The 56,944-nt window shown below is 70.0% G+C and carries 50 protein-coding genes and 3 tRNA genes (2 of these 53 only partly in view); 12 read left to right on the top strand and 41 right to left on the bottom strand.

Annotated features, from left to right (window positions below; genetic code table 11):
• Positions 1 to 1,787, bottom strand: partial view of a MucBP domain-containing protein gene (locus EGM46_RS00735; RefSeq protein WP_164512766.1) — the 5' portion only. Its footprint begins 892 nt before the window's first position; only the first 1,787 of its 2,679 coding nucleotides appear in the window; it begins with the start codon at positions 1,785 to 1,787; the stop codon falls past the left edge of the window.
• 229 nt (positions 1,788 to 2,016) lie between these two features.
• Between EGM46_RS00735 and EGM46_RS00730 the strand changes: the two genes are divergently transcribed.
• Complete coding sequence (locus tag EGM46_RS00730; RefSeq protein WP_125098248.1) at positions 2,017 to 2,295, top strand: hypothetical protein; 279 nt, start codon at positions 2,017 to 2,019, stop codon at positions 2,293 to 2,295.
• Between the two features lie 528 nt (positions 2,296 to 2,823).
• Here the strand turns inward: EGM46_RS00730 and EGM46_RS00725 are convergent.
• The 3 genes from EGM46_RS00725 to EGM46_RS00715 all read right to left on the bottom strand — a co-directional run bounded on the left by EGM46_RS00725 (position 2,824) and on the right by EGM46_RS00715 (position 5,793).
• Positions 2,824 to 5,244, bottom strand: a complete 2,421-nt coding sequence (locus EGM46_RS00725; protein ID WP_164512765.1) for a helix-turn-helix transcriptional regulator — start codon at positions 5,242 to 5,244, stop codon at positions 2,824 to 2,826.
• Positions 5,245 to 5,612: 368 nt separating this feature from the next.
• Positions 5,613 to 5,686, bottom strand: a tRNA-Met gene (locus EGM46_RS00720).
• A gap of 35 nt (positions 5,687 to 5,721) precedes the next feature.
• Positions 5,722 to 5,793, bottom strand: a tRNA-Thr gene (locus EGM46_RS00715).
• A 123-nt stretch (positions 5,794 to 5,916) separates the two neighbouring features.
• On the opposite strand from EGM46_RS00715, the gene EGM46_RS00710 reads away from it, so the two are divergent.
• Complete coding sequence (locus EGM46_RS00710; protein WP_241156102.1) at positions 5,917 to 6,390, top strand: hypothetical protein; 474 nt, start codon at positions 5,917 to 5,919, stop codon at positions 6,388 to 6,390.
• A 176-nt stretch (positions 6,391 to 6,566) separates the two neighbouring features.
• Here the strand turns inward: EGM46_RS00710 and EGM46_RS00705 are convergent.
• The 3 genes from EGM46_RS00705 to serS all read right to left on the bottom strand — a co-directional run bounded on the left by EGM46_RS00705 (position 6,567) and on the right by serS (position 8,857).
• Positions 6,567 to 6,657, bottom strand: a tRNA-Ser gene (locus EGM46_RS00705).
• A gap of 46 nt (positions 6,658 to 6,703) precedes the next feature.
• Positions 6,704 to 7,582: an HAD family hydrolase gene (locus tag EGM46_RS00700; RefSeq protein WP_125098246.1), complete on the bottom strand. Its 879-nt coding sequence runs from the start codon at positions 7,580 to 7,582 to the stop codon at positions 6,704 to 6,706.
• Between the two features lie 3 nt (positions 7,583 to 7,585).
• Complete coding sequence (serS, locus tag EGM46_RS00695) at positions 7,586 to 8,857, bottom strand: serine--tRNA ligase (protein ID WP_125098245.1); 1,272 nt, start codon at positions 8,855 to 8,857, stop codon at positions 7,586 to 7,588.
• A 58-nt stretch (positions 8,858 to 8,915) separates the two neighbouring features.
• Between serS and EGM46_RS00690 the strand changes: the two genes are divergently transcribed.
• Complete coding sequence (locus EGM46_RS00690) at positions 8,916 to 9,914, top strand: diacylglycerol/lipid kinase family protein (RefSeq protein WP_125098244.1); 999 nt, start codon at positions 8,916 to 8,918, stop codon at positions 9,912 to 9,914.
• Between the two features lie 29 nt (positions 9,915 to 9,943).
• On the opposite strand, the gene EGM46_RS00685 is transcribed toward EGM46_RS00690, so the two are convergent.
• From EGM46_RS00685 to pgm, 4 genes are all read right to left on the bottom strand, one after another.
• Positions 9,944 to 11,080, bottom strand: coding sequence for a hypothetical protein (locus EGM46_RS00685; protein ID WP_125098243.1), 1,137 nt, complete (start codon positions 11,078 to 11,080; stop codon positions 9,944 to 9,946).
• Positions 11,077 to 11,454, bottom strand: a complete 378-nt coding sequence (locus tag EGM46_RS00680; protein WP_125098242.1) for a PadR family transcriptional regulator — start codon at positions 11,452 to 11,454, stop codon at positions 11,077 to 11,079. Before EGM46_RS00680 ends, EGM46_RS00685 begins: the two co-directional genes overlap by 4 nt.
• A 191-nt stretch (positions 11,455 to 11,645) precedes the next feature.
• A complete protein-coding gene (gene pheA, locus EGM46_RS00675; protein ID WP_125098241.1) occupies positions 11,646 to 12,605 on the bottom strand; it encodes a prephenate dehydratase in 960 nt (319 codons plus the stop codon).
• Between the two features lie 9 nt (positions 12,606 to 12,614).
• Entirely contained in the window at positions 12,615 to 14,255 is a 1,641-nt protein-coding gene (gene pgm, locus EGM46_RS00670; protein WP_125098240.1) for a phosphoglucomutase (alpha-D-glucose-1,6-bisphosphate-dependent), read from the bottom strand.
• A gap of 215 nt (positions 14,256 to 14,470) precedes the next feature.
• On the opposite strand from pgm, the gene EGM46_RS00665 reads away from it, so the two are divergent.
• On the top strand, positions 14,471 to 15,277 hold the full coding sequence (locus tag EGM46_RS00665) for an HAD-IIA family hydrolase (protein ID WP_125098239.1): 807 nt from the start codon (positions 14,471 to 14,473) through the stop codon (positions 15,275 to 15,277).
• Here the strand turns inward: EGM46_RS00665 and EGM46_RS00660 are convergent.
• Genes EGM46_RS00660 through EGM46_RS00640 form a run of 5 tightly spaced genes read right to left on the bottom strand, consistent with a single transcriptional unit; the run spans position 15,274 to position 20,835 of the window.
• Entirely contained in the window at positions 15,274 to 16,809 is a 1,536-nt protein-coding gene (locus EGM46_RS00660; protein WP_125098238.1) for a carboxyl transferase domain-containing protein, read from the bottom strand. The two genes, EGM46_RS00665 and EGM46_RS00660, sit on opposite strands and share 4 nt — an antisense overlap.
• Positions 16,806 to 18,026: a CaiB/BaiF CoA transferase family protein gene (locus tag EGM46_RS00655; RefSeq protein WP_125098237.1), complete on the bottom strand. Its 1,221-nt coding sequence runs from the start codon at positions 18,024 to 18,026 to the stop codon at positions 16,806 to 16,808. The genes EGM46_RS00660 and EGM46_RS00655 overlap by 4 nt, the downstream gene beginning before the upstream one ends.
• Positions 18,027 to 18,060: 34 nt before the next feature.
• The gene (locus EGM46_RS00650; protein WP_125098236.1) at positions 18,061 to 19,275 is read right to left on the bottom strand and encodes an amidohydrolase; all 1,215 of its coding nucleotides are present in this window, start codon (positions 19,273 to 19,275) and stop codon (positions 18,061 to 18,063) included.
• A gap of 36 nt (positions 19,276 to 19,311) precedes the next feature.
• Entirely contained in the window at positions 19,312 to 20,061 is a 750-nt protein-coding gene (locus EGM46_RS00645; RefSeq protein ID WP_125098235.1) for a hypothetical protein, read from the bottom strand.
• An 18-nt stretch (positions 20,062 to 20,079) separates the two neighbouring features.
• The gene (locus tag EGM46_RS00640; RefSeq protein WP_125098234.1) at positions 20,080 to 20,835 is read right to left on the bottom strand and encodes a DUF5058 family protein; all 756 of its coding nucleotides are present in this window, start codon (positions 20,833 to 20,835) and stop codon (positions 20,080 to 20,082) included.
• Between the two features lie 210 nt (positions 20,836 to 21,045).
• Here EGM46_RS00640 and EGM46_RS00635 point away from each other — a divergent pair, with 210 nt between their 5' ends.
• Positions 21,046 to 22,467 (top strand): amidase, encoded by a 1,422-nt coding sequence (locus tag EGM46_RS00635; protein WP_431194061.1) that lies wholly within the window; start codon positions 21,046 to 21,048, stop codon positions 22,465 to 22,467.
• Positions 22,468 to 22,515: 48 nt separating this feature from the next.
• Positions 22,516 to 23,472, top strand: a complete 957-nt coding sequence (locus EGM46_RS00630) for an Lrp/AsnC family transcriptional regulator (protein WP_125098232.1) — start codon at positions 22,516 to 22,518, stop codon at positions 23,470 to 23,472.
• 10 nt (positions 23,473 to 23,482) lie between these two features.
• On the opposite strand, the gene EGM46_RS00625 is transcribed toward EGM46_RS00630, so the two are convergent.
• The 13 genes from EGM46_RS00625 to lysA all read right to left on the bottom strand — a co-directional run bounded on the left by EGM46_RS00625 (position 23,483) and on the right by lysA (position 36,872).
• Positions 23,483 to 24,253 (bottom strand): sulfite exporter TauE/SafE family protein, encoded by a 771-nt coding sequence (locus EGM46_RS00625; protein WP_125098231.1) that lies wholly within the window; start codon positions 24,251 to 24,253, stop codon positions 23,483 to 23,485.
• Positions 24,254 to 24,321: 68 nt separating this feature from the next.
• Positions 24,322 to 25,863, bottom strand: a complete 1,542-nt coding sequence (locus EGM46_RS00620; protein WP_125098230.1) for a gamma-glutamyltransferase family protein — start codon at positions 25,861 to 25,863, stop codon at positions 24,322 to 24,324.
• Complete coding sequence (locus EGM46_RS00615) at positions 25,860 to 26,570, bottom strand: FadR/GntR family transcriptional regulator (protein WP_241156101.1); 711 nt, start codon at positions 26,568 to 26,570, stop codon at positions 25,860 to 25,862. The genes EGM46_RS00620 and EGM46_RS00615 overlap by 4 nt, the downstream gene beginning before the upstream one ends.
• 74 nt (positions 26,571 to 26,644) lie before the next feature.
• Positions 26,645 to 27,337: an ABC transporter ATP-binding protein gene (locus tag EGM46_RS00610; protein WP_241156098.1), complete on the bottom strand. Its 693-nt coding sequence runs from the start codon at positions 27,335 to 27,337 to the stop codon at positions 26,645 to 26,647.
• A 26-nt stretch (positions 27,338 to 27,363) separates the two neighbouring features.
• Positions 27,364 to 29,223 (bottom strand): branched-chain amino acid ABC transporter ATP-binding protein/permease, encoded by a 1,860-nt coding sequence (locus EGM46_RS00605; RefSeq protein WP_125098228.1) that lies wholly within the window; start codon positions 29,221 to 29,223, stop codon positions 27,364 to 27,366.
• Positions 29,224 to 29,225: 2 nt separating this feature from the next.
• Positions 29,226 to 30,131 (bottom strand): branched-chain amino acid ABC transporter permease, encoded by a 906-nt coding sequence (locus tag EGM46_RS00600; protein WP_125098227.1) that lies wholly within the window; start codon positions 30,129 to 30,131, stop codon positions 29,226 to 29,228.
• 70 nt (positions 30,132 to 30,201) lie between these two features.
• The gene (locus EGM46_RS00595) at positions 30,202 to 31,356 is read right to left on the bottom strand and encodes an ABC transporter substrate-binding protein (RefSeq protein WP_125098226.1); all 1,155 of its coding nucleotides are present in this window, start codon (positions 31,354 to 31,356) and stop codon (positions 30,202 to 30,204) included.
• Between the two features lie 26 nt (positions 31,357 to 31,382).
• Entirely contained in the window at positions 31,383 to 31,880 is a 498-nt protein-coding gene (locus EGM46_RS00590; protein ID WP_206427456.1) for a RidA family protein, read from the bottom strand.
• 298 nt (positions 31,881 to 32,178) lie between these two features.
• Positions 32,179 to 32,733 (bottom strand): orotate phosphoribosyltransferase, encoded by a 555-nt coding sequence (pyrE, locus tag EGM46_RS00585; RefSeq protein ID WP_125098225.1) that lies wholly within the window; start codon positions 32,731 to 32,733, stop codon positions 32,179 to 32,181.
• 69 nt (positions 32,734 to 32,802) lie between these two features.
• A complete protein-coding gene (locus tag EGM46_RS00580) occupies positions 32,803 to 33,603 on the bottom strand; it encodes an amino acid ABC transporter ATP-binding protein (RefSeq protein WP_125098224.1) in 801 nt (266 codons plus the stop codon).
• Entirely contained in the window at positions 33,600 to 34,583 is a 984-nt protein-coding gene (locus EGM46_RS00575) for an amino acid ABC transporter permease (protein ID WP_125098223.1), read from the bottom strand. The genes EGM46_RS00580 and EGM46_RS00575 overlap by 4 nt, the downstream gene beginning before the upstream one ends.
• Positions 34,584 to 34,587: 4 nt before the next feature.
• The gene (locus EGM46_RS00570) at positions 34,588 to 35,511 is read right to left on the bottom strand and encodes an ABC transporter substrate-binding protein (protein WP_125098222.1); all 924 of its coding nucleotides are present in this window, start codon (positions 35,509 to 35,511) and stop codon (positions 34,588 to 34,590) included.
• Between the two features lie 50 nt (positions 35,512 to 35,561).
• Positions 35,562 to 36,872, bottom strand: coding sequence for a diaminopimelate decarboxylase (gene lysA, locus EGM46_RS00565; protein ID WP_241156097.1), 1,311 nt, complete (start codon positions 36,870 to 36,872; stop codon positions 35,562 to 35,564).
• A 121-nt stretch (positions 36,873 to 36,993) separates the two neighbouring features.
• On the opposite strand from lysA, the gene EGM46_RS00560 reads away from it, so the two are divergent.
• Entirely contained in the window at positions 36,994 to 38,592 is a 1,599-nt protein-coding gene (locus EGM46_RS00560; protein WP_241156096.1) for a PucR family transcriptional regulator, read from the top strand.
• Between the two features lie 22 nt (positions 38,593 to 38,614).
• A complete protein-coding gene (locus EGM46_RS00555) occupies positions 38,615 to 39,427 on the top strand; it encodes a Sir2 family NAD-dependent protein deacetylase (protein WP_125098220.1) in 813 nt (270 codons plus the stop codon).
• A 163-nt stretch (positions 39,428 to 39,590) separates the two neighbouring features.
• Here the strand turns inward: EGM46_RS00555 and EGM46_RS00550 are convergent, their stop codons facing one another.
• The gene (locus tag EGM46_RS00550; protein ID WP_125098219.1) at positions 39,591 to 40,628 is read right to left on the bottom strand and encodes a YeiH family protein; all 1,038 of its coding nucleotides are present in this window, start codon (positions 40,626 to 40,628) and stop codon (positions 39,591 to 39,593) included.
• 82 nt (positions 40,629 to 40,710) lie between these two features.
• Between EGM46_RS00550 and EGM46_RS00545 the strand changes: the two genes are divergently transcribed.
• Positions 40,711 to 41,634, top strand: a complete 924-nt coding sequence (locus EGM46_RS00545) for a LysR family transcriptional regulator (RefSeq protein ID WP_164512764.1) — start codon at positions 40,711 to 40,713, stop codon at positions 41,632 to 41,634.
• 175 nt (positions 41,635 to 41,809) lie between these two features.
• Here the strand turns inward: EGM46_RS00545 and EGM46_RS00540 are convergent, their stop codons facing one another.
• From EGM46_RS00540 to EGM46_RS00530, 3 genes are all read right to left on the bottom strand, one after another.
• Positions 41,810 to 43,183, bottom strand: a complete 1,374-nt coding sequence (locus EGM46_RS00540; RefSeq protein WP_125098217.1) for an FAD-dependent oxidoreductase — start codon at positions 43,181 to 43,183, stop codon at positions 41,810 to 41,812.
• A gap of 88 nt (positions 43,184 to 43,271) precedes the next feature.
• Complete coding sequence (locus tag EGM46_RS00535; RefSeq protein ID WP_125098334.1) at positions 43,272 to 44,285, bottom strand: polyprenyl synthetase family protein; 1,014 nt, start codon at positions 44,283 to 44,285, stop codon at positions 43,272 to 43,274.
• 41 nt (positions 44,286 to 44,326) lie between these two features.
• On the bottom strand, positions 44,327 to 45,367 hold the full coding sequence (locus EGM46_RS00530) for a class I SAM-dependent methyltransferase (RefSeq protein WP_241156095.1): 1,041 nt from the start codon (positions 45,365 to 45,367) through the stop codon (positions 44,327 to 44,329).
• Between the two features lie 91 nt (positions 45,368 to 45,458).
• Between EGM46_RS00530 and EGM46_RS00525 the strand changes: the two genes are divergently transcribed.
• Complete coding sequence (locus EGM46_RS00525) at positions 45,459 to 46,799, top strand: isochorismate synthase (RefSeq protein ID WP_125098216.1); 1,341 nt, start codon at positions 45,459 to 45,461, stop codon at positions 46,797 to 46,799.
• 42 nt (positions 46,800 to 46,841) lie between these two features.
• Here the strand turns inward: EGM46_RS00525 and EGM46_RS00520 are convergent, their stop codons facing one another.
• The 3 genes from EGM46_RS00520 to EGM46_RS14910 form a co-directional block, all read right to left on the bottom strand.
• Complete coding sequence (locus EGM46_RS00520) at positions 46,842 to 47,711, bottom strand: PPK2 family polyphosphate kinase (protein ID WP_125098215.1); 870 nt, start codon at positions 47,709 to 47,711, stop codon at positions 46,842 to 46,844.
• 61 nt (positions 47,712 to 47,772) lie between these two features.
• Entirely contained in the window at positions 47,773 to 49,671 is a 1,899-nt protein-coding gene (menD, locus tag EGM46_RS00515) for a 2-succinyl-5-enolpyruvyl-6-hydroxy-3-cyclohexene-1-carboxylic-acid synthase (protein ID WP_125098214.1), read from the bottom strand.
• Positions 49,668 to 50,222, bottom strand: coding sequence for a PLDc N-terminal domain-containing protein (locus EGM46_RS14910; protein WP_241156094.1), 555 nt, complete (start codon positions 50,220 to 50,222; stop codon positions 49,668 to 49,670). Before EGM46_RS14910 ends, menD begins: the two co-directional genes overlap by 4 nt.
• A 96-nt stretch (positions 50,223 to 50,318) precedes the next feature.
• On the opposite strand from EGM46_RS14910, the gene EGM46_RS00505 reads away from it, so the two are divergent.
• Positions 50,319 to 50,726, top strand: coding sequence for a DUF4229 domain-containing protein (locus tag EGM46_RS00505; RefSeq protein WP_164512763.1), 408 nt, complete (start codon positions 50,319 to 50,321; stop codon positions 50,724 to 50,726).
• A gap of 207 nt (positions 50,727 to 50,933) precedes the next feature.
• On the opposite strand, the gene EGM46_RS00500 is transcribed toward EGM46_RS00505, so the two are convergent.
• From EGM46_RS00500 to EGM46_RS00490, 3 genes are all read right to left on the bottom strand, one after another.
• A complete protein-coding gene (locus tag EGM46_RS00500) occupies positions 50,934 to 51,710 on the bottom strand; it encodes an ABC transporter ATP-binding protein (protein ID WP_206427455.1) in 777 nt (258 codons plus the stop codon).
• Positions 51,707 to 52,456, bottom strand: coding sequence for an ABC transporter permease (locus EGM46_RS00495; RefSeq protein ID WP_241156093.1), 750 nt, complete (start codon positions 52,454 to 52,456; stop codon positions 51,707 to 51,709). Before EGM46_RS00495 ends, EGM46_RS00500 begins: the two co-directional genes overlap by 4 nt.
• A gap of 107 nt (positions 52,457 to 52,563) precedes the next feature.
• Entirely contained in the window at positions 52,564 to 53,613 is a 1,050-nt protein-coding gene (locus tag EGM46_RS00490; protein ID WP_241156092.1) for an ABC transporter substrate-binding protein, read from the bottom strand.
• A gap of 195 nt (positions 53,614 to 53,808) precedes the next feature.
• Between EGM46_RS00490 and EGM46_RS00485 the strand changes: the two genes are divergently transcribed.
• The gene (locus tag EGM46_RS00485) at positions 53,809 to 54,453 is read left to right on the top strand and encodes a YkoF family thiamine/hydroxymethylpyrimidine-binding protein (protein WP_125098212.1); all 645 of its coding nucleotides are present in this window, start codon (positions 53,809 to 53,811) and stop codon (positions 54,451 to 54,453) included.
• Positions 54,454 to 54,713: 260 nt separating this feature from the next.
• Here the strand turns inward: EGM46_RS00485 and EGM46_RS00480 are convergent, their stop codons facing one another.
• The gene (locus EGM46_RS00480; RefSeq protein ID WP_125098211.1) at positions 54,714 to 56,531 is read right to left on the bottom strand and encodes an ABC transporter ATP-binding protein; all 1,818 of its coding nucleotides are present in this window, start codon (positions 56,529 to 56,531) and stop codon (positions 54,714 to 54,716) included.
• Positions 56,528 to 56,944: the 3' end of an ABC transporter ATP-binding protein gene (locus tag EGM46_RS00475; RefSeq protein WP_125098210.1), read on the bottom strand. 1,434 nt of this gene lie beyond the right edge of the window; only the last 417 of its 1,851 coding nucleotides appear in the window; its start codon lies beyond the right edge, outside the window; it ends in the stop codon at positions 56,528 to 56,530. The genes EGM46_RS00480 and EGM46_RS00475 overlap by 4 nt, the downstream gene beginning before the upstream one ends.

Here is a 56,944-nt window from a genome sequence, read left to right as displayed (position 1 = left end):
TCGGCCGCATCAGCCCAGTCGCCGCCGTTCGGATCGAAGCGCACGTATGCCTGCTGCACCGCACCCGCGTCCTGGTCGACGGCGAATCCACGCTGATCTGCGGAGATCCCCGGAGCCGCCGCACCGACGTTGTCCGCGATCCCGATCAGGTATCCCTCGTCCGACGGCCGGATGAGGAAGGTGCCTGGCGTCTGCGCGAAGCCGCCGGCCGGGTCGCCGGCGACGATGGTGCTGCCGTTCGCGGCGAGAGCCGGCGTGTCCGTGCCGAGGATCGCCTCGCGGTTGATCACGCTGAGGTCGATCGCGGTACCATTGTCGACCCCGATGTTCGTGGCGCCAACGGCGTCAACCGCGAGTCGGTCGTCGCCGTCGTCCGCAGGGTTCTGCGCCCGGTCTGGGAAGTCGAGTTCGCGGTCCTCCTGCGTGAGCACGGGCAGCCCGAGCTGTGCGTCCTCCTCGGGCCCCGGCCCCTCCGTGCCGGCCGGAGCTTCGATGCCGGCTCGCGCCGACACTTGCCGGTACGCACTACTCGAGGCTGAGTTTCCGCTCGAGTCGAGGGTGTCGTTCCCAACGAACAGGTTATTCGCCAACGTGAGCGGCTGCGTCGGCAAGTATGCAGTGTCACCCGTCGCCGAGACCGCCCCGCCACGCTGAAACCCGAACGTATTGCCCTTCTCGGCGTAGTTGTTCACGAAGGTGTTGTGGAGGAGCGTCACCGGAGTGCCGAATGCCTCGATCGCGCCGCCGCCACTCGTGTCGTCGAAGTTGGTTTGGAGCCCCTGCGCCCGGTTTCCAAAGAAGGTGCTGTTCTCCACGCGAGCCGCAGACCCGTTGCCGGATTGCAGGAGCAGCGCACCACCCTCGTCCCCGGCTATGTTGTTCGTGAAAGTACTGCCAGAGATGAGTGTCTGCCCGGTCTGTGCACCCGTAATGGGTCGCTCGTTCACCGCAATGGCGCCGCCGTCGTTCAGTGTGTTGTTGTTTGCGGCGATGGGGACGCGGTTCCCCTCGAATACGCTGTCGCGAATGGTCAACGTACCGTCCATCTGGTGGAATGCGATCGCACCGCCTCGTGTGGTCGACAGGTTCTCCGAGAACACCGATCGGTCGACGGTGAGCTGGGTCTTCCCTGTCAGGCGAAGCGCACCCCCCGCGTACCCCGAGGCGGTGCCCCAGTTCTTGTGGAACGTGGACGACGTGATCGTGGCGACCACGCCGCCCGGCATTCCGATCGCGGCACCCGATCCGGCACGGTTGCCGAGGAAGCTGCTGGTCTCGACGGTGAGCTCGCCCACCCCGCCGAGCGCGAGTGCGTTCGACCCATCGACCCCGGCGAATGTCGTGTTCGTGACGCGCACCTCGCCGACGTTCGAGATGCCGAGCCCGCCACCGCGCACGCCGCCAGGATCGCCCGCAGGTTCGGCCTCGTTCGGGCCCTGGAAGGTCAGGCCATCCACCGTCACGGTGGTGCCGCTCGCGCCGGTGAGGTTGAAATGCCGCCCGGTAGCACCGTCGGCCATCGTGACCGTCGTCCCTGCACCCGTGAGAGTCAGCTGCACGTTGGCGGGAATTGCCGCGGTGAGCGTGGTCGCCACCGGGGCGAAGTCGGGCGCAAGGGTGACCGTCGACGGCCCAGCGCCGAGCGCCTCGACGACGGTCTGCAGTTCGAGCGCTGAGTGGACCGTCGCATCTGCGGCGAGCGCCGCTGGTGCGACGACGAACGAACCGGCCACGACGATCGCGCCAATCCCCCCGGCGAGCCCTGATCTCCATGTCGCGTGCGCCATCGCCACCCCATTCCGTGTCACGGACCCCCCGTTGACACTGGCCCGAGACCCCGTCTCGCGCCGATACCGCCCCGCAGGAGCGGGCGATAATTGTGCATTCATAGCCAACTCTCGCCTGTCCCATATGTGCCCGTCAAGTGTTTTCTCCGATCACCCTTGACAGAGCACGGCGCTCGAACTTAACTGTGTGGAACCCAGTGATGAACAGCTGACCGTGGTGGGAGGGTGCGTGGTTGACGAGGACTCGGCGTCGCGCACCAGGGCGTTGCTGCAGCACACCGCGGATCTCCTGATCTCGGCGTACCGCGACCGCTGCCGCACCGTCGAGGACCGGGGCCGTTGCGGCGTGAGCGGAGCGGCCTGCGCCGCGTGCAGCGCGATTGCCGAGGTGCAGGACATGATGCGCTTCGTCGCGAGTTCAGCCCTTGAGGCGACCGCGCTCTGCGCACACTTCGAGCGCGAGCTCCGGGAGCTTCGGGCCGAGTGCCCGCCACGCACGGCGGCCTGAGATTTTGGGCGTGCGGGGCCTCCCGGTTTCGCGACGGAACCCGAGGAGACCCAGCCTGGCACCGAGGATTATGCAGAACGCGCCGGGGGAAACTTGGGGATCACGGCGCGGCTTCGATGTCAGGCCTTGCACTGGGAAGCTAACGCTGAATTGGTGCGAGTGTCAACCCGCTTGCGGCGCGCCACGCAGGACGGGAGGAATGACGCCGCTGTGGCCGACCGAGGGGATGGGGGATGGGGGTATCGGTCGACCACAGCGATGCGCTAGCTTCATCAACTCCGTCGTTGCGAAGAATCCACCAGCTTTGAGAAGCACACAGAGACATGACCGCGGCCTTGCCCCTCCCTTTTCCGCACGAGACCCGGGAGCCGGTTCTGTGTTGTGCGTTGTCTACCTCTCAGGAACAACAGTATGTGGACGACACCGCAATTTTCGGGGCCTGAGTAGCGGTTTTTGCCGAGTGGAGTGCGCCGGCGAGTGTGGTGAGTGCTGCACGAGCCGCCAAGGACCCTGGTGGACCCGCCCACCCTAGCGCAACTCATCCCCCTCGTGCGTCGCCCAGCTGTGCACCGCTTCCACCACCTCCTGTCGCGTCGACGCACGCAGCTTCCGCATCAACCGGTGCACATGGTTCTCCACCGTCCGGATGCTCAGCACCAGTTCTTCCTGGATCTGCCGATTCGTCATCCCACCGGCAATCAGCCGCGCGACCTCTTCCTCGCGCGGGGTGAGCTTCGCTTCAGCGACCACCACTTGCAGGAGGTCAAGGCCACCGTTCTCGAGCGACGCGCTGAAGACGTCGCGCTCCTGCGCGACGCGCGCAGCCAAGCGCGAGTCTCCCTGGACATCGGGCGACTGCGTGAGCTCCCGGTACGCCTGCATCACAAACCCGGTTTGCCCGGTCGACTTGAGCGCCGGGAGCACGGCGAGCACTCCCAGAACGTCGCCACGAGCACGGGCGCGCAGATACGTCAGCTGCGCGTCGAAGAGCGGGCTCCCCATGCCCTCACACCATCGCTCCACCAAGATCGCGCGCGGCTCGTCGTAACGATAGGTCAGCGAGAGAAGCGCGCTCTGCACCGCGGCGAGATACCCTCCGCGACGGTACATGTCTACGGCGTCCTCCCAGCTCGTCCGAGCGGCGCGACCCGGTTCGCCGGCCACCGCGGCGAGTTTCGCGTCTGCCCACGCCAGTGACACCCCCACGGCGCCGGTCCCACTCAAGTGCGTCTCCTTCAGGTCGGCGACGAGCGCACGCACCTCGTCCACGCTCCCATTGACGCTCATTACTCCGAGCACCCGAGCCCGCAAATACCCAAGCTGCGGGAACAGGGGCGGCTCGCCGAGTACGGTCACCACCTCGTTCAAACGCGCAACGCTCACGCTCTGCCCGCGGATCACGATCTGCATGCTGAGGACAGACAGATATGAGAGCATGCTTCGCGCATCGAGATCGTCCTTGGCATGCTCGAAACCAGCGAGCGCGATCCGCATGGCACGCTCGTGCTTCCCACGCAAAAGCGCGGTGAGTGCTTCGAGGAGCCCAACGGGCGCCGAGGCCTGTTCAGAACTCCGACCAGACAAGGCAGCCAGGGCACGCTCCGCCTGCGCCAGCTTGCCGCGCGCTAAGTGCACGCAGGCGAGCGACCGCTGCACTTCGATCTGCACAGCAAGCGGCGCGTCCCCGAAGCCAAGGAGCTGTTCCTCGACATCGACCGGGATCGCGTCGAGTTCGACACACATGCGCACCCGCGCGGCAACCAGAATACCTGCGTAGGCACCGGTGTCTGTGTGGTCCGCGAGCACGGCGAGACCACGCGCGAGGTCTCTGCGTCCGTAGGCGTACATGCGCGCTTCCCAGACGCGTAGCCACGCGCGCTGCTCGGGAGTCGCCGCAAGCGCGGCAACCGACTCGATCAGCGTGAGGATTCGGCCCGGCTCCTCCCCCTGGTCCACGAGCACTTCGACCAGCTGCAACCCGGTCTCGGCGTCGTGCGTCTCCTCCCACTCGATGGTGTGTGTTCGCAGCACGGCGGCCCGGTGCTCGGCGACGCGGCGCAGCAGCAGTGGTCCGACGCGGCCGAGGCGAATTTCGCGCTGCGGTGTCTCAGCGCTTTCGAGCGGTCGAGAGGTCACCTCCTCGATCTGTGAGCCGATGCGCGTTTGCCGAATCGGCCGCTTCCGATGGCGCAGCATCTCCCCCAGGATCGGTGGCGTCACGGTCACCCAGTGATTCGTGCCGGAGGGCTCAGCCGCAATCAGGCCGTCCTCCTCGAGCCGTTCGAGCGCCGGCTCACCTACGAGGTCAACGGCTTCGGTCGCTGCGACGAGTCCTGCGAGCGCGAGCGTTTCAAGAGCCTCCGCATCGGCGACGTCGGTGCGCGGCGCATAACCGCGCACCATGGGGGCAAGCCGCGGGCTCCAGAGCTCGCGCACCGCGGACCACTCGCCGTCCACGAGTTTCATCGCGCCCTCGATGGTCGCGATCTCCGTGATCGCGATCGCAAGCTTCACGAGACCACCGGACTTCGCGTATACGCGGCTGAGCGTAGTTGCGTCGAGTGGCGATCCGTTTACTCCGTGCAGCACCGCTCCGATCTCCTCAAGCGAGAGGAGCGGCAGTTGCACGCTCGCCGCGCGCGGCGAACGCTCGAGCATCATGGTCTCACTGCTCGTCAGCATCACGATTTGCAGCGGTGCCGAAACGCGGTAGTGCGTAATCGCCGCCTGGAGCAGCGGGGGGAGCGCCTGCGGGCCGTCAACCACGAGGGTCAGCAGGCGTCCGCCGAACGCACGGTCCATGTGCGCGGCGAGCTCGATCGGCCCGGACACTCCGGACGCCGGGATCGCCCGCCCTTGTTCAACGAGCGCAGCGAGCAGCGCGCTCGGCAGCGGTCGTTCGTCTCCGACATCGGGCAGGAGCAGCGACGCTTGCCCGGACTCTCTCACTTCGGTGTGGAGCTCTCGGAGAAACCGAGTGCCCCCGTTGCCGCGCGGCGACAACAGTTCAACATCGTAACCGGCGTGCAAATAGCGACGCAGCAATTGCACCATGTGCGGGCGCGGTTGATAGGACACCTTGCGCAACACGACCTCCAGGTCCGGATCCCCCCGAGCCCCGTGGATTCGGCCGCAGGACGTACCTGCTCTGCCACTTCAAGTCTACGCGCGACGATTCCACTACTCAGTTGGGACACACGCACCGGGGCAGAGCCACGTTCTGCGCGCAGGGGAGCCTCGCTCGCACCCAGTTCGCGCCCGCGCCAGATGAAACAACAAAACCCCCGGGGAAACCGGGGGCTTTGCGTGACTCTCTGTAGCTGAGGCGGGGCTCGATCCCGCGACCTCACGATTATGAGTCGTGCGCTCTAACCAGCTGAGCTACTCAGCCAAACTGGCCCGCACGAAGGCGAGCCAGAGAGTCAGAGCCCCGACCCAGGATTGAACTGGGGACCCCTTCCTTACCATGGAAGTGCTCTACCACTGAGCTATCGGGGCGTGTCCACCTCGCGGCGACAACCGTTTGAGAATAACACCTTTCGCATCCGGATGTGAAATCTGCTTGGCTAGTACGTGCGCGCCGGGCATGTCGGCGCACCAACACAACAGAAAGAGGAGCGCGTGAACAGCCGCGTCGTTGCCATCGTCGGAATCATCCTGGCACTGTGGATGTCGCTCGGGCGGTGGATGTTTGGCATTGGCGGCACACTGTCGTGGTGGTACGTGCCCGCGATCGGACTCACCTTCGCCGCCCTGCAGCTGTGGCTCGCGCGCCGCATCAGCATCACCCGCGAGCGCGGCAAGCAGACGAGCCGCAGCACGATCGTCTCGCTTATCCTCGCGTGGCTGTGCGCGCTCGGCTTCGGCCTCACCGTGCCCGACCTCGCGGACGGCACGCTCGAGTCGATCCTCAGCCTCGCCTCGGGCTCCGCGTTCTCGGCGGAAATGTCGATCGCGCTCTGCAATCCGCTCGGGATCATTGCGTTCGCGCTCGCGATCGCCGCCCTCGGCTTCGCCTACGCTGACGCGCGGGATCCGAAGCCCGAGGAGGACGAACTCGACGAGGGCGGCATGGTGCCGCACCCACTCGGCTAGCCACCCCACCCCCAGCGATTCGGCGTATCCAAGCCCGTTTCCCTGCTTCGGGCTTGGATACGCCGAATCGCTGGGCGTGGCGGTCGGGCGGGCCGGCAGGTGGGCAGATGGGCGTGCGGGCAAGCGGGCGGACACCGCGCACCAAAAAGCCCCTCACCTGGGTGAGGGGCTTTTCCTGGCGGAGGGTAGGGGATTTGAACCCCTGAGACGGGGTTACCGCCTGCTTGTTTTCAAGACAAGTTCCTTCGGCCGCTCGGACAACCCTCCACCGATGAGCCTAGCAAACAGTGCGCACCCGCAGCGACGGCTGGCCTCAGCCGAGGCTGGGGAAACGCTCGCGCAGCGCGGTCAGCAGGCCGTTCTCCTCGATCGTGCCGGTGACGCGCGAGGCCACCTTCTGCACCTCGGGAACCGCCTGCCCCATCGCCACCCCGTCACCGCGGCGCGCGGCCCACGCGAGCATGTCGATGTCGTTGCGGCCGTCGCCCGCGGCGAAGACGCGCGACGCGTCGATCCCGAGCCGCTCGCGCACCACCTCGAGCGCGCTCGCCTTCGTCACCCCATCGGGCGCGATGTCGAGCCACGACGTGGTGCCGACCGCGTACGAGACGTGCGTGAGCCCCAGCGTGCGCACCGCGCCGACGAACTCCTCCAGCCGGTGATCCGGGGACACGACGACCACGCGCGAGGCCTGCACGCCGAGGAGCTCCTCGAACGCCACCTGGCGCTGCTCCGAGGGCAGCGTGCCCGTGGGGATCTGCTCCGTGTACAGGAAGCCGCCGTCGGCGAGCTCCACGGCGAAGCGCGCGGTGACGAGCTGCGTGCGGATCTTCTGCAGCGCCTCGCTCGGGTCGAACGCCTCGACCATTTCCCGGCGGTAGGCGCGCGGCGCGAGCGCGTCGCGCTTCAGCGTGACCGCGCCGTTCGCCGCGACCACCCACTGGGGGCGGATACCGAGGCGCTCAACGATGGGCAGCGTCGCGTCAACCGAGCGGCCGGTCGCGATGACCACCTCGTGCCCCGCGGCGTTCAGCGCGCGAATGGCAGCGGCGAGATCCGGATCGATGCGCCCGCCGGCCGGGTCGTCGCCAGCGCCCTCGCCGAAGCCGTGGCTCAGCACGGTCCCGTCCAGGTCGAGCGCGATGAGGTGCCGCTCAGTGTCGGTCACGGCCTGCAGCGAGAGCGCGGTCATCGACTATCCCTCGCCGATCGGCGTCAGCACCTCGAGGCCGCCCAGGTAGGGGCGCAGCGCCTCGGGCACCGTCACGCTGCCGTCGGCGCGCTGGTGCGTTTCGAGGATCGCGACGAGCCAGCGCGTGGTGGCCAGCGTGCCGTTCAGCGTGGCGACCGGGCTGGTCTTGCCGCTCTCGGTGCGGAAACGCGTGGCGAGGCGGCGCGACTGGTACGTCGTGCAGTTCGAGGTCGAGGTGAGCTCGCGGTACGCATCCTGCGTAGGCACCCACGCCTCGATGTCGAACTTGCGCGCGGCGCTCGAGCCGAGATCCCCCGCGGCGACGTCGATCACGCGGTAGTGGAGGCCGAGCGACTGGAGCATCTCCTCCTGCCAGCCGACCAGGCGGTCGTGCTCGGCCTCGGCGTCTGCCGGGTCCGCGTACACGAACATCTCGAGTTTGTTGAACTGATGCACGCGCAGGATGCCGCGGGTGTCCTTGCCGTGCGAGCCGGCCTCGCGGCGGTAGCAGGTGGACCAGCCGGCGTAGCGCATGGCGCCGGCGCCGAGGTCGATGATCTCGTCGGCGTGGTACCCGGCGAGTGCCACCTCGCTCGTCCCCGTGAGGAAGAGGTCGTCGGCTGGCAGGTGGTACACCTCGTCGGCGTGCTCGCCGAGGAAACCGGTGCCGCGCATCACCTCTGGCTTCACGAGCGTCGGCGTGATGAGCGGGGTGAAGCCGTGGGCCAGCGCGCGATCCAGCGCGAGGTTCATGAGCGCGAGCTCGAGCCGCGCGCCCACCCCGCGCAGGAAGTAGAACCGTGCGCCAGAGACCTTCGCGCCGCGCTCCATGTCGATGGCGCCGAGCAGCTCGCCGAGCTCCAGGTGGTCGCGCGCGGGGAAGTCGAACTCGGGCTTCTCGCCCACCGTCCGCAGCGTGACGAAGTTCTCCTCGCCGCCGGCCGGCACACCATCGATCACGAGGTTCTCGATGCGCATCGAGACCGCGGCGAACTCCGCCTCAGCGGCCTTCGCCCGAGCGTCAGCGGCCTTCACCGCTGCCGCAAGCTCCTGCGCGCGCGCGATGAGCGCCGGCTTGTCCTCCTTGGAGGCGGCCTTCACCTGCTTGCCGAACTCGTTCTGCTCGGCGCGGAGCGACTCGAACTCGGTGAGCGCTGCGCGGCGAGACGCGTCAGCTGCGAGCGCTTCGTCGACCACCGCCTCGCTGTTTCCACGCGCGCGCTGCGAACGCTTGACGGCCTCAGGATCGGTGCGGAGGAGTACTGGATCGATCACATCGCCCAGCTTACCCGTGCGGAGCTGGGCGCTGGCGGCCTGGCACTACGCTTGAGCCATGATCGCACCCCCGGAGCGGCATCAGCCGAGCGCGGCAGTCGTGTACCACCCGCTGAAGACGGACCTCGCGGCGCTGCGCTCAGCGGTGATGATGCAGGAGCGGCGGCACGGCTGGGCGCCGACGCAGTGGCACGAGACCGAGGCGCACGACGCTGGCGTTGGCGCTGCGCGCCGAGCGCTCGAGCGCGGCGCGAGCGTGGTGCTCGCGAGCGGGGGTGACGGCACGATCCGCGCGGTGTCGGAGGTGCTGCGCGGCTCGGGGATCCCGCTCGTGATCATCCCGCAGGGCACCGGCAACCTGCTGGCGCGCAACCTGGGGGTGCCACTCACGCGCATCGACGAGGCCGTGCGCGCCGCGTTCACGGGCCGCAACCGCGCGGTGGACGTCGGGATCCTGACGATCACGCGCGAGGACGAGAGCGCGGACGAGCACCTGTTCCTCGTGCTCGCCGGCATGGGCCTCGACGCGCGTGCCATCTCGGCGACGCGCGCCACACTGAAGAAGCGGCTCGGCTGGCTGGCGTACGTCGACGCCGGGGTGCGCACCATGCTGCGCGATGGACCCCTCCAGATCCACTACTCGATCGACAACTCCCCGCTCAAGCCGCTGTCGGTGTACACCGTGATGATCGGCAACTGCGGACTCATGCCGGGCGGGGTACTTCTCATCCCCGAGGCGAAGCTCGACGATGGGCTGCTCGACATCGTCGCGCTGCGGCCGCTCGGGGCGTTCTCCTGGTTGCGCATCTGGAACAAGATCGGGTGGGAGAACGGGGTGCTCAGGAAGTCGAAGGCCGGGCGCAAGATCATCGATCTCACGAACGACACGAAGTCGGTGAACTACTCGCAGGTGCGCAGCTATGCGCTGTCCGTGTCGCAGCCCGAGCCGGTGCAGCTCGACGGCGACGACTTCGGGTACGCACTCGCGGTGAGCGGCGTGGTCGATCCCGGTGCGCTCCTGGTGCGCGTGCTCCCGGAGTGGAAGGCGCAGGCGTAGCGCCAGCCACCCCGGGAAACTGCGCGGGATCAGTCCGCGGTCTCGGGCTTCGCGGTGTTCGAGGTCTCGGGCTTCGCGGTGTCCGAGGTCTCGGGCGTCGCGGCCTCCGCATCGCAGTTGCCGAGCCCGGTGACGCGCTCGTATGGCAGCGTCGGCGCGTCGCCCGGTGCGCTCGCGTCCAGTGGCATCGCGGCGACCTCGCGCGCCTCGCGGAGCGGGAACACGTTCCACTCGTCTGGCATCGCGGTGACCGCGTTGCGGCGGTACTCGAGGTACTCGCCGGTCTCGGGGTCGTAGCCCGAGGTGGGCATCCAGCCGCTCTCCGCTGGGCTCCCCGAGCCGGTGTGGAGCGGCGTGCCGTCCTGCGTGAAGAGCTGGACGCCGTCGAGCGGCTGCCCGGCGCAGTCGTAGGCGAAGATGTTGAAGATCTCAGCGCCGTCGGTGGTGAGCCCGAAGCTCTGCTGATACTCGGGCGCTTCGGCGGCCCCGCCGCTGGCCCCGCGCAGCACATCGATCGCCGTCGGCGTGAGGACCACGATCGCGAACACCGCGACCGCGCTCGCGAGGCGGCGCAGCCACACGCCCCAGCCGGCGGGCGCCCACCGCCCGCGCCCCCACTGGACGCTGACGATCACGGCGGCGACGGCGAGCCCCGCCCACAGCAGCGAGCGGATCGGGATGCCGGCGAAGAGGCACACGACGGCGGCGAGCGCCGCGCCGCGCGCGAGCCACCACAGGGGGCGGAGTGCACCCGCGAAGTCGCGCACGGCGACACGGGCCGGGGTGGCCTCCCACCAGGCCTGCCAGCCGGCGCTCCACGCCGCCGAGCGCTCGGCGAGGCTGGGCCGCTGCCCGGCCTGGCCGCTGCGCTGCGGGAGCCCGGCGGCCTGCCGGAGCTCAGCGGCGTACTTCACGGGGTCGCCGAGCGCGGGATCCTCGCCGAGCCGGTCGGTGAGGTCTGCGGCGAGGCCGTCGGTGAGCTCATCGACCTCGTCCTGGCCGAGATCGGCGAGCTGCGAGCGCACCGCTGCGACGAAGGTGCGCGCGCGGGCCTCGCGGCTGCCTGCGGTGCCCGGCTCGGCGGCTGGCACGGTGCCGGGCAGCGGAGTCGTGGCGTTCCAGTCCTCGGGCGCGTGGCCCTCTGGGGTGCGCGATGCGGTGGTCATGCGCTGGCTCCTTCCTGCGCGGCGGGCGTCGCCCCTGCAGCCGCTGTGGCGTGTGAATCCGGTGAGATGAGGCGGGTCAGCGTCCCGGCGAAGCGGTCCCACCCGGCGCGCTGCTCGGCGAGCAGCTCGTGCCCTGCCGGGGTGATGCTGTAGTACTTGCGGTGCGGGCCCCCCTCGGAGGGGACCACATAGGTGGACAGCGCGCCGGCCGCGTAGAGCCTGCGCAGCGTGCCGTACACGGAGGCGTCGCCGACCTCGGCGAGGCCAGCCTCACGCAGGCGGCGCACCACGTCGTAGCCGTAGCCGTCCTCGCGCTGCACGACGGCGAGCACCGCGGCGTCGAGCACGCCCTTCAGGAGCTGAGTCGCATCCATCCGTTTCCTTTCCTGGACCGCGCACGGGAGCAGCGTGCGGCACGGCCGCGATCCCGATCGAGAAACCGTGCGGGATCGCGGCCGCGTCGCATCTCCCGCGTCCGCACTAGTGTGCATTACACAATAGTGCGCTGTCAAGAAGAGAGGACTGCGCCCGGGTCTGGCGCGCAGCAGTGGGCGGCGAGCGGCGGCTACGCCTCGCCGTCCGCGGTGCCCTCGATCACGCCGCGCAGCCAGTCGCGGGCGTCGCGGAACGCGTCGTCGTCGTGCGCCGCGCGAGTGGTGGCGGCGATGCGATCGGCGCGCGGGTACGAGCCGAGGAACACGACCTTCGGGCTGAACCGCTTCACCCCGAGCAGGGCGTCGGCGACGCGAGCGTCCTTCACGTGGCCCTCGGCGTCGAGCACGAAGCGGTAGCGCCCCATCCGATCGCCGATCGGCCGCGACGCGAGCAGCGTCAGGTTCACCCCGCGTGTGGCGAACTGCTCGAGCAGATCGAGCAGCGCGCCGGAGCGATCCTCGGGGAGCTCGATGATCAGCGAGGTCTTGTCCGCCCCCGTCGGCTCGCCCACGGGCACCGTGCGACTCACCATCACGAAGCGCGTCACCGCGTCCGGATTCTCCGCGATCCCCTCCGCGAGCACCTCAACGTCGTAGTGCTCCTCGATGCCGGGGGGCGCGATCGCCGCGTCGATCCCCTTGGTCGGGTCGAACAGATCGGCGGCGGCCTGCACGTTCGAGGTGGCGACGAGATGGCGGTGCTGGGACGTGTGCGCGTCCAACCAGTTGCGGCACTGCCCGTACGCCACCGGGTGCCCGGACACCACGCGCACGTCCTCGAGGCGCGTGCCCGGCTTCGCCACCAGCACGAAGCGCACGGGCACGAGGTACTCCCCCACAATGCGGAGGCCGGGGATCGTGGCGAGGAGGTCCTGCGCCACGGTCACGCCGCCGTCGATCGAGTTCTCGATCGCGATCATCGCCGCGTCGCTCCGCCCCGACACGACGTCGCCGAGGGCCTCGCCCAGGTTGTCGACCGGGTGCCACTCCTGGCCCGCGGCCTCGGGCGCCTGCTTCAGGGCCGCCTCCGTAAACGTCCCGGCAGGCCCCAGGTAGGAGTAGCGGCGGGAGGCGGCAGTGGTCTCAGACATGGCCCTAGGTTATCGGAGCACGCGGGCGACGAGCGCCTGCGCGGCCTGCTGCACGAGCGCGAGATGCTCGGGCCCGCGGAACGACTCGGCGTAGATCTTCATGACGTCCTCGGTGCCCGAGGGGCGTGCCGCGAACCAGGCGTGCTCGGTCTGCACCTTGAGCCCGCCGATCGCCGCGTCGTTGCCCGGCGCGCGGGTGAGGATCGCGATGATGGGATCCCCCGCGAGCTCCGTGTCCGTGACATCGCTCGGCGCGAGCGCCCCGAGCCGCGCCTTCTGCTCCGGCGTCGCCGCCGCGTCGATGCGCGCGTACGCCGGCGCACCGTGCCGCGCGACGAGCTCGTCGTAGCGCGCCGACGGCGACTGGCCAGTGACCGCCTGGATCTCGGCGGCGAGCAGGGCAAGCAGGATGCCGTCCTTGTCCGTGCTCCACGCGGTGCCGTCGAGGCGCTGGAAGGACGCCCCAGCGCTCTCCTCCCCGCCGAACACCACGGTGCCGTCGAACAGGCCGGGCACGAACCACTTGAAGCCGACGGGCACCTCGAGCAGCGCGCGGCCGTGCGAGTCCACCACGCGGTCGATCATCGCGGAGGACACGAGCGTCTTGCCGATGCCCGCCGCTGCCGGCCAGGCTGGCCGGTGCGTGAGCAGGTAGTCGATCGCCACCGCGAGGAAGTGGTTCGGGTTCATCAGCCCATCGGCGGTCACGATGCCGTGGCGATCAGCGTCCGCGTCGTTGCCCGTGATCAGGGAGAACTCCGCGCGGAACGCGTCGACCGTTGACATCACGTTCGCCGAGGACGGATCCATCCGGATCTTGCCGTCCCAGTCGAGGTGCATGAACCCCCACTGCGGGTCGACCCCGGGGCCGAGCACCGTGACGTTCAGCTCGTGCCGATCCCGGATCGCCGCCCAGTACGCGACGCTCGCCCCGCCGAGCGGGTGCGCGGCGAACGCGGTGCCGGCGTCGCGGATCGCCGCGAGGTCGATCACCTCGGTGAGGTCGTCGACGTAGCCGCCGAGGAAGTCGAAGCGCTCGGCGGAGGCGACGGCGTGGGCGTCCGCGCGCGGGATCGCGGCGATGCCCGCCTCGAGCAGTGCGTTTGCGCGCGCCGCGATCCAGTTCGTCGCGTCGCTGTCCGCCGGACCGCCGTGCGGGGGGTTGTACTTGAAGCCGCCGTCGGCCGGCGGATTGTGGCTCGGGGTGACGACGATGCCATCGGCGCGCGCCGGATCGTCGGCCGCCAGCCCGCGGTTGTGGGCGAGGATCGCGTGGCTGAGCGCCGGGGTGGGGACGAACCAGGCGTCGCCCTCCCCGGCGGAGGGGCGCACGTCGACCCCAGCGGCGAGCAGCACCTCGACGGCGGTGCGCTCGGCTGGCGCCGACAGCGGGTGCGTGTCTGCACCGATGAAGAGCGGGCCGGCGATGCCCTGTGCCGCGCGGTACTCCGCGATGGCGGCGCTGATGGCGGCGATGTGCGCGTCGGTGAACGCGCCGGAGAACGCCGAGCCGCGGTGCCCTGAGGTGCCGAACACGACGCGCTGCGCCGGGTTCGCGAGGTCCGGCGTCGTCTCGGCGTACGCCAGGAGCAGGGCGTCGACGTCGACGAGGTCTTCGGGTCGGGCTTTCGTGCCTGCGCGTTCGTGCATGCCAGCTATCCTCCCACGCCGCCTGGCGGCCCGCCCCCGCTCGCCCCCGCCTTCCCTTCCTCTCCTCTCCCCCGGATCGGGGTCACTTCGGCAGGGTGTCGCGGCCGCTGGGCACACGACACCCTGCCGAAGTGACCCCGATCCGCTTGGGGCGGGCGGGCGGGGCGGGGGGCGGGCGTAACCGGGCGTTCACAGGGGCGGGCTATCCTAAAGCCATGATCGAGAGTGTGGTCCACCCCCGCCGAGACGACATCGAGTGCTGGCTCACCGACATGGACGGGGTGCTCGTACACGAGAACCGCGCGATCCCCGGGGCGTCCGAACTGCTCGAGCACTGGCGCGAGGCAGAAATGCCCTACCTCGTGCTCACCAACAACTCGATCTTCACCGCGCGCGATCTCAGCGCACGGCTCGCCGCCTCGGGGATCGACGTCCCCGAGGACCGGATCTGGACGAGCGCGCTCGCCACCGCGGCCTTCCTAAAGCAGCAGAAGCCCGGCGGCTCGGCATTCGTCATTGGCGAGGCCGGCATTCTCACCGCGCTGCACGACGCCGGGTACGTGATGACCGAGTCTGATCCCGACTTCGTGGTGGTTGGCGAGACCCGCAACTACTCGTTCGAGGCGATCACGAAAGCGATCCGCCTGATCAGCCGCGGCGCGCGCTTCATCTCAACGAACCCGGACGCCACGGGGCCGAGCCCGGAGGGCCCGCTCCCAGCGACGGGCGCCATCAACGCGCTCATCACGAAGGCGACGGGTATGGAGCCCTACATCGTCGGCAAGCCGAACCCCATGATGTTCCGCTCGGCGCTCAACAAGATCGGCGCGCACTCGCACAACACGGGCATGATCGGGGACCGCATGGACACCGACATCATCGCGGGCATGGAGGCCGGCCTCCACACCGTGCTCGTGATGACGGGGATCTCGGATCGCGCCGAGATCGAGCGCTTCCCCTTCCAGCCCGACGAGGTGCTCGGCTCGGTGGCGGAACTGCTCCCCAAGGCCGAGGGCAACTAGACGGCAGTCAGGCTCCCGCTCCCGAGCGCCCCAGGACGGCGGTAGCGGTCGTGGCGGCGCAGCCGGCGGTGCTCCTCGTTCTGCAGCTGAAGGGCCGCGAGCTCCTGCGCGATCGCGTCGCCCATCCGGCGGCTGAAAGCCTCCGGCTCGTCCGATGCGTCCGGGTGCTCCGCGATCACGCGGTCCACGATGCCGTGCGCGACGAGGTTGCCGGTCGCGACGCCCTGCTGCGCCGCGAGCTCCGGCGCGTGCGCCGTGTCCCGGTGCACGATCGCCGACGCCCCCTCCGGGGGAAGCGGCGACAGCCACGCGTGCTCGGCCGCGAGCGTCCGGTCGGCCGGCAGCAGCGCGAGCGCGCCGCCGCCCGTGCCCTCGCCGAGCAGGATCGAGAGGGTGGGCCCGCGGTGCGTGGCGAGGTCAGCGAGGCAGTGCGCGATCTCCGACGCGAGACCGCCCTCCTCCGCCGCCCGTGAGAGCGCGGCGCCCGGCGTATCGATCACGGTGATCAGCGGGAGCTGGAGGTCGTCGGCGAGGCGCATCGCGCGGCGAGCGGCGCGCAGCGCTCCGGGGCCGAGCGGGGCACGCGTGCGTTGGGAGCGCCGATCCTGTCCCACGACGACGGCGGGAGCGCCGCCGAAGCGGGCGAGGCACAGCGTGAGCCCGGGATCACGCTCCCCCTGACCTGTGCCAGAGAGCGGCACGACATCGGTCGCGGCTGTGCGGAGCAGTTCGCGGAGGCCCGGGCGGCGCGGATCACGCGTCCGGGTGATCGAGGCCCAGGCGTCCGCGGATCCTGCCGGACGCTCGTGCGCGGACTCCGGTGTCTCCGCGAGCTCGACGAGTTGCTGATGCGTGGGCCGCTCAAGGATGCGGAGTGTTCGCCCTACCACGTCGCGGAGTTCCCGCGCGGGGAGTACGCCATCGATGAGGCCAAGCCGCGCGAGATTCTCAGCGACCTGCACACCTGAAGGAAATGTCTCCCCCATGAGCGCTTCATAGACGCGCGGGCCCAGGAAGCCGACGAGCGCCCCGGGCTCCGCGACCGTGACCTGCCCGAGGGATCCGAACGATGCGAGCGCGCCGCCCGTCGAGGGGTGGCGCAGGTACACCAGGTAGGGCAGGCAGGCGGCCTTGTGCGCCGCAACCGCCGCGGCGATCTTCACCATCGCGACGAACGCGACGGTGCCCTCCTGCATCCGGGTGCCGCCGGAGGCCGGCGACGCCAGCACCGGCAGGCGTTCGGCGGTGGCTCGCTCCATCGCGCGCACGAAGCGCTCGGCAGCCGCCGTGCCGACCGACCCGGCGAGGAAGCGGAACTCGCAGGCGATGAGCACCACCCGTCGCCCGTCGACGCGCGCCTCGCCGGTGATGATCGACTCGTCGACCCCGCTCTTCTCCGCCGCGACCGCGAGCTCGGCGCGGTAGGCGTCGCCGAGATCCGGCTGCGCGGGCGTCGTGTCCCAGCTCACGTAGCTCCCAGGGTCCGCGATGAGCTCGATGAGCTCGCGCGCGGAGCGCCGCACGGCGGTCACGCGAGCGCCCCCGTCGCGGCGGGCGTTCGATCCGCGGTCTCCGCGAGCCAGGCGCGGATCTCGTCCCCGTGCTGATCGAGCGTCGGCGGCGCCTGGTGCGCCGTGCGCGCGCGCTCGGTCTCCCCCGCCGCGTCGACGTCGAAGAAGCGCAGCGCCGGCCCGGGAAGCGAGATCGTGCCGAGCGCCGCGTGTTCGACCTCGACGACGAGACCCTGCGACCTCACCTGATCCCACGCGTACACCTCGGGCAGGCTCCGCACCTTGCCGGCCGGGATCCCCGCGGCCGCGAGTCTGGTGAGCAACTGCTCGGTGTCACTGTCGGCGAACGCCGCTTCGACGGCACGAATCGTGGCCTCACGCGACGCCACGCGCTCGGCGTTCGATCCGAACCCCGACGCGTCGGCCTGCACGCCGAACTCCGCGCAGAACGCCTGCCAGAGGCGCTCGCTCCCCACACTCATCTGCACGGCACCGTCCCGGCAGCGGAAGAGACCGTAGGGCGCAATCGAGGGGTGGTGGTTCCCCTGCGCACGCGGGTGCTCTCCCGCGACCGTCGCACGCGTTCCCTGGAACGCGTGGACCCCGACCACGGAGGAGAGCAGCGAGGTGCGCACCACGCGGCCGCGGCCGGTGCACGTGCGATCAACGAGGGCGGCAAGCACGCCGACGACCCCGTGGATCCCGCCCAGCAGGTCGGCGATCGGCGTGCCGACGCGCTGCGGGTCGTCCGGCCCGGAGCCCGTGAGCGACATCAGTCCGGCCTCACCCTGCACGATCTGGTCGTAGCCGGCGCGGCCGCCCTCCGGGCCATCGTGCCCAAATCCCGTGATGGAGAGCTGCACGAGTCGCGGGTTCAGCTCGGCGAGCGCTGCCGTCGAGAACCCCAGCCGATCCATCACCCCCGTGCGGAAGTTCTCGATCAGCACGTCGGCCCTGGCCAGGAGGTCGGTGAGTACCGCGCGGCCGTCCTCGCTTTTCAGATCCAGCGCGATCGACTCCTTGTTGCGGTTGCAGGACAGGAAGTACGTCGAGTAGCTGCCCCCGTCGCTGCCGGGAACGAAGGGAGGCCCCCACGACCGCGTATCGTCGCCGCCAGCCGGCGTCTCCACCTTGATGACGCGCGCACCAAGGTCCCCCAGCATCTGTCCGGCGTGCGGCCCCGCGAGTGCACGCGAGAGATCCACCACCAACGTCCCATCCAGTGTTCCCTGGTTCATCCTGCTGACCTTTCTTGCGTGCTGACGACGCGGATCACTTGCCCGCGGCGAGGTAATGCCCGATCGCGGCGACGGCCGCGCGGACTCCCGTGCTGAGCGTCGGCTCAAGGTCCGGGAGGAAGTACGGGGAGTGGTTGACCGGGGGCTCGGCGACGTCCGCGGCGAAGCCGCCGAAGAACCAGTACACGCCGGGCACGCCGATGCTGTCGGGCAGCGTGCCAAAGTCCTCCGACCCCATAGCCGGCGGGATCCGCAACACGTTCCCCCCGCCGAGCTCACGCTCGAGCGCGGCGCGTACCTCCTCCGACTCGCGCTCGTCGTTCGTGAGCTGGGGGAAGCGGTAGATCTCCTCGATGGTGGGGTGAGGGGCGCCCGACGCGTCGGCCTCGGCGTTGACGATGCGCGTGATCGCGCCGAGGACGTGGTCGCGGACGTCCGTCCCGAGCGTCCGGATGTTCAGGGTGAACTCGGCCTCCGCCGGGATGATGTTCTCCTTCAGACCTGCGTGGAAGGTGCCGCACGTGACGACGGCGGGCGCCTGCGGCGAGAGCTCACGCGACACGATGGTCTGCAGCCGGGCCACCATGTGCGCGCCGAGCACGATCGGGTCGATCGAGTCCTGCGGCTGCGAGCCGTGCGACTGCCTGCCGTGCACCGTGATCCGCAGGGCATCGGCCATCGCCATCGCCGGCCCCGTCGCGAGCGCGATGCTGCCGGCCGGTGCCGCCGGGAACACGTGCTGCCCGAGCACCACCGTGGGGCGCGGGGCGCGCTCCCAGAGGCCGTCGGCCACCATGGCGGCGGCCCCGGCCGCGGTCTCCTCCCCCGGCTGGAACACCCACACGACCGTGCCGCGCCACCGCTCCGGCTGCCGGACGAGCAGCGCGGCGGCAGCGAGCGCGGCGGCGACGTGCGTATCGTGCCCGCACCCGTGCATCACGGGCACGACGGTGCCGTCCGGCAGGGTGCCGGTCGCGGTTGAGGCGTAGTCGGCACCGGTGTCCTCGCGGATGGGAAGCCCGTCGGTGTCCGCGCGGAAGCCGACGACCGGCCCATCCCCGTTCCGCAGGATCCCGACGACGCCGGTCCCGCCGCAGCGGAAGTGTTCGATCCCCAGCTCCCCGAGCCGGGTCTCGATGAACTCCGCGGTGCCGTGCTCCTGCATCGAGAGCTCTGGGGTGCGGTGGAGGTGGCGGTAGCTGTCGTGCAGCTGCGCCAGCTCGGCCGCGGTCAGTTCCGTGTTCAGCATGTGTGGTGCTCCGTTTCGCTCGTGCGCGGCATCGCGCTAGTTGACCAGGGCGTCGTCCTCGGCCGGCTGGGCGCTCGCGCGATCACGCAGGACCAGCGAGAGCACAATGGCGAGGAGCACGACGATCGCGGTCGCGAACATGCCGAGCGCGGGAGCGACGGGGACCACGACGAACTGCATGATGAGCGCGAGCCCGATCGCGATGAGGGTAGGGCGGAGCTGCTTCATCGACACGATGGCCTGCACGAGCACGGCGCCCATCAGCGAGGGCAGGATGTAGAGGCGCGCCACCTCGATGAGGTCGGCGGGGATCACGGACACGAGCCAGCTGCCGAGCAGGCCGACGAACACGAGCAGGCTCACGAGGTGCACGGTTGCCGCGCCGCAGATCGCCATCACGGAGGCGAGATCGCCGCGGCGCGAGCCGGGCTTCGCCCCGATGCTGGACTGCGCGACGATTGCGGCCGGGAGCAGCTTGTTCGAGATGTTGCCGATCATGAAGGCCTGGTACATCGCCGCCGAGCCGAGAATCGGATAGTAGGTGACGGGTTCAACGACCCAGAACACGCCGAAGGTGGCCGCGACGGCAAGGAACGCGGTGAGCACCATCGGCCAGCTGAGCCCGAGGTCGGTGAAGAAGAAGAGGTAGAACGGCCCGGCGAGGGAGAGCAGGAGGCCGAGGATCATGGTGGCCGATCCGTACCGGCTCGTCTGCCGGTCGAACCGGCTCATCGCGGCGTCGGCGGTGGCGGCCGCGGCTGGAGTGTGTGTGGTGGTGAGTTCCATTGCGATGCTCCTAGGTGCTTATGCGGCGACGGGCGTGTGGAGGAGGAATGCGACGAAGAGGGCGATGAGGATCGAGAAGCCGAGCGCCCACTCCTTGAGCCACTTGAGGTGCAGCAGCTTCGCGATGAGCAGGCACAGCGCCATCACCCCAGCCGAGACGAGCACGAGGAGCAGGTGGAGCGAGGACTTCCCGGTCTCCGCAACGGCGAGCATCGAGAACGCGCCGAGCAGCGCGGCGGCGGGGATCAGCGCCATGATGGCGGGGTTTCGCTTGCTGAGCGTTTGCGAGCCACGCTTCAGGATCGGGGTGAGCAGCAGCGTGCAGAGCATCCACATGCCGCCGGAGAGACTCATCGCCATGAAGGCGACCGCGAACACCTGCTGCGTGTAGGAGTCAGCGCCGAGCTCCGCGCCCATGCTCGTCGCGGCGATGCCTGCGGAGGCGGTCTCCGTCGCGGCGGAGCCGATGAGGCCGATGCGCACGAGCACGGCCGGCGTGCCAAACAGGGCGAGCAGGGCGATCGCGACGAGCACGACCGCGAGCGATGGGCCGATCGAGGCGACCGCGCCGGCCCGGTACGACTCGCGAATTTCCTTGAGCGGCATGTCGATCCCCGCGGCGGCGGTGCGCGCTGCGCGGATGTACAGGAAGGTCTGGAGGAAGATCACCGCGAACACCCCGAGGGCGAAGATCCACAGGATCGGCGAGTTCGCGATCGCCCAGATGTCGGTGGATCCGGGGTCAGCAAATCGGTACGGCGCAGTTGCCGGCATGTTGTGCTCCTTTGCATCTCATGCGATGAAGACGAGAAATCTTTCGATCACCCTGCGGGAGAAGCCTGCCCGTCGACAAGGGCCTGGGCGAATCGGCCACGGATGTGGCGAGTCTCCCCGTTCTGGCGCATTCCACGGATTTCCACTTCTTGGCGCGTGCGAGTTCCGGCAGGGTGGGGGCATCCGCATTTCAACGGCGAAAGGCATCCGATACCGATGGACATCCAAAACCTGAGCGCAGTCGAGGTCACGCACCTCATCCGTCGCCGCGAACTCTCGGCCCGTGAGGCGCTCGAGAGCCACATCGCCGCGATCGAGGACCGCAACGCACCGGTGAACGCGGTGATCACGACCGACTTCGAGCGCGCGAGGGAGCTCGCGGCGCTGGCCGATGAGCGCACGGCACACGGTGAGCCGACGGGGATCCTGCACGGGCTCCCGATGACGCACAAGGACACGTTCAACACCGCTGGGCTGCGCTCGACGCAGGGTTCGCTCGCCCTTGAGCACCACACGCCTGAGCGGGACGATCTGCAGATCGCGCGGCTCGCGGCGGCCGGCGCGATCCGCACGGGGAAGACGAACGTGCCCGAGTTTGGCGCGGGGTCGCACACGTTCAACGACCTCTTCGGCACGACGACGAACCCGTACGCCCCCGACCGCTCGGCCGGCGGCTCCTCCGGCGGCGTCGCTGCGGTGGTCGCCTCGCGCATCCAGGCGTTCGGCGACGGCTCGGACATGGGCGGCTCGCTCCGGATCCCGGCGTCCTTCTGCAACGTGTACGGGCTGCGCCCCTCCTACGGGGTGATCCCGATGGAGGGCGCGACGAACGCGTACACCTGGCTCGCACGCTCCGGCCCGATGGCGCGGAGCGTCGAGGACCTCGCGCTGTTCATGCGCGCAAGCACGGGGCCGACCACCCTGCCGAACCCGAGCCCGCTCACGCCGGCCGACTTCGGCACGCCGCTCCCCGATCTGCGCGGGGTACGCATCGGCTACAGCTTCGACTTCGGGATCGGGATCCCGGTCGAGGCGGAGATCGTCGACGTGCTGCGCACGCAGCTGCAGGTGTTCGAGGACGCCGGCGCGATCCTCGAGGAGGCGAGCATTGATTTCTCCGACGCCGACGAGGTCTTCCAGGTGACGCGCGCCTACGACTTTGCGACGGGGATCGGGCCGCTCCTCGCCACGCACCGTGACGTGATCAAACCTGAGGTGATCTGGAACGTCGAGACCGGCCAGCAGCTGAGCGCCGCAGACCTCATCTCGGCGCAGGCCGCGCGCACCCGGCTGGAGGCCGCGGTGCAGGCGTTCTTTGCGCGCTACGACGCGTTCCTCAGCCCGGCAGCGCAGGTGCTCCCCTTCGACGCGAGCTGGCGGTGGCCGGAGTCGATCGCCGGCGTCGCCGCGCGGACGTACCTCGACTGGATGCGCTCCGCGTGCGTGCTCTCGGCGACGAGCCTGCCCGTGCTCGCGATGCCTGGCGGCTTCACCGCCGAGGGGCTTCCGGTCGGCTGGCAGCTCGCCGCGAACCACTACCGCGACCCCGCACTGCTGCAGTGGGCGGCGGCGTATGAGCAGGCGACTGGCTTTGCAAAACTGCCACCGAAACAACTCGTGCAGCGTCGCTAGACTACTGCTGCTCGGGTCCGAGCACGATCGGTTGAGGAGGACCGCGAGATGGCCACACCAGGGCTGAATCACTTGCAGCTGCGCATCGTGGCCGCGCTCCAGGTGGATGGCCGGGCCTCCTGGCGCAAGATCGCGGAGGCGCTCGGCGAGCCCGAGCGCACGGTCGCGCGGCACGGCTCGGATCTCCTCGAGAGCGGGCGCGTGGTCGTCGCCGCGGTGACGCACTACGAGCACCAGATGATCCTCGCGTGCGAGAGCACGGCCGGCACCGCCCTCATCAGCAGCGAGGCGCTCGCGCAGCGCGCCGACGTCACCTTCTGCTACCTCACCACGGGGCGCGCCGAGGTGGTCGCGGAGATCGGCTACCACGAGAACCTTCGCGAGCTCCTGACCCTGCAGTTGCCAGCAACCGCGGGGCTCAGGAGCTTTGCCGCGTTTCCGGTGCTGAAGTACTTCAAGACGATCCGTGGGTGGCGCAGCGGCGCGCTCACCGCGGCCGAGGAGCAGACGCTCCTCGCCAGGACCGGGAACGACCGCACCGAGTGGACCATTCCGGAGAGCCGCGGTCCCAAGGACGGTGAGATCCTGCGAGCGCTGCAGGAGGACGGCCGCGTCAGCATCGAGGCGCTCGCGCGCCGCGCGAAGATGAGCGAGACCTCCGTGGCACGCAGGATCGAGTGGCTCCTCGGCTCCGGCCAGTGCTCGATTCGAGCCCTCGTCGAGCCCGCGCTCGTCGGTTACCCGGTCGAGTCGATGCTGTGGGTCCAGGTGCCGCCGCACCGGGTCGAGGCGCTCGGGCACGAGCTCGGCACCTGGCCGGAGGTGCGATACGCCGCGGCCATCACCGGCGACTACCAGCTCGTGCTGAATCTCACTGCGACCACACACGCCGAGCTCTACGCCCTGCTCGCGCACCCGATCTGGTCGAGCGACGTGACCCACCTGCGCACCGACCTCATCGTCGAGGCGCGCAAGCGCGGTGGTCGTCTGCTCAGCAGGAGCTGATTACCGGCCGCTACTTCTTGATCGTCTTCCAGAGCATCTGCCCGAGCACGAAGGCGAGCAGCAGCGAGAACGCGACGTTCGACCAGAACGGCGGGATGTGCGTCGCGATGACCGACCCGACGGGCGACAGCACGCTCGCGGCGATCCCGAGGATCGCGGCGGCGCGAAGGTCAACGTTGCGGCGGCGCATGTTGCCGATCGTGCCCGAGATCGAGCCGGGGATGAGCATGATGAGCGAGGTGCCCTTCGCGATGAGGTCGCTCGCGCCGAAGAAGAACATGAGCACGGGGACCACGACGACCCCGCCGCCGACGCCGAGCAGCCCCGACAGTACGCCGGTGACGAGACCGGTGACCACGAGCAGCACGATGATGAGCGTGCTCTTCTCGATCTCGGCGTCGCGCTGCGGGACAACGAACCAGAGGCTCACCACCACCGCAGCGAGGAAGCCCATGAACAGCCAGCGCAGGAACCCGGTCGGCACCTTCGAGAGCAGGTAGCTGCCGATCTGCGCGCCAACGATCACGCCGGCCGCCAGCGCGATCGCCGTGATCCAGTCGACGTTGCCCTGGACCGCGTAGCCGATGCCGCCCACCACTGCGGCGGGCAGGATCGCGGCGACCGAGGTGCCGGCCGCGAGCCGCTGTTGAAAGCCGAGGAACATCACGAGCATCGGGACGAGGACGACGCCGCCACCGATCCCGAACACCCCCGAGAGGAGTCCAGTGAGTGCCCCGAGCAGGGCGAGAACGAGGAAGCTGGAGCGAGCAGGCTGAGTCATGAAGCGTCGATTCTGGAAGTGCGTGGGCGGGGTACTGAGTGCTGGGGGGTGCCGGGAGGCCGCCCCGCTCACCCTGACGCGTGCACCACGATGGCCGAACCGTCCGACCGCGGATCGCTCGCGGCCTCGTAGCCGTCTCGCGTCACGCGGATCACGTTTGAGTGGCCGAGATCCTCCGTGTACGGGGCGACCTCGGTGATCGCGAAGCCAGCCGCGGCGATCGCGTCGCGCGTGTGCTGCGGCACATCGGACTCGGCCATGACCCGCGCCGGCCCCATCCCGAGCCACTCCTCCACCATCCAGCGCGGCGCGTGCGTCGCCTCGTGCGGCGTCGCACCGGCGAGAGCGCGCAGCAGCAACTGGGCGTGGATCTGCGGCTGCGCGGCCCCGCCCATCGTCGCAGGCACCCAGGCGAGCTCGTCGCCGCGCAGGATGAGCACCGGCATGAGGGTGTGCCGCGGACGCTTCCCCGGCGCGAACGCGTTCGGGGAAGCCGGATCGAGGGAGAACGAGGTGCCCCGGTTCTGGAACAGGATCCCGGTCTCGGGTTCGAGGATGTGCGCGCCGAAGCTCCAATACACGGAGTTGATGAACGAGACGGCCCAGCCGTCCTCGCTCACCGCGGCGAAGCCGACGGTGTCCCCGCTCGCCTTCGCGGCACCGGCGGTCGGGAACGCTGGAGCGGAGAGCGCGACGAGCTCCTCGCCGGTGGCGCCACCGAAGGTCGGGTCCGAGAGGTGGCTCGCGCGGATCGCGTTGGCGTCGCGGAAGGCGCGCGCGAGCTCGCCTGCCCCCGCCCCGAGCGGATCCTCGATGCCCGCGGCGACCGCGTCGAGGGCGCGCAGCAGCATGAAGCCCGAGGTGTTCGGTGGCCCGGTGAGCACGCGCACGTCGCCGAACGCCCCCTCGAGCGGTGCAGCCCAGAACCCCTGATAGTCGATCGCGTCTTGCGTCGTGATTCGTGAGCCGAGCCGCTGCAGACCCGCGATCCAGCGCTCGGCCGTCTCGCCCTCGTAGAACTCGGCTGAGCCACCCGCGGCGATGCGGCGGAGTGTCCCGGCGAGCGCCGGCTGCGCGAGGGTCTCCCCCTCGGCGATCGGCTCACCGCCCGGGTAGAACACGGCGCGCGCGCCGGGATCCTGCTCGAGCGTCGCCCGGTCTTCAATCAGCGCGGCCGCCACCGAGCGCGAGTTGGGGAACCCCTCCTCAGCGTGGCGGATCGCGGCCTCGAAGTGCGCCGCCCACGGCCGGGTCGCCCCGTACTCGTGCAGTGAGTTCCAGCCGCAGACCCCGCCCGGCACGGTGACCGTGTCGATCCCGCGCAGCGGGAGCGCCTCGCCGTGCCGCTCGCGGAGCGCGGTGAGCGTCTGCGCCGCAGGCGCGGTGCCCGTGGCGTTCAAGAAGCGCACCTCGCCGTCGGGGCTGCGCACGAGCGCGACGAGGTCGCCGCCGAGCGCCACATTGTTCGGGTACACGACGCACAGGGTCGCGGCAGCGGCGAGTGCCGCGTCGATCGCGTTGCCGCCAGCGGCGAGCACGGCGGCCCCGGCCTCGGTGGCGAGGTGGTGCGAGGTGGAGATGGCGCCGCGCGGGCGCGCAGTGGTGGTCATGATCGCGCTCCCCCGTGCTCGTCGACCGCCTTGGCGATCTCCCGACTGATGTCGAGCACGTGCGCGCGGGCTTCCTCCTCGGCACGCGCACCGTCGCGCGCCGCGATCGCCTCGTAGATGCGTCGATGCGCGACGCTCGACGCCTGCCTGCGTGCCTTGGTCTGATACCTGCGCGCGCGGCTCGGTGCGATCTGGTTGGCGATCTGCTCGTTGATGAGGGAGAGCAGTGGGTTGTGCGTGTACTGGGCGATCGCCTGATGGAAGGCTCGATCGAGTTCGGCGTACCGCTCCTTCGTGACGTCGACCTCCATCGCCTTCACGAGCTCCTCGAGCTGCGTCAGGTCGCGCGGTTGGGCGCGAGCCGCGGTGATCCGGGCGATCGGCGGCTCCACGATGGCGCGCAGCTCCATGATGTCCGTGAGCTCCGTGCGCATCGCGGAGAACGCCTCGATGACGTCGTCGGACGCGCTCGCCACGGCGCCGGGGGCGAGGATAATCGTCCCCCTGCCGGGCTTCCGGTCGATCAGCCCACGGTTTTCGAGCTCCCGGAGTGCCTCGCGCACGGAGACGCGAGACACGCTGAGGAGCTGCGCGAGCTCGCGCTCGGCTGGGAGCTTCTCGCCCGGCGCGAGTTCACCCTCAAGGATCAACCGCTCCAGGTCGACCGAGAGCCGGTCAGGTACCGAGAGCGTTTCGCCCCGGTTCATCGAACCCCAGTCCATTTCGTCCACCAATCTCGTTCATCCGCGGTCCGCGCACGAGCGCGGAGTCCGCGACGTCGCTACTCGCCTTCGCCCTCGGCGCTCTTGCCGAAATAGGCCTCGTGCAGTCGCTCGTCTTCAAGCATCACACGCGCATCACCACCTCCGGAGACCTTAGCGGTTTCCATGAGATAACCACGATGCGCAATTGAGAGTGCCATGCGCGCATTCTGCTCGATGAGCAGCACACTCGTCCCGGCGGCATTGATCTCACTAATGATCTCAAACATTTGCGCGACGATTTTCGGCGCGAGCCCCATCGACGGCTCGTCGAGCATCAGGAGGCGCGGCTGCCGGATCAGCGCGCGCGAGAGCGCGAGCATCTGCTGCTCGCCCCCGGACAGCGTGGCGGCGACCTGATGCTTCCGCTCCTCGAGCCGCGGGAAGCGCGCGAAGACATCCGCGATGCCGGCGCCGAGGTTCGTCTTCGCACCCCAGTGCGCGACCTGCAGATTCTCCAGCACGCTCATGCGCCCGAAGATGTGGCGGCCCTCCGGCACCAGGGAAAGCCCGCGCTTCACCCGCTGCTCCGCGCGCAACCCGGCGATCGAGGCACCCCTGAAACTGATGCTGCCCCGGTGCTTGTTCAGGCCAGCGACCGCACGAAGCAGACTGCTCTTCCCCGCACCGTTCGCCCCGACCACGACGACGAGTTCGCCATCGTCAACGGACAGGCTCGCGTCGAGCACCGCGCGCACCACGCCGTAGCGCACGTTGAGCTCATTGATCTCAAGCATGTTCATGCTGCATCACTCCCGAGGTAGGCCTCCAGCACCGCTGGATTCGTGCGAATTTCGGCGGGGGTGCCGTCGGCGATGATGACCCCGTGGTCGAGCACCACAATCCGATCCGACACTCCCATCAGGAGATCCATGTCGTGCTCGATCAGGATCACGTCGATGCCGTGCGCCCGGATCCGCGCAATGAGCGCGGCCAGGTCGCGGGTCTCGCTCTCGTTCAACCCGGCGGCTGGCTCGTCGAGCAGCAGCACACGCGGCCGGGTCATGAGCGCCCGCGCGATCTCGACCCGCCGCTGCTGGTACGCGTCGAGCGAGGAGGCCCGCCGGTCACGGAACTCCCAGCAGTCCACAAACGCGAGGATCTCCTCCGCCTCCGCGACCGTCACGCGCTCGCCCTGGCGGACGAACGGGAACGGGGAGAGGAACTTGGGGACAAAGCCCGCAAGCCGCGAGTGGCCACCGACGAGCAGATTCTCGAGCACCGTCATGTCCCAGAAGAGCCGCACCGTTTGGAACGTCCGCGCGATGCCACGGGTCGCAACCGCGTTCGATTCGAGCCGCTCGGTGCGCTCCCCAGCAAGCTCGATCGTGCCTGAGGTCGCCCGGGTCACCCCCGAGATCGCGTTCAGCAGCGTCGACTTCCCCGCACCGTTCGGCCCCATCAGACCGAGAACTTCGCCGTGGCGCAGCTCGAACGAGACCGACTCCAGCGCGGTCAGCCCGCCGAACACCTGCTTCATCTCGGCCACGCGGAGCACCGGCTCGCCCGCAGCCGGAGCGTTGTCACCGTGCGCCGCCGGCTCGAGCGTGCCGGCCGGCGGCAGTGCGCCGCCGCGAGCGCGCGTCAGTTCGAGCCGCTTGGAGACGATGCCGCCAGGCCGGAGGATCATCAGCACCACGACGATGAGGGCGAGGATGCCGGTGCGGAACTCCGGGTGGGCCTGGATCAGGGGAATGTCCTTCGCGACAGCCTGGAAGAAGATCCACAGCACCGCGCCAGTGATCGGCCCCCACAGTGTCCCGGCGCCGCCAAGGATCACGAGGCTCAGGACAATGAAGTTGTCCTCGAGCGTGAAGCTGTCTGGGTTGACGAACTGATTCATGTGGGCGAAGAACACCCCGATCACGCCGGCCGTCGCCGCACCGACCACGTAGGCGAGCAGCTTGTAGCGGCGGGTGCGGATCCCGATGGACGCGGCCACGAGTTCGTCCTCGCGGATCGCAACCCAGGCCCGCCCCACCGGCGAGGCGATGAGCGAGGCCAGCGCGACCACGAGGATCACCACGACCGTGAGAATCACGTAGTAGGTGGTCGTGGGAGGGACCGCGCCACCGCTCAGGCTGAGTGAGGGGATGTTGCGAATCCCGACCGCGCCGCCGGTGAACTCCGTCCAGTTGATCGAGACGATGCGAACGATCTCGCCGAACGCGAGGGTCATGATCGCGAGGTAGTCCCCGCGAGCGCGGAGCGTCGGGTAGCCGATGATCGAGCCGGCGATACCGGCAAACACGATGGCGGCCACCACGCTGATTGGGAGCACCCAGGCAAGCGCCGCGGGATTGTCCGCGAGGAGTGACCCAAACGTACTCACCGTGAATATGGCCGCCGTGTAGGCGCCGACGATGAAGAACGCGATGAAGCCGAGGTCGAGCAGCCCTGTGAGCCCGACGAGGATGTTCAGGCCGGACGCGAGCGCGACATAGACGAGGGCGAGTGCTGCCACCCGGATCCACTTGTCACCGGGGAGCACGAGCGGGGCGATGAGCCCGAGCACGAGGAACACGCCGGGCCAGAGCCAACGGTTCAGCCCGAGATCGGGCTTCAGCACGACGATGGGTGTGGTGTGAGTGTTTGACATGATTAGACCTTCTGCACCTCTCGACGGCCGAGCAGGCCCTGCGGGCGGAGCCACAGGATGATCACGAGGATCCCGAACGCGATAACGTCACGGTAGGCGGACCCCTGCGGCACGTACGCGGCCGCGAGCTCCTCGCTGACCCCGAGCACGAGGCCACCGACGAAGGCGCCGGGGATACTCCCGATTCCGCCCAGCACTGCGGCGACAAGCGCCTTGAGCCCGGGGAGAAACCCCATGGTCGCCGCGGCGAATCCGTAGCGCTGGGAGTAGAGGAGGCCGGCGATCGCCGCCATCGCGGAGCCGAGCACAAACGTCGTGGAGATCACGCGATCCACGCCGATCCCCATGAGGCGCGCCGCGTCCTTATCCTCCGCAGTCGCGCGGATGGCGCGCCCGATGGGGGTGAAGCGAATCACCGCCCAGAACGCGAGGGTCACGAGCACCGCAACCGCGAGCACGACGGCGTCGATGGGCTGCACGCGCGCTCCAAGGATCATGAGCGGCGGGCCGAGGTCCGGGCGTTGCACGGGCACCTGCGCGGCACCGAACAGGAAGGTGGCGACCGCTCGCAACAGCATCGAGACCGCGATCGCCGTGATGAGCATCGAGAGGATCGGCGCGCTGCGCAGCGGCCGGTAGGCGATCCGTTCGATGAGCCAGCCGATCAGCGAGCCGACGATCACCCCGATCAGGATCGCGAGCCACGCGGGCAGCGCGGCGCCGTCGACCGACTGTCCCGCGATGACGCTGTTGGTTTGGCCAGCGACGAGTGCGCCGAACGCCCCGAACATGAAGATCTCGCCGAAGGCGAAGTTGACCATGCCGAGCACGCCGTACACGACACTGAAGGCGACGGCGAGCAGCCCGTAGATGCCGCCGACGGCGAGTCCGTTGATGATTTCCTGCATCACATTTCTCCGTAATCTGTGGCGAGGAGGAGCACCGGTGGTGGGGCGCCGTACGGCGCCCCACCCTGGGCTACTCCGTCATCACTACGAACTTGCCGTCCTCGACGCGCTGGAAGGTGAGCTCGCCAACACGGTTGCCCTCGTCGTCGAAGCTGATCGTGCCTGATGCTCCCGCGTAGCCGTCGGTCGCTCGGATCGCGTCGGCGACCGCGGCGCGGTCGGTACTCCCGGCCGATTCGATGCCCTGCGCGGCGACATACGTTGCGTCGTATGCGAGCGCCGCCCAGGAGGTCGGCTCCTTGTCATACTTCGCCGTGAAGGCCTCGACAAACGCTGCGGACTCGGGCCGCGGGTCGCTCGCGGAGAAGGCCGAGTAGACCTCGACGCCCTCGGCATTGTCCCCGGCGAGCTCGAGAAACAGCGGGCTCGCCGCCCCGTCCGAGGCGAAGATGGGCAGCTCAGAGCCCGCGTCACGGACCTGGTTCACGATCTTGCCAGCCTCCGTGTAGAAGCCGCCGATGAACACCGCGTCGGGGGCGTCCTTCAGTGCCGCGTCGACGGTGCTGCCGAAGTTCACGGTGCCCAGCTGGTACGCCTGCGAGCTCGTGATCTCGCCACCCGCCCCCTCGAACGCCTCGGTGAACGAGTCCGCGACGCCCTTGCCGTAGTCGTCCTGCTGATACAGCACGGCGATCTTCTTCACGCCGCGGTGCTCCGCGATGAAGTTCGCGGCTTCCGCGCCCTGGTAGGCGTCGGTGAACACCGTGCGGAAGAAGATATCGCTCGCACCGCTGAGTTCGGGCGACGTCACAGCCGCGGCCACGATCGGCAGCCCGCACTGCGTGTAGATGGGGAGTCCGGAGAGCGCGACGCTCGAAAAGCTGAAGCCCAGCACCGCTGGGATCTCCGCGTTGTCGCACATCTCCTGGGCGATCACTGGACCGTTCGCCGGCTTGCCCTCGTCGTCAACGACCTCGGTCGTGAGGTCACGGCCCAGGACGCCCCCGTCCGCGTTGATCTCAGAAATCGCGAGGTCGATGCCTTCGCGCATCTCGAGGCCGTAGCTCGCGAAATCTCCGGACAGTGTTGCGGTGTAGCCGAGGGGGATGGCCCCCTCGCCGCCCTCGCCGCCCCCGGTGCTTGCGTCCCCCGACGAGCAGGCGCTCAGCGCGAAAAGCGCGGCCCCCGCGGTCAGCGCCAGTGCGGCGCGTCTCCTGCTGCTCATGATCCTCACGTCCCTTGGTCGAACGATCAGTCGATCGTCTCGATCGTCATCCAGTTCTCAAAGCAGTGGTTGGCGGCGAGCGACGTAACGCCGATCGTTGCGCGACCACCCAGGCCGAACTCCTCGCCGAACACATCTCGGAAGAGGTCGGTCGCCCCCGAGGAGACGAGGTTCACATCAACGAAGTCCGGCGCAGCCACGACGAAGTTGAGCGAGTTGACGAGGCACTTCACCCGATCGAGCGAACCGAGCGCGAGGCGCATCGTGCCGAGGCAGTTGAGCGCCGTGCGACGCGCCGCCTGGTAGCCCTCTTCGATCGTCACATCGGCGCCGAGCTTGCCCGCGTGAATCGGCTGGCCGTTCTTCCCGAGCGCGTCCTCAACGTGGCCGGACAGGAACAGCAGATTGCCGGTCTTGTGGAACGCCTTCATCGAGCCGTAGTAGGTCCCGTGGTAGCCGCCCTGGCTGTAATCGGGAATATCGAGACCGAGCTCAGCAACACGGGCTTCAAACGAAACAGACACCATTATCTCCTTCATGAATCTCTTTAACTGTGGAGCCGATCGTGGCGACAACTTGGTCTGACCAAATGACCGACTGACGATGATGCTATCAGCGAGAAGTCCACCGGGAGAAGCGTGGAATGGTGACAAGAATGCGCACAGAAAACTAGAACAAGTCACCAAAACAGCGCGCGTGCGCCACGTGAAATTTCACACAGCGGGCGGCGACGCGGGCGCACACAGAAACGGGTGTGGCCCGGACGCACTGCGTCCGGGCCACACCCGTTCGTTGTTTCGCGCGAGCGCGCGACGCGCTCGCCTACTGCGGCTGCAGCCCCAGATCCTCAAGCCCGATCGCGTAGCGGTACTCGTAGCCGGCCGCCTCGATCCGCTCCTTCGCCGGCGCCTGGCGGTCGACCACCACGGCGACCGCCGCGATCTCAGCGCCGACCTTTTCGAGGGCCTCGATGGCCTGCAGGGGCGAGCCGCCCGTGGTCGACGTGTCCTCGACCACGATGACGCGCTTCCCCTGCAGATCCGGCCCCTCGACCTGGCGGCCGCGGCCGTGATCCTTCGGCGCTTTGCGCACCACGAACGAGTCGTACACCTCGCCGCGCGCGACGCCCTGGTGCATGATCGCGGAGGCGATCGGGTCGGCGCCCATCGTCAGGCCGCCGACCGCAACCACGCCGTCGACGTCGGCGATCAGATCGAGCATGACCTGACCGATCAGCGGGGCCGCGCGGTGATCGAGGCTCAGCTTCCGAAGGTCGATGTAGTAGGTGGCCTTCTTCCCGCTGGTCAGCGTGAAGTCGCCGTGAAACACAGCCTCGCTGGTGATGAGGTCGATGAGCTGTTCGCGCGCGGTCGTCATGTCGAAAATTCTACCGGTCGCCGGGGCCGCGCGTGCCACGTGCACGCCACGCGCGGCCCCAGCGTCCGATCAGGCCACGCTCTCCAGGAAGCTCCGCGTGCGCTGCCTGGACGGGTTGCCGATGACCTGCTCGGGCGGCCCGGCCTCGACAACGACGCCGCCGTCCATGAAGACCACCTGATCCGCGACGCCGCGGGCGAAGCCGATCTCGTGGGTCACGACGATCATGGTCATGCCGTCGCGCGCGAGCTCGCGCATGACGTCGAGCACATCGCCGACGAGCTCCGGATCCAGCGCGGACGTCGGCTCGTCGAAGAGCATGAGCTTCGGATCCATCGCGAGCGCTCGCGCGATCGCGACGCGCTGCTGCTGGCCGCCGGAGAGCTGCGCGGGGAAGTGCCCGGCAAAATCCGCGAGGCCGACCCGGTCGAGGAGCTCCATGCCCCGCTGCTTCGACGGGCCCTTCCCGCGCCGCATCACGCCGACCGGGGCCTCGATGATGTTCTCCAGCGCGGTCATGTGCGGGAACAGGTTGAAGCGCTGGAACACCATCCCGATCCCGCGGCGCTGCTGCGCGATCTGCCTGGGCGACATCTCGTGGGTCTTCCGCCCGGCCTGGCGGTACCCGATCAGCTCGCCGTCGACGATGATCCTGCCGCCGTCGATGGTCTCCAGGTGGTTGACGCATCGCAGCAGCGTCGACTTGCCCGACCCGGAGGGGCCGAGGAGCACCGTCACGGTGCCGGCTGGCACGGCGAGCGACACGTCGCGCAGCACCTGGTGCGCGCCGAAGCTCTTCCGCACGCGCCGGATCTGGACGAGCGCGTCGGTGGCGGCTGGCGCCTGCACGGCTTCCGTCTGCATGCTCATACTCCGATCACCTCAGTTGCTCGCGTTGGCGGGGCGGGCTCCGGTCCGGGCCTCCGCCGATCCAGCACAGCTTTCACACGCTGGAACGGGGTGGGCGGCAGCGTGCGCGAACTCCCCCGGCCGAAGCGCCGCTCCAGGTAGTACTGCGGGATCGACAGCACCGACGTCATGAACAGGTACCACGCGCTCACCACGAGCAGGAGCTCGACCTGCTTCAGGTTCGCCGAGGAGATGATCGACGCCTGCGTGTAGAGCTCGAGCACCGCGATCACCGACAGCAGCGAGGTGCTCTTCAGCATGGAGATGAGCTCGTTGCCCATGGGCGGGATGATCACGCGCATCGCCTGCGGCAGGAGCACACGCCGGAAGGTGTAGAGCGGGGACATTCCGAGGGAGTACGAGGCCTCGCGCTGCCCCTCATCGACGGAGAGCATGCCGGCCCGAACGATCTCCGAGGAGTACGCCGCCTGGTTCAGGGTGAGGGCGAGCAGGCCGGCAACGAGCGGCGTCACCAGCGTGTTCGTATCGATCTGCCAGAACACGATGTCGGTGAGCGGGATCCCCAACCTGATCTGGTCGAACAGCAGCCCGAGGTACCCCCAGAGCACGATCTGCACGAGCACCGGGGTGCCGCGGAACGCCCACACGTAGAACCACGCGACGGCGGCCAGCACCGGGTTGCTCGACAGCCGCATCGCCGCGACCACGATCGCGAGGAACGTGGAGACCACCATCGACACGACGGTGATGAAGATCGTCAGCCACACGCCCTGGAGAATGCGCGGATCGAAGAGGAACTCGCCGACCGTCGCGAAGTCGAGGTTCGGGTTCGTCGCGATGACGATCACGAAGGCGGCGACCAGTGCGATGACGATCACCGCGCTGATCCAGCGCCACGGCCGGCGGAGCGGGATCGCGACGACGTCGTCGTCGGTGGTGAACTGCGCGTCGGCGCGCTCGGCGGTTGCCGTACCGGACATCGGGCTACTTCGCCGTCGCAGCGTTGACCTGGGCGGACTCGACCGCGTACGCGCCGATGTTGTTGCGCTCGAGCACCTGCTGGTACGTGCCCTCGTCGATCAGGGCCTGCAGCGCCTGCGTCACGGCGTCGATGAGCTCGGTGTCGTCCTTCAGGATCCCGATGCCCGAGTAGACCGGGTTGAAGCCGGCGGGGTTCTCGGGATCGCGCACGATCTCGAACGCCTTCCCGTCGTCGGTCGTCGCGACCACGTACTCGGCGACGACCGCGTCAGCGGTGTACGCGTCGCTCTTGCCCGCGCGCAGCGCGGTCTGCGCATCAAGGTCGCTGGGCAGCTCCATGACGGTGATGCCGCAGTCCATCGCGCGCAGCAGCTCGCCCTGGATCGTGGCCTTCTGCACGGACACGGTCTTTCCGCACAGATCCTGCTGCGTGGTGATGTTCGCCGGGTTGCCCGCCTTCACGGCGATCGCGAAACCGCCGTGCGTGTACGCGACGAAACTGAGCGTCTTCTGCCGCTCCTCGGTGTCGTTCATCCCGCTCATGATCACGTCGTTCTTGCCGGCCTGCAGCGAGGGGATCACCGAGTCGAACGCCTGCTTGTTCAGCGAGACATCGATCCCGAGCTTCTGGCCGAGCAGACGAGCAAGCTCGGGATCGAAGCCGATCGCACGGTTGTTGTCGTCGTACATCGCCATGGGCGGGAACGGGATATCGACAGCGACGTTGATCTTGCCCGCCGTCGTGATGTCCTCGGGGAGGAGCTCCGTGAGCTTCGGATCAACCGTCGTGCTGATCTCGTCGCCCTGCGGAAGCTCCGCCTGGCTCGCCGGGGCGGAGGAGGTGTCCCCGCCGCCGCCGGCGCAGCCGGTCAGCGTGAGTGCGAACGCGGCTGCGACAGCCAGCAGGGTCGGAGGTGCAAGTTTCATCGTGATTCCTTCGTCATTGGAGGGGATGTGCAGGGGGGTGGAGGGGTGGGCTAGCCGATGGCCGGCTGGTGCAGGCGGAGCAGGTCCTCGTAGGTCTCGCGTCGCGCGACGAGGCGGCTCTCGCCGTCACGGACGAACACGATCGCCGGGCGCAGCGCCCCGTTGTAGTTGTTGGCCAGGGTGTACGAGTACGCGCCGGTGGTCGCCATGACCGCGAGATCGCCGATGCGCGCTGCGGGCATCTCGGCGCCGTCGACGAGCAGGTCGCCCGACTCGCACTGGCGGCCGACGAGCTGCACCGACTCGGTCCACGGCTCGGTCACCCGGTTCGCGAGCACCGCCTCGAAGCGCTGCTCGGTGAGCGCGACGTCGAGCATGTCGGCCATGCCGCCGTTGACCGCGACGAACGTGTCGCCCGTGCGCTTCACTGAGAGCACGTCGTAGACGGTGACGCCGGCGCGCGCGACAATCGCGCGGCCGGGCTCGATCAGCAGCCGCGCGCCCTCGGGGAGGTGCTCGCGCGCCGCTGCGACGATCGCGTCGAGGTACTCCGACACCTCGGGGGCGTCGTCCTCGTAGGTGTACTTCACGCCGAGCCCGCCGCCGACGTCGTAGGTTGCGAAGTCGCCAGCGGTCGAGATCTTCTCGACGGCCTCGGCGAACTGGCGGGTGTTGAGGATCTGGGAGCCGATGTGCAGGTGCACGCCCTCGAACTCCATGAGCGGGTGCGCGCGCATGCGCTCGATCGCGCGGAGCGCCTGGTCCATCGGGAGCCCGAACTTGGAGCGGTCGCCGCCCGTCGCCTGCGAGGCGTGGGTCTCGGCCTCGACGCCGGGGATGACGCGCAGCAGCAACGCCTGGGGGCGAGTGAGCAGCCGCTCGAGGCGGTCGAGCTCGTCCTCGTTGTCGACGATGATCGCGCCGATCCCCGCGGCAAGGGCCATCTCCAGCTCGGCGTCGGACTTCGCGTTGCCGTGGAAGTGGAGCTTGGCCGGATCGACGCCTGCGGCGAGCGCGAGCTGCAGCTCGCCGCCACCCGCGATGTCGACCGAGAGGCCCTCCTCGTGTGCCAGGCGGTACATGCCGACGATCGGCAGCGACTTCGAGGCGAAGAGCACTTCGGAGTTCGGCCAGCGCTCGGCGAGTCCGTCGATGAAGCGGCGGATCTGGCGGCGGAGGCCGGTCTCGTCGAACACGTGGAGCGGCGTGCCGTACTGCGCGGCGAGCTCCGTGATCGGCACCCCACCGATGGCGAGCACACCGTCGTCGGTGACGCTCGATTCCTCGGGCAGCACGTCCCACAGTTCACCGAGCCGGGTCTGCTCCGGTGCCGGCTGGTGGCTCGTCATGACCTTCTCCATCACTGCTCCTTCTCGTCGTTGCTCACTCACCCTAAGCGAGTTCCGCCGTGCACTTTTTGGAGAAATACATTAATTTGAGAGGGTGAATGCAGCTCCTTCTCCAAGTCCGGCGCAGGCGAGCATGTCGCTCGGCGAGCTCATCAGCGGCATTGGGCCCGACGCCGTGACGGCGCTCGGCCCGCTCGACTCCGGGCAGGCCGTGTCCGGCGCCGAACTCATCGACGCGCTCGACGATTCGCTCGCCGAGCCGGGCCTCCTGCTCCTCCTCCCCGCTGCGACGCGACTCGCGCCCGCGGACATCGAGGGGCTCGCGGCGAGCGCCGCCGCCGCGCAGGCTGCCGGCCTCGCGCTCAAGTGCACGGAGGAGGACGCGGCCGCCATCGCCGCCATCGCGCACGAGACGGGCGTTCCGATCCTCCGCGTGGACGAGCGGGTCAGCTGGCGGCTCTTCGACGCGCTCCTCTCCCGACTGCTCGGCGAGCAGCGCTTCAGCAGCAGCGCGCAGGGCGACCGCGGACCGGAGCCGCTCTTCGCGCTCGCGAACGAGCTCGCGGAACTCTTCGGCGGATCCGCCGCGATCGAGGACCTCGAGCGCCGCATCGTCGCCTACTCCTCGGTGCCTGGGCAGGTGATCGACAGCCTCCGCACGCAGGGGATCCTGACGCGCCGCGTCCCCGAGTCCCCGTTCAACGAGGATCAGTACCGCTCCGTGCTGCGCGCCGACCACCCGATCGCCTATCCGCAGCTCGACGACGAGGAGCCGCGCGCGGCGATCGCGGTGCGGGCCGGCGCGATGCCGCTCGGCACGATCTGGGTGATCAACCCCAGCGCGGATCCCGAGACGCTGTCGCGCGAGCAGATCACCAAGCTGCACGCGGCGGCCGCGGTCGCCGCCGCGCACATGCTCGACGACCTGCGCGCGCGCAACGCCACGCAGCTGCCCCGGGAGGATCGGCTCCGCACCCTGCTCGACGGCACCGAGGTGACGGGCACCGAGCTCGCCGAGCTCGGACTGTCGGAGGAGCGAGGGGCCGCGCTCGTGGTGTTCGCGCCGCCCGGCGAGCCGCACCCGATCACGCTCGCCCAGCTCCGCTCCATTGTGCAGCGGCACTTCGCACTCCACCGGCCCGAGGCGGTCACCGTGGTGCGCGGTGATCTCGTCTACGCGCTCGTCACCTGCGACCCCCAGCACGGCGAGGGCCCGCTCGTCGCGCCGTTCCTGCCGCTCGTTGACCGCCTCATCGACGTTGGCACGCGGGTGGCGCTCCCCGGCGTCGCCCACCGCTCCAGCAGCATCGCGCAGCTGCGCCAGCTCGGCGGGCGGCTCATCGAGGCGGCCGCGCGGCACCCCGACGTCGTCACCGAACGCGTGCTCACCGTGCCGCTGCTCCGCGCGATCCTCACCTTTGAGCGGGTCGGGGAGGTCTTCGCCGCCGAGCCCGAACTGCGCATCCCCGAACTGGATCGGCTCTTCGCCGAGCAGCCGGCGTTCGCCGCGACGCTGCACGCCTGGTGCGCCGCGCTCGGCAACGTCGCGCGCACCGCCCGCGAGCTCGGCGTGCACGAGAACACCGTGCGCCACCGGCTCCAGCAGATCGACGAGCGCTACGAGCTGAGCCTGGGATCGGACGACGAACTGCTCGCCGTGTGGCTCCAGCTGCGCGTCCTCCACGCGCGGAATACCCGCGCACCCAGCGCGTTGACCTCATCGAACACGTAGGCTGCAGGACAAGGGGGCGCTCATGAACCAGGTCACAGAACTCGCGGAACTCTTCAGCGCTGGCCCGGTCGCGGTGCTCACCGGCGCGGGCATCAGCACGGACTCGGGGATCCCCGACTATCGCGGCGCGGGCACCCCGCCGCGCACCCCCATGAGCATCACCCAGTTCACCGAGGACGCCGCGTATCGGCGCAGGTTCTGGGCCGGCGCGCGCGTCGGCGCTGGCCCGATGAGCGCGATCGAACCGAACGGCGGGCACCGCGTGCTCGCCGATCTCGAGCGGGCTGGCCGCGTCGACGGGGTCATCACCCAGAATGTGGACGGGCTGCACCGCCGCGCGGGATCCCGCACCGTCGTCGAACTGCACGGCAGCGGGTCCGCGATCCGCTGCACGGGGTGCGGGGCGCGGTGGACGCGCGCCGAGGTGCTGCACTGGTTCGATGTCGCGAACCCCGGGTACGCGGAGGCGCACGCTGACGCGCCCATCCGACCCGACGGCGACGCCGAGGTGCGCGGGATCGATGCCGTGCGCGTGCCGCAGTGCCCGGTGTGCGGCGGAATGCTGCGCCCCGACGTCGTGTACTTCGGCGAGGTAGTCCCCACCGCGGTGTTCGCGGACGCTGAGCGGCTCGTGAACGACGCGAGCGCGCTGCTGCTCGTCGGCACCTCGCTCGCGGTGAACACCGGCGTGCGCCTGCTGCACCGCGCGGAGCGCCGCGGGATCCCGGTCGGCGTGATCAACCGCGGGCCGACGGCGGCGGATTCGCGCGCCGCCGTGCGCATTGAGGGTGGTACGACGGAGACGCTGACCGAGCTGGCTGCGCTGCTCGGCTAGGGCCCGGGCACACGCACAGGCACAGGCACAGGCACCAAACCGAGCGGAGAAATCTGGGTTTTCGGGGGCATTCCTCGGTTTGCCTCCGAAAACTCAGATTTCTCCGGTGGGTTTGGTTCGAGCGCCCCAGTGGGTTCTGGGCCCTGCCTGTGCGGCGCGGCGCCTACAGCGCCCCGGTGAGCACCATCACGCCGAGCGTGGTACTCGCGACGAGCACCGACAGGATCCCGCCCAGGATCAGGGGTTTAAGCCCGGCTCTGCGGATCGCGCGCAGATCGGTCGACATGCCGATTCCGGCGAGCGCCATCGCGACGAGGAACACGCTGACCCGCGTGAGCACGTCAGCCGCGGGTGCCGGCACCGCGCCGAGCGAGGTGAGCGAGGCGACCACGAGGAACCCGACCAGGAACCAGGGCACGAGGCGCAGGATCCGTGCGACGGTGAATCGCTCGCCCTGCCCGGTGCGGCGGCCGTCGAGCACCGCGAGCCCGATGCTGATCGGAATGATCATGAGCGTGCGCACGAGCTTCACGACCACCGCGAACCCGAGCGCCGACGCGCTGTACACGCTCGCCGCGGCGACGACCGAGCTCGTGTCGTTGACCGCGGTGCCCGCGAACAGGCCGAAGGCGTGCGGGGTCATGCCGAGCGCGTGCCCGAGCGCGGGGAACAGCAGCACGGCGAGGATGTTGAAGAGAAACACGGTGGAGATCGCGTAGGCGATGTCGGCGCTCTTCGCGCGGATCACCGGCGAGATCGCCGCGATCGCCGACGCCCCGCAGATCCCGGTCCCCACCCCGACGAGCACGCGGAGGTCGCGATCGACGCCCATCGCGCGCCCGATCAGCCAGGCTCCGAGCAAGCAGACGGTGAGCGAGGAGAGCATCACCGGCAGCGATTCAGCGCCGACCTCGATGATGCTCGCGAGCGAGAGCTGCGCGCCCAGCAGCACCACGGCGCACTGCAGCACGAACTTGCTCGCGTAGCCGATTCCCGGGCGGAGCCGCTCGGCCGGCCGCCGAACGAGGGCGATGAGGACGCCGATGACCACGGCGGGGATCGCGGAGCCCAGGATCGGGGCCATGCCACCGATCACGGTGGCGACGACGGCGACCGCAGCGCAGACGAGCGCGCCGGGGAGCACCTCGGTCCCTCGAGCGGTGAGTCGCTGGGGCAGCGTGTTGAGCGGAAAAGCGTGCATACTTCGAGTGTGCCGAAGCCCCGGCGCCGCGGGAACGGCCCAGATCGTTGGGGGATCCAAGCACTGCTTGTATCATGGGCGCGTGCACTCACCAGACCTGGCCGCGCTCCGCTGTTTCGAGGCGGCCCTCCGCACGGGCAGCATCTCGGCGGCCGGCCGCGAGCTCGGCGTCACCCAGCAGGCGGTATCGGCGCGCCTCCGCGGCCTCGAACGACTCGTCGGCGTTTCCCTCGTGCAGCGCTCACCCGCCGGCGTGACCGCGACCCCGGCCGGCGACGCCGTGCTCGCCTGGGCTCGCGAAGTGCTCTCCGCAGCGGCGCGCCTCGATGAGGGGATCGCGAGCCTCGCCGGGGGCGCCTCGCGAACGCTCACCGTCGGCGCGAGCCAGACCATTGCCGCGCACCTCCTCCCCACCTGGCTCATCGAGCTGCGCGGCGCGCAGCTCGCGGCGGGACGGAGCGCCACCTCGGTCGCGCTCCGCACCGCGAACAGCGCGGACACGGTTGCCGCGGTGCGCACGGGCGAGCTGGATCTCGGCTTCATCGAGACGCCCACGCTGCCCCACGGGCTCGGCGTCGCGCAGATCGGCGTGGATCGCATGGTCCTTGCCGTCTCGCCAGCGCACGCCTGGGCCGCGCGCGACGGCGTGACGCTCGCAGAGATCGCGGCGATCCAGCTCGTCACACGCGAGGCGGGGAGCGGCACGCGCGAGGCGTTCGAGACGGCGGTGGCGCGGCAGCTCGGCGGTGAGCCGCTCGCGCCGGTGCTCGAGCTCGGCACCGAGGCGGCCGTGCGATCGGCGGTGGCAAAGGGCGTGGCGCCCGCGGTGCTCAGCGAGCTGAGCGTGCGGGACGACGCGCGGCTCGGCAGGATCGCCGTCGTGCCGATCGATCCCGCACCGCTTGAGCGCCCGCTCACGGCGGTGTGGCGCGGATCCCGCAGGGATCTGGCCGGCGCGCGCAGGGAGCTCGTGGCGATCGCCGCCCGTTCGGGCGGCCTCGGCTAGGGCTCCCGCCGGGCACCCCGCACCCCGCACCCCGCACACTTCGGAGAAAACAGAAATCTCGGAGGGATCCTGCCGGATCCCTCCGAGATTTCCAATTTCTCCGCGGGTTCTTGCGGGGAAAGTTCTTGCGGGGAGAGCTCTTGCGGGGAGAGCTCTTGCGGGGGGCCCGTGCGCCCTACTCCGCGCGGGAGATGCGCGTCATGTCGTCGCGCGGCACCACCTTGATGCGGGTGCGGCCGGCCTCAGCGCCGAGCGCGAGCTCGTGCTCGTCCAGGCGGTGCCACCCCTCGATCGTCGTGTACGGCACCGCGCGCTCGTGCAGCAGCGCGGGGATCGCCTCGGCATCGGCGACCGCCGGGGTCCACCAGGACGCCCGGTCCTCGATCACGCACTCGAGCGTCTCCATCGCGTCCGACTTTGTGTGGCCGATGAGCCCGATCGGGCCACGCTTGATCCACCCGGTCGCGTAAATACCGGGGATCTGCTGTCCCTCGAGGTCCTGCACTCGACCCTGGCTGTTCGGGATCACACCCTTGGCGTCGTCGAACGGGATCTCGTCGAGCGGCGAGCCGAAGTACCCGATCGCGCGGTACAGCGACTGCATCGGGATGACCTCAAACTCGCCCGTGTCGATCACGCCACCCTGGCCGTCGGGGGCCGTGCGCTCGATCTTCAAGCCGGCGACGCGGCCGTCCTCGACCACCACCTCGACGGGCTTCGACCAGAAGTGCATGTGCAGCCGACGCGAGGCGCGCTCACCGTTCTCCTCGCGCTCACGCTGCTCCTGCCGCCACTTGTCCATGACGCGGGTCATGACGGTGACCTGCTTGTTCTTCGCGAGCACCTCATCGGCGTACGCGTCGGGCAGGTCGAAGTCGCGCTCGTCCACCACCATGTCGACGTCGCGCACCTCGCCGAGTTCGCGCAGCTCAAGCGGTGTGAACTTCACGTACTTCGGCCCGCGGCGGCCGAAGAGGTGCAGCTCCTCGATCGGGTTCTCTGCGAGCCCCTGGTACACGTTGTCCGGGATCTCGGTGGGCAGCAGATCGTCGGCGTGCTTGATCAGCATGCGCGAGATGTCGAGCGCGACGTTGCCGTTGCCGATGACACCAACGGAGGCCGCCTCGAGCGGCCAGGTGCGCGGCACATCCGGGTGGCCGTCGAACCAGCTCACGAAGTCGGCGGCCCCGTAGGAGCCGGCGGCGTCGATGCCGGGAATGTTCAGCCCGGCGTCGCGGATCGCGCCCGTCGAGAAGATGACCGCGTTGTAGTGCTGCTTCAGGTCGTCGAGCGTGATGTCCTGGCCGTAGCGCACGTTGCCGAAGTAGCGGATCTGGCCGCTGTCGAGCACGTCGCGCAGCGCGGTGATGATGCCCTTGATGCGCGGGTGGTCGGGGGACACGCCATAGCGCACCAGGCCGTACGGAGCCGGCAGCTGCTCGAAGAGATCGATCTCCACCTCGAAGTCGCGCTCCGCTTTCAGCATCAGGTCCGCCGCGTAAATGCCCGCGGGCCCAGCCCCGACGATCGCCAACCGCATCTTGCTCATCGCATTCCTACTTCCAGTCTGCCGCGAACGGTATCATCCGCCGGGCGCCTCACTGAGTTCTGTCGTGCCCCGCACGGGGCACCACCTGCTATCCCTCTCGGGAAACGATTGAATCTGCCATCCGCTCGAGCGCGCGCTTCACGGGCGACTTCGGCAGCGGATCGAGCGCGGAGACCGCCTCGGCGGCCCACCGACGTGCCGTTGCCTCGGTCTCGCGGGTCACCTCGTGCTCGCGGAGCGCCTCGACCGCGGCGTCGAGCACCGAGGCGTCAGCCCCGGCCTCGATGTCGCGCACGCCGGACTCGATCTGCGCGAGGAGCTCGGCGTCGGCACCACCGGACGCCGCCGCGCGCTGCTGCAGCAGGAGCAGCGGCAGGGTCGCGACGCCGGCGCGGAGGTCGGTGCCCGCGCGCTTTCCAGTCTGCTCCTTCTGCGGCGAGAGGTCGATCACATCGTCGATCAGCTGGAACGCGACGCCGATGCGCTCGCCGTACTCGGTCACGGGGTCCGCATACTCCTGCGGCGCCTCGCCAAACATGACGCCCATCCGCGCAGCGGTCGCGATCAGCGCGCCCGTCTTGTCCGCGAGCACCTGGATGTAGTGCGCGATCGGCTCGTCCTCCGGCTGCGGGCCGACGGTTTCGTGCAGCTGGCCGAGGCAGAGCCGCTCGAACGTCTCCGCCTGGAGCAGGATCGCCTCCTCCCCCATACCGGACACGAGCGACGAGGCACGCGCGAACAGCAGGTCGCCGGCGAGGATCGCCACCGAGTTCGACCACACGGTCTGCGCGGCGGGCACCCCGCGGCGCAGCTTCGCGTCGTCCATGACGTCGTCGTGGTACAGCGAGGCGAGGTGCGTCATCTCGACGGCCTGCGCGGCGCGGCGCACGAGCTCGTTCGGGCCGGTGCCGAGCTCGCTCGTGAGGAGGGTCAGCATCGGGCGGATCCGCTTCCCACCCGCGTTCATGAGGTATCGCGCGGGGGCGTCGGCGACGGGGGACGCGAAGTTCAGGTGCGTCATCAGCTCGGCCTCGATCAGCTCAAGCTGATCCTGCAGCTGCTTCGCGTGGCGGCGATCCTGCGCACCGCGGAACACGCGCATCGGCAGCGCCTGGGTGGCGGTGTCTTCAGCGATGGGACGGTTCACTGCTCGCCTCCGGAGGCCTCGGTCGGTGTGGTGGGCTGCGTCGCTTGCGTCGATTTCGGGGCCGCTGCCGGTTTCTTGGCGGCCGGTTTCTTGGCGGCCGGTTTCTTAGCGGCGGGTGTCTTCGCGGTCGACGTCGCCGCGGCCGGCTTCTTGGCCGCCGCCGGTTTCTTGGCCGCGGCCGGCTTCTTGGCGGCATCAGACGTCTTCGCCGCAGCAGGCTTCTTGGCGGCCGCAGACTTCTCCGCCGCAGGCTTCTTCGCCGCGCCAGACTTCTTGGCGGCAGCCGGCTGCTTCGCCGCAGCGGGCTGCGCGGCCGCCGCGGGCGCCTCGCGCGGCACGAAGCCACGGTGCAGCGCCACGATGCCGAAGGTCAGGTTGCGGTACGCGACCCGCTCGAGGCCAGCCTCGCGCAGCCACCCGGCGAGCGCTTCCTGATCCGGCCACTGCTCGATCGACTCGTTGAGGTACTGGTACGCCGCTGCGGCGTCGCGGTTGATCGCGCCCGCGATGCGCGGCAGCACGTGGCGCCCGTAGAACGTGTACGGCCCGCGCACCACCGCGGACGGGGGCGTCGAGAACTCGGCGATCACCACGCGGCCGCCGGGCTTCACAACCCGGCGCATCTCGGCGATCGCAGCGCGCGGATCGCTGACGTTGCGCAGCCCGTAGGAGATCGTCGCGGCGTCGAAGCTGTTGTCCTCGAACGGCAGCGCGGTCGCGTCCGCGTGCACGAACTCGATGAGCTCGTTGCCCGCGTGGCGCTTGCGCCCCTCGGCAAGCATGCCCTCCGAGAAGTCCGCAGCCACCACGTGCGCCCCCTGCGCGGCGAGCGCCGCGGACGAGGTGCCGGTTCCCGCGGCGAGGTCGAGGATCCGCATCCCCTTGCGCGGCCCGACGGCCTTCGTCGTCGCAATGCGCCAGAGCCGGTCATTGCCCACCGTCAGGACGTCGTTGATGAGGTCATAGCGGGGCGAGACCTCGTCAAACATCGAGGAGACGTCGGCGGCGTGCTTGGTCGCAGTGTCGGGTCGAGTCACCCCACCATCGTATCTCCTCGCGCCTGAGCGCCAGGTGGCGCGCGCGGACGCGCTGAACCACCCGCTCAGGGCAGAGGGGTAGATTGTTGGGGTGACGAGTGAACCCGCTGTGCCCCGCCTCCGCGCGATCACCCGACCCCTCGCGCAGCGGCCCGAGCTCCTCGATCTCGCCGATCCGGCATCCCCGCTCGTCTGGCTGCGCGGCGACCGCGGCTGCGTTGGCCTCGGCGAGACGCTGCGCCTCAGCTTCCGCGGCGCCGAGCGCTTCCGCGAGGCCGCAACCGCGTGGCGCGGGATCGCTGACGCGGCGAACATCGATGACCCGGTGCAGCTCCCCGGCTCGGGGCTCGTGGCGCTTGGCACGTTCGCGTTCGACGACGCGAGCGCCGCCGAGAGCGTGCTCATCGTGCCGCGCCTGCTCGTCGCGCAGCATCGCGACCAGTGGTGGATCACGGAGACCGTCCTCGATCAGGATCCCGCCACGCGTTCACCCGAGGCGGCCCCGCACGCGCCGCTCGGCCAGGATCCCGCGCTGCCCGAACCGGCTCCCGCCGGCGAGTGGCTGGGCCTCGAGCTCGCGCCGCGTGCCCCGCAGCCGAGCGAGCCGGGCGGCAGCGTCGACCCCGTGGCCGCGTACCTCACCGGCGTCACCGAGGCGGTGCGCCGCATCAGCGCTGGCGATGCGGAGAAGATCGTGCTCGCGCGCCAGATTGAGGGCGTGCTCCCCGCGGGCGCCGACCTCCGCGTCCCGCTCTCCCGGCTCGCCGAGCGCTACCTCGACTGCTGGACCTTCGCCGTCGACGGCATGATCGGCGCAAGCCCGGAGACCCTGATCCGATCCACCGCCGGTGCCGTGTCCGCGCGCGTGCTCGCCGGCACCCGTGCGAGGCACACCGAGGACGCGGCGCGCGACGCACACGCGCGCGATGAGCTCCTCACCAGCGCGAAGGAGCAGCACGAGCACGCGTTCGCCGTGCAGAGCGTGGTCACCGCGCTCGCACCGTTCGTGAGCGAACTGCGCACCAGCGAGGAGCCGTTCCCGCTCCAGCTGCCCAACGTGTGGCACCTCGCGACCGACCTCGGCGCGAGCCTCGGCGAGCGCAGCTCGGCGATCGAGCTCGTCGGCGCGCTCCACCCCACCGCCGCGGTCGCCGGCACCCCCACCGCCGACGCGGTCGCGGCCATCGCCGAGCTCGAGCCCTTCGACCGCGGCCGCTACTCGGGGGCGGTGGGCTGGATCGACGCCGCGGGCGACGGCGAGTGGGTCATCGCGCTGCGGTGCGCGCAGCTCGGCGCAGCAGATCCCGAGACCGGGGCGCGCACGCTCACCGCGAGCGCGGGCGGCGGCATTGTGGTCGGCTCCGATCCCGAGCACGAGTTTGGTGAGACGGTGTCAAAGTTCCGGCCGATCACGGAGGCGTTCGCCCGGTAGGCGCAGTGCCCGGGGCCAGAGCCCGGGCTCAGTGCCGGGACCTCAGGGCCAGCTGAGCCAGCGCGTCGCGTCGAGTCGCGCCTGCTCGGCCGCAACGTCGAAGTCGGCGCTCGGCCACTCGGGGCGCAGCGCGGCGAGCTCCGAAATCACGATGCGCTGCACCGCGGCGCGCGCGTACCACTTCGCGTTCGCCGGCACGACGTACCAGGGGGCGTGCGCGGCGTGCGTGCGCTCGATCGCGATCTGGAACGCTGCCATGTAGTCGGGCCAGAGGACGCGCTCGTCCACGTCGCCTGGGTTCACCTTCCAGTGCTTCGCCGGGTCGGCCAGCCGCTCGGCGAGGCGCTCGGCCTGCTCCTCCGGGGATACGTGCAGCATGATCTTCACGATCCGCACGCCGTCGTCGGCGAGGCGACGCTCGAAGTCGGCGATCGCGCCGTAGCGGCGCTCGATCTCCTCGGGCGGCGCGAACGCGCGCACGCGCTGGATCAGCACGTCCTCGTAGTGCGAGCGATCGAACACGCCGATCACCCCCGGCTCCGGGACCCGCGGCTCGATCCGCCACAGGAAGTCGTGCGCGCGCTCCTCCTCGCTCGGCGCCTTGAACGCGGCGAGCGCGAGCCCGTACGGTTCCACCTGCGAGAACACGTGGTTCACGATGCCGCCCTTGCCCGCGGCGTCCATGGCCTGCAGCACGACGAGCACGCGCTCGCGCGCGCCAACGCGGCTCTGCGCGAAGAGTTTCTCCTGCAGTTCCCGGAACTCCTGCGCCGATGCGGCGAGCTCGGCCTGGCCAGCCTTCTTCGTTGCCGTGGTGCCAGGGGTGGCGGCGGGATCGATCCCGCGCAGATCGAATCCCTCGCGCACCCGCAAGCGTTCGGCCACATCGTCGTTCCAGAACTGCGTTCCCATGCGCCCTCCCCGGTCAGTGCTCCCCACTGTAGAGCCTGCCAGGGCACTCCCGCACCCGGAATTACGCCCGATCGAGCGGCACCTCGACGATGCCGGGGCCCGTCACCGGCTCGGTGAGGAGGCGTTCGAGCTCGCTGCGCGTCTCCACGCGCCGGTACGACCAGCCGTACGCCGCCGCGAGCGACTCGAGCGACACCGCCTGCGGGGTGAACATCACACGGTCGAACGCGGCAGGGGCCGCGGCGTCCGCAACCTCGAGGCCGTCGAAGATCGTCCCACCGCCGTCGTTGCCGACGAACAGCTGGATGCGCACCGGCGCCTCCCCCTGCGGCAGCAGCAGCGATCCCGCGTCGTGCAGGAGCGCGAGGTCGCCGATCAGCACGCGGGTCACGCCGGCTGCGCCGGAGCCTTCCGGGTCGGCCTGGCTCGCGGCAGCGATCCCGAGCGCCGTCGCGACGGTGCCGTCGATCCCGGCGAGGCCGCGATTCGCGTGCACGTCGAGCTTGCGGCCCGGCGCGATCCCGTCGAGCACGCGCACGAGACGCGATGCCGCGACGACCAGGCGATCGTGCGGCCACGACCCGCGCCACACGCTCTCGGCGAGCAGCGCACGGCTCACCGGCTCACGCATGGTCGCCACCTCGGCGCGCGCGTACTCGCTCCGCTCCTTGTACCCCGTCGCGGTCGCGGCGGAGAGGTTCGGCGCGTGCACCGTGGTGCGCTCACGCTGCAACTCCCGGTCGGCGACGACCCACGCCCCCAGCCAGCGATGCAGCAGCGCAGGATCATGGCCATCCGCGGCACGCGCCGCACGCACCACCGTCGCGCGGCGGCCCGGGTTCACGTGTTCCACCCCTCGCCCTGCGTGCGGGTCGACGACGATCACCTCGACCGACTCACGCCGCAGCAGCGCGCTCGCCTGCCGTGTGAGTGTCGGGTGGCCGAACACCACGGCGCGCTCGACGAGGCCGCCGATCTCGGGATCCTCGAGCAGCGTGGCGTACGCCGTGATCGCCTCCCGCCCGTAGCGCGCGCCGCTCACCGCTTCGGCGAGCAGCGGCGCACCGATCGCCCGCGCGAAGGCCTCGGCCTCCGGCCCGGCACCCGCACCCGCGAGCACCACGGTGTACGCGTCGCCCGAGTGCACGTACTGCTCGTCCTCGCCGAAGCCGGCGTGCGTGCGCTGCCCGCCTGGCGCAGCCTGCGTCGTGGGGCTCGCGATCCCGCGCTCGCCGCGCTCGCGCAACTCGGTCGCCTCTGCGGCGGCGGCCTCGAAGCCGCGGTCGATCATGCGGTCAAAGCCCGCGGTGCCCGAGAGCGGTTCGCGGAACGCGAGGTTCACCTGCACCGGACCGGCAGGGGCCGCGCCGAGGAACCCGGTCGCCGCCGAAATCGCGCGCGCGGCGAGCACCTGCGGGTCGGTCGCGTCAGTGCGCACCAGGTCGCCGTCCTGGCCGAGCGCCGGTGCCGGCACGTCCAGGCTGAGGCGCGCTGCTGGGCCGAAGAGGCCGGCCTGCTGCGTGGTCTGGGTGCTGCGGATCCCGCGCAGTTCCGTTGGGCGATCCGCGGTGAGGAGCAGCATCGGGACGCGCCCAGCGTGCGCCTCGAGCGCGGCAGGGAGCAGGTTGGCCACCGCGGTGCCGCTCGTGACGATGACCGGCGCGGGCATTCCCGTTTCGCGCGCGACGCCGAGGGCGAAGAACGCCGCGGAGCGCTCGTCGATGCGCACGTGGAGGCGGATCGCGCCGACCCGTTCGGCGGCGGCGGCGGCGAGCGCGAGGGCCTGGGATCGGGATCCCGGGCACACGACCACGTCGCGGACGCCCAGCCGGATCAGCTCGCCGAGCAGCTCAACCGCGAAGACCGAGGCGGGCGCCGGGGCCGGTGGAGCCTGTGGTGCCTGTGGTGCCTGTGCGGCCGCTCGGGACGCGGGGGGCTGCGGGGACGCGTCGGCGCTCACGGCTGCGACGCGTCGCCGTCGGCCTGCGAGCCGCCATCTCGGCGCTGGTCATCCCGCGCCGAGCGGTCGCGCTGCGGGTGCTGCGTGCCGCTGTCGGAGGCCGGGCCTGGGCCGTCGGCGCTGCCTGGTTCGGTGTCGCCTGACGCGCTGTTGTCCGTGCTGCCGGTGCTGGTTTCCGCGCTCGCGTCCGTTGCCGTGCCGCCGGATCGCGGAGCCGCACCCGGCTGCTCCCCCGGGAAGGTCTCCTCGTCGAGCTCGCGCAGGCGATCCTCGAGGTCTCGCATGTGCGCGTCGAGATCACCCGACGACATCCTGGTCCCGCTGAAACGCGGGTCGTCGTCCGGGGCGGCGGGACGCGCTGCCGGGGCGTCACCCTTCCCGATCACGAACCAGAGAATGCCGCCGATCACGGGGAGCACCACGATGAGCACCACCCACACGGGCTTCGCGACGCCGCGGGCGCGTGCGCCATCCGTCATCGCCGCGTCGACCAGCGAGTACAGCGTGAAGGCCACCGCGATGACGATACCGATAATCCCGAATCGCACCATGCCCCCATGGTACCCGCCGCGCCTCACGCTGGGCTGGACGTCCGCGGCGGCTCCCAGTTCAGGATCGCCGCAGGCGCCCCGGGTAGAATCGTCGCCGTGAAGAACCCCCGCACCGCTTGGACTGTGTACATCGTGCTGCGTCTCGTCTTTTTCGCAGCCCCGTTCGCGGTGTTCTTCCTGCTGGGCATCAAGCCGTGGCTCGCGGCCATTTTCGCGGCCCTGATCGGGGTGTCGCTCTCGATCATCCTGCTCTCGAAGCCGCGCGATACGGCGTCGGAGAGCATCTACGACTGGCGTCACCGCGGCCGCACGGACGACAGCATCCTCGAGGATGAGGCCGTCGATGCGGCGGCCCCCGGTGCGGAGCGCGCGGGCGAGCTTGCCGAGGCGGGCGAGCCTGGTGCCGAGCCGAGCGCCGAGTCCGCGGGCGAGGCGGTCGAGCCTGCCGATGCGGGCGAGGCGGTCGAGCCCGAGGCAACGCAGGCGAAGCCCACTCAGCAGTAGCCCTGCGCTCTGCTCGCTCCGCACCAACCACCCCGCCCACCTCACCCCGCCCCAAGCCACCCACCCACCCCAACCAAACCAGACGGAGAAATCGCGAATCTCGGGCGGAATCCTGAGTTAGCCTCCGAAATCCCAGATTTCTCCGTGCGAATGTGGCGGTCAAGGGCGGCAGACGCCGCGCTCACCCGGCCCTCCCGCCCGCCCGGCCTACGCCCGGGCGCCTCGCATCAGCTCGTGCAGGCGCGCCTCGATGGGCGGCACGCGCGGGTCCCCGAGGAAGCCGTCGCCGCGCGGGATGTCGCGGGGCACGCGCACCTCGCCAGCGATCCCGCCAGCGCGCTGCGGCAGGACGAGCACCCGATCGCTCATCCGCACCGCCTCACGGATATCGTGCGTGATGAGCAGAACACTCCAGCCGTGCTCGGCCCAGATGTCGAGCAGCCACCGCTGCAGCTCATCGCGCGTGATCGCGTCGAGCGCACCGAACGGTTCGTCGAGCAGCAGCACGGGCTTGCCCTGCACCACGGTGCGCAGAAACGACACGCGCTGCCGCATCCCGCCGGACAGTTGCCGCGGATAGCGCCCCTCCGTGCCAGCGAGCCCGAAGGGCGCGAACAGTTCGGCGGCACGCTCGCGGGCGGCGCGCCGCGGCAGCCCGGCCACCTCGAGACCGATGCACGCGTTGTCGAGGATCCGCCGCCACGGCAGCAGCACGTCCCGCTGCGGCATGAACGCGAAGGGCCGCTCGCGCCCACCCGTGGCTGCCGCGATCGACTCACCCGCGTAGCGGATCTCTCCTGCGGCGGGGCGCAGCGCGCCAGTGAGCACGGCAAGCAGCGTGGACTTGCCCGAACCGCTCGCACCGACGAGTGAGACGATCTCGCCAGCACCGACGGTCAGCGACACATCGCGCAGGACGGGCGGACCGCCGAAGGACGCCCCGATCCCGCGCAGCTCGAGGGCGTCGGCCGCGATTCGGCTCATCGCGCCCGCCCCTGCTCGATGCGCAGCCACGGAATCGTGAGCCGCTCGATGAGGAGCACGAGGCCGAACAGCGCGAGGGTGATGATCGACGACACGGTCACGGCTGCGAGCACCAGGTCGGTGCGGAACACGTGCTTCGCGGACTGCATGTAGACGCCGAGGCCGGCAACCGCGCCAGCGTACTCAGCGAAGATCGTGCCGACCACGGCGTAGGTGATGGAGATGCGCAGCGCGGAGAAGAACGAGGGGATCCCCGCCGGGAGGCGCACGAGGCGGAACCGCTGCCAGCGCCCGGCCCCCATCGAGCGGAGCAGCCACTCAGCGTCGGGGTCAGCTTCGGCGAAGCCGCGGAGCAGCCCCACCACCATCGGGAAGAACGTCACGAACGCGACGAGCAGCACCTTCGGCAGCAGGCCGAAGCCGAACCACAGCACCACGAGCGGGGCGAGCGCAATGAGCGGCAGGGTCTGGCTCACGACGAGCAGCGGGAGCAGCGCGCGACGCAGCATGGGCGAGAAATCGAGCAGGATCGCGGCCGCGAACGCCACGGCAACCGACAGCGTGAACCCGGAGAGCGTCGCAGTGACGGTGGTGAGCGTGTGGCGGAGGAGCGCGTCGCGCTCGGCGATCCCGGCCTCGAGGATGCGGGTGGGGGCCGGCAGCATGTCGGGCGGGACGAGGCCGGCCGTCGTGGCGGTCTGCCACGCGACGAGCAGCAGCGCGAAGGCGGCGAGCGGGGGCAGCACGTGGCCCAGCGCGCGCTGAGCGCTCCGCCACCGCACGCTCTCGGGCCCCCCGGGCCCCCCTTGCCCGCCGCGCAGCGCACCGCGCGCAGCCGCGACCCCCACGCCGATCACCCGCGCAGCTCGGTGTAGTACTCGGCCCAGTCGGGCTCCTCCGTGACGGGCTTCCCCTCGGAATCCGTGAGGAAGCCGCCGTCGAAGAGGAACGCGCCGAAGGCGTCCCACGCCGCGGGGTCGGCCGCGCCGATCTCGCGGCCCTCCGCGACGAGGTAGCCGTCCTCGGCCATGAGCTTCGCGCTGCGTCGCACGAGTTCCTCGGCGGTGCCGAGCGTGTCGGGGTTCGCCGCGATCAGGATGTCCGCCGCCCGCTCCGGGTGCTCGGCCGCGAACGCGTAGCCGCGGGCAACGGCCTCGACGAACGCGCGCGCCTCGTCCGGGTGGGCAGCAAGGTAGGCGTCGCTCGAGATCATGCCGGTCGACTGCTGCTCGGGCACGCCGAAGTCCTGGTATCGCCAGGCACGGTACGGGTGCCCATCGATCTCCATCTGCAGGTTTTCCCAGGTCGCGACCGAGAGGGTGAAATCGATGCGGCCCTGCGAGAGCGCCTCGTACGCACCCGTGTCGAGCACGACCTCCTCGAACTCGCCCGTGCCGCCGTCGCCCTGGATCGTCGAGGACGCGAGCGCGCCGAAGAGGGGTGCGCCGAAGCCGCCGAACACGAGCCCGTCGAGGTCTTTCGGGCGGGTGAGATCGTCGCGCGAGCCGAGCACTACGAGGCGCCCCGTGTCGGTCTGCGTGACCCGGTATACGGACACCACATCGAGGCCGGAGGTGCGCGCCATCTGCACGCCCGACTGACCGCCGATCCCGAAGTCGGCCTCGCCGGCGGAGACGAGCTGGCTCGCCGGGGTGGACCCGTAGGGCAGGATCTCCACGTCGAGCCCGGCGTCGGCGAAGTAGCCCTCGGCCTCGGCGACGTAGACACCGATGTGGTTGGTGTTGGGCGCCCAGTCGAGCGCGAAGCTCACCGGTGCGGGATCGGCGCCGGGCTTCGCTGATCCGGATCCCGCCGGGGCGGCGCAGCCGACGAGCGCGAGCGCGCCGACCGTGAGCGCCGCGGCCGCGGCGATGAGTGGGCGTGAGTGGGTACGGTAACGCAAAAGCGTGCCCTTTCAGTCGTTGAGGGGCACGGGTGAATGAAGAGTGTCTCCCTGCGCTGGCATGATCCAGATCAGGTTCGACGGTCGAAGGTTGATGACCTTCCTCTCAGCCCGGCCTACCGGACTCCCGTGTGTGCCCCACCGTAGCAGAACTCCGGATCGCGGAGTGGGCACGGAATCTCCTAGGGTGGGGCCATGACACTCGCCAGCGACACCACGACCGCCCCGGCGCCCGGCGCCGAGATGACCCCGCAGCAGTACGGGGTGGGGGCACGTTTCACCCTCTCCGTGTACGACTCCGACTACGTGCGGATCATCATGGAGGCCCTCGGTCGGGCGGACCGATCCGGGCTGACGATCGAGACCACGGACATCTCGACGTTTGTTGGCGGCACCGAGCAGCGCGTGCTCGAGTTTCTGCGCGACGTGATCGGCGCGGCCGCGGCGAGCGGGGTCCATATCTCGGCGGCGATCCTGCTGTCGCGCGGCTGCCCAGGCGAGCTCGCGTGCGCGCTGCCCGTTGGGGTGTCCGCGCTCGGCGCCGAGCCCATCACGCTGGCCCCGGTCGGCGTGCGCGCCCGCGCGCACTGGTCGCTCTACCCGCTGCTCGACGGGGGCAGCGAGGGCGACCACATGTCCCCGATCTACGCGGCGATTGAGGACGCGAAGGCGGCGAGAATCTATGCGGGATCCGACCACTTCGCCACCCGTCTGGACGGCGATCTCGCCGCGGTGCTCGCGACCGCAGCGAACGGCTGGATCGGGGTGGGCGGGGTGGTGCAGCACGTCACCACCCACCTCACCGTGTCCCTCAACAGCCCGACCCCGCCCACCCCTTAGCTCCCCACCACCCAAACCAAACCAAACCAAGCGGAGAAATCGCGAATCTCGGGCGGAATCTTGAGTTAGCCTCCGAAATCCTAGATTTCTCCGTGGGAGATGGGGAAGGTGCGCTCGCGTGCGTGGGAAGAGTTGCCCCACCCCGCCCCCCCTCTCCATCCCCCCTCCCCCACAGGCCTCAATCGAGAAGTGGCAAAGCGACCCTTCACGCGCGTGAAGGGTCGCTTTGCCACTTTTGGATTGGGGCAGGGCCTCAAGGGCTATGCCTGGGATGCCTCCCAGCCCGCGTTGAGCGCCGCGTAGCGCCCGCCAGCCGCGATCAGCTCCGCCGGGCTGCCGTCCTCGACCACGCGGCCGTGCTCCATGACGAGCACACGATCCGCGATCGCGACGGTCGACAGCCGGTGCGCGATGATGATCGCGGTGCGGTCGGCGAGCAGCCGCTGCAGCGCGTCCTGCACGAGCCGCTCGCTCGGCAGATCGAGCGAGGCGGTCGCCTCGTCGAGGATCAGCACCCGCGGATCCGCGAGGAAGGCACGCGCGAACGAGATCAGCTGCCGCTGCCCCGCCGACACGCGCCCGCCGCGCTTGTTCACGTCGGTATCGTAGCCGTCGGGCAGCGCCTCGATGAAGGCGTCAGCCCCGACAGCCCTGGCGGCGGCGCGGATCTCGTCGGCGCTCGCATCCGGTCGGCCGAGCGCAATGTTGTCGGCCACCGTGCCGCTGAACAGGTACGCCTCCTGCGTCACCATCACGATGGCGCGGCGGAGGTCCTCGGGATCGAGCTCACGCAGGTCCACCCCGTCGAGCGACACGGCCCCGGTGGTGGGGTCGTAGAAGCGCGCGACGAGCTTCGCGAGCGTGGACTTGCCAGCCCCCGTCGTGCCGACGAGCGCGACCGTCTGCCCCGCCGGGATCACGAGGTCGCAGTCGGCGAGCACGGTGCGCCCTCCGCCGTAGCCGAAGCTCACGCCGTCGAACGTGAGCTCACCGCGCGCGGCGGGGAGCGCGGTCGGCGCTTCGGGATCCCGCACGGTTGGATCCTCCTCGAGCACGCCGGACACCTTCTCGAGCGCGGCGGTGGCCGACTGATACGAGTTCAGGAACATCGCCACCTCCTCGATCGGGCCGAAGAAGTTGCGCACGTAGAGCACCGCGGCGAGCAGCACGCCGATCGCGAGCGCCCCGTCGGCGACGCGCAGCGCGCCCCAGAGCAGCACCACACCGATCGTCACGTTCGCGAGCAGGATCAGCCCGGGATCGAGAACCCCGAACAGGCGAAACACGCGCAGGTTCGCGCGCCGGTAGTCCTCAGCGACGCGGCCGAACTCGACCCGGTTGCGCGGCTCGCGCCGGAACGCCTGCACCGCCCGGATCCCGGTCATCGTCTCGACGAACTGCACGATCAGGCGCGCGCTCACCACACGGGTGGCGCGGAAGCCCTTCTGCGATTCGACGACGAACCAGCGCATCAGGATCACGAGCGGGATCCCCATGCCGAGCAGGATCAGGCCGCTGCGCCAGTCGATCAGGAACAGCATGAGCAGCGTGAAACTGCCGATCAGGATCGCGTCGATGAGCTCGTTCAGGCTGCCGTCGAGGAGCTCCTGGATCGACTCGAGGTCACTCGTCTGACGCGCGATGATGCGGCCGGAGGTGTAGCCCTCGTGGAACTCGAGGCTGAGGCGCTGCGTGTGCCGGAAGATCCGGATCCGCAGCTCCATCATGACGGCCTGCGTGAGCCGCGCGATGAGCACGATGTACCAGCCGACGAGCAGTGAGCCGACCGCGCCGGTCACGAGGAACGCGACCCCGATCCCGATCGCAGGCACCCAGTCGCCGGCGTTCACGGCGCGCGGGAGCGCCTCGTCGATACCGAACGCGATGAGCGTTGGGCCGACCGCGCGCGCAGCCGTCGAGATGACGATCACGAGCGCGGTGAGCGCGATCAGGCCTTTCAGCGGGCGCAGGATCGAGCCGAGCAGGCGAAGCGAGCGGCGGCGGATCGCGCGGCTCTCCTCGCGGGTGTACTGGTCGCGGTCTTCGCCGCTCGTGCCGTGCACGCTTGCGGGGCTCATACGCGGTCCTCCTCTCGGGTCTCCGGGGTCGTGGCGATCAGGTGTCGGTAGTGCGCGCTCTCGCGCAGGAGTTCGGTGTGCGTGCCGACCGCGACGATCTTGCCGTCGCGCAGCACCGCAACGCGATCCGCCATCGAGACGGTCGAGGGGCGGTGCGCGACGATAAGCGCGGTGGTGCCGTCGAGCACGCGGCGGAGGGCCGCCTCAACGAGTGCCTCCGTGTCGACGTCGAGCGCCGACAGTGGGTCGTCGAGCACGAGCACGTCGGGGGCCGCGGCGACGACGCGGGCGAGCGCGAGGCGCTGCCGCTGGCCGCCGGAGAGCGAGAGGCCCTCCTCCCCCACCTCGGTGTCGAGGCCGTCGGGGAGCTCGTACGCGAAGCCGGCCTGCGCGACCTCGAGCGCCTCGGCCAG

The sequence above is a fragment of the Leucobacter chromiireducens genome, assembly GCF_003917135.1.
GTDB classification, from domain to species: domain Bacteria; phylum Actinomycetota; class Actinomycetes; order Actinomycetales; family Microbacteriaceae; genus Leucobacter; species Leucobacter chromiireducens_A.
This window is presented reverse-complemented; position numbering and strand designations above follow the sequence as displayed.

Coding starts and splice junctions, on each gene's coding strand:
- pheA (WP_125098241.1), bottom strand. CDS start 12,605: ATGTCTGAGACCACTGCCGCCTCCCGCCGCTACTCCTACCTGGGGCCT.
- EGM46_RS00605 (WP_125098228.1), bottom strand. CDS start 29,223: ATGTCAAACACTCACACCACACCCATCGTCGTGCTGAAGCCCGATCTC.
- EGM46_RS00480 (WP_125098211.1), bottom strand. CDS start 56,531: ATGAGCCCCGCAAGCGTGCACGGCACGAGCGGCGAAGACCGCGACCAG.
- EGM46_RS14910 (WP_241156094.1), bottom strand. CDS start 50,222: ATGGTGCGATTCGGGATTATCGGTATCGTCATCGCGGTGGCCTTCACG.
- EGM46_RS00575 (WP_125098223.1), bottom strand. CDS start 34,583: ATGTCCGGTACGGCAACCGCCGAGCGCGCCGACGCGCAGTTCACCACC.
- EGM46_RS00645 (WP_125098235.1), bottom strand. CDS start 20,061: ATGGAACTCACCACCACACACACTCCAGCCGCGGCCGCCACCGCCGAC.
- EGM46_RS00690 (WP_125098244.1), top strand. CDS start 8,916: ATGATCGCACCCCCGGAGCGGCATCAGCCGAGCGCGGCAGTCGTGTAC.
- EGM46_RS00625 (WP_125098231.1), bottom strand. CDS start 24,253: ATGACTCAGCCTGCTCGCTCCAGCTTCCTCGTTCTCGCCCTGCTCGGG.
- EGM46_RS00700 (WP_125098246.1), bottom strand. CDS start 7,582: ATGACCGCGCTCTCGCTGCAGGCCGTGACCGACACTGAGCGGCACCTC.
- EGM46_RS00630 (WP_125098232.1), top strand. CDS start 22,516: ATGGCCACACCAGGGCTGAATCACTTGCAGCTGCGCATCGTGGCCGCG.
- EGM46_RS00655 (WP_125098237.1), bottom strand. CDS start 18,026: ATGAACCAGGGAACACTGGATGGGACGTTGGTGGTGGATCTCTCGCGT.
- EGM46_RS00570 (WP_125098222.1), bottom strand. CDS start 35,511: ATGAAACTTGCACCTCCGACCCTGCTGGCTGTCGCAGCCGCGTTCGCA.
- EGM46_RS00580 (WP_125098224.1), bottom strand. CDS start 33,603: ATGAGCATGCAGACGGAAGCCGTGCAGGCGCCAGCCGCCACCGACGCG.
- EGM46_RS00650 (WP_125098236.1), bottom strand. CDS start 19,275: ATGCTGAACACGGAACTGACCGCGGCCGAGCTGGCGCAGCTGCACGAC.
- EGM46_RS00680 (WP_125098242.1), bottom strand. CDS start 11,454: ATGGATGCGACTCAGCTCCTGAAGGGCGTGCTCGACGCCGCGGTGCTC.
- EGM46_RS00485 (WP_125098212.1), top strand. CDS start 53,809: ATGACACTCGCCAGCGACACCACGACCGCCCCGGCGCCCGGCGCCGAG.
- pgm (WP_125098240.1), bottom strand. CDS start 14,255: ATGCACGAACGCGCAGGCACGAAAGCCCGACCCGAAGACCTCGTCGAC.
- pyrE (WP_125098225.1), bottom strand. CDS start 32,733: ATGACGACCGCGCGCGAACAGCTCATCGACCTCATCACCAGCGAGGCT.
- EGM46_RS00560 (WP_241156096.1), top strand. CDS start 36,994: ATGTCGCTCGGCGAGCTCATCAGCGGCATTGGGCCCGACGCCGTGACG.
- EGM46_RS00550 (WP_125098219.1), bottom strand. CDS start 40,628: ATGCACGCTTTTCCGCTCAACACGCTGCCCCAGCGACTCACCGCTCGA.
- EGM46_RS00620 (WP_125098230.1), bottom strand. CDS start 25,863: ATGACCACCACTGCGCGCCCGCGCGGCGCCATCTCCACCTCGCACCAC.
- EGM46_RS00520 (WP_125098215.1), bottom strand. CDS start 47,711: ATGGGAACGCAGTTCTGGAACGACGATGTGGCCGAACGCTTGCGGGTG.
- EGM46_RS00640 (WP_125098234.1), bottom strand. CDS start 20,835: ATGCCGGCAACTGCGCCGTACCGATTTGCTGACCCCGGATCCACCGAC.
- EGM46_RS00500 (WP_206427455.1), bottom strand. CDS start 51,710: ATGAGCCGAATCGCGGCCGACGCCCTCGAGCTGCGCGGGATCGGGGCG.
- EGM46_RS00665 (WP_125098239.1), top strand. CDS start 14,471: ATGATCGAGAGTGTGGTCCACCCCCGCCGAGACGACATCGAGTGCTGG.
- EGM46_RS00540 (WP_125098217.1), bottom strand. CDS start 43,183: ATGAGCAAGATGCGGTTGGCGATCGTCGGGGCTGGGCCCGCGGGCATT.
- EGM46_RS00555 (WP_125098220.1), top strand. CDS start 38,615: ATGAACCAGGTCACAGAACTCGCGGAACTCTTCAGCGCTGGCCCGGTC.
- EGM46_RS00600 (WP_125098227.1), bottom strand. CDS start 30,131: ATGCAGGAAATCATCAACGGACTCGCCGTCGGCGGCATCTACGGGCTG.
- lysA (WP_241156097.1), bottom strand. CDS start 36,872: ATGGAGAAGGTCATGACGAGCCACCAGCCGGCACCGGAGCAGACCCGG.
- EGM46_RS00615 (WP_241156101.1), bottom strand. CDS start 26,570: ATGAACCGGGGCGAAACGCTCTCGGTACCTGACCGGCTCTCGGTCGAC.
- EGM46_RS00535 (WP_125098334.1), bottom strand. CDS start 44,285: ATGCGCGTGTTCCGCGGTGCGCAGGATCGCCGCCACGCGAAGCAGCTG.
- EGM46_RS00685 (WP_125098243.1), bottom strand. CDS start 11,080: ATGACCACCGCATCGCGCACCCCAGAGGGCCACGCGCCCGAGGACTGG.
- EGM46_RS00595 (WP_125098226.1), bottom strand. CDS start 31,356: ATGAGCAGCAGGAGACGCGCCGCACTGGCGCTGACCGCGGGGGCCGCG.